This window comes from Bacillus sp. EKM501B (assembly GCF_011800505.1).
Lineage (GTDB): Bacteria > Bacillota > Bacilli > Bacillales > Bacillaceae_G > Bacillus_A > Bacillus_A cereus.
Genome location: NZ_JAALFZ010000002.1, coordinates 115,344 through 173,014, shown reverse-complemented (window position 1 = coordinate 173,014; position 57,671 = coordinate 115,344). Strand labels below are relative to the sequence as shown.

The window sequence follows — 57,671 nt, the reverse complement described above, 5'->3', positions numbered from 1 at the left end:
CGCTGACTTCGGTGGAGAAGTAGAACGTATCATGAAAATGGTTGATGGTGTTTTACTTGTTGTTGATGCATATGAAGGTTGTATGCCACAAACACGATTTGTTTTAAAGAAAGCTCTTGAGCAAAACTTAACTCCAATCGTAGTTGTAAACAAAATTGACCGTGACTTCGCTCGTCCAGATGAAGTAGTTGATGAAGTAATCGACTTATTCATTGAGCTTGGTGCAAACGAAGATCAATTAGAGTTCCCAGTTGTATTTGCATCAGCAATGAACGGAACAGCAAGCTTAGATTCAAACCCAGCAAATCAAGAAGAGAATATGAAATCATTATTCGATACAATTATCGAACATATTCCAGCACCAATTGATAACAGCGAAGAGCCACTTCAATTCCAAGTAGCACTTCTTGATTACAACGACTACGTTGGACGTATTGGAGTTGGTCGCGTATTCCGCGGTACAATGAAGGTTGGACAACAAGTTGCTTTAATGAAAGTAGACGGAAGCGTGAAGCAATTCCGCGTAACGAAATTATTCGGTTACATGGGATTAAAACGTCAAGAAATTGAAGAAGCAAAAGCAGGGGACTTAGTAGCCGTTTCTGGTATGGAAGACATTAACGTAGGTGAAACAGTATGTCCAGTTGAACATCAAGATGCGTTACCATTATTACGTATTGATGAGCCAACACTACAAATGACGTTCCTTGTAAATAACAGCCCATTTGCAGGTCGTGAAGGTAAATACATTACATCTCGTAAAATTGAAGAGCGTCTTCGTTCACAATTAGAAACAGATGTAAGTTTACGTGTAGATAATACAGATTCTCCTGATGCGTGGATCGTATCTGGACGTGGGGAACTACATTTATCTATCTTAATTGAAAACATGCGTCGTGAAGGTTATGAATTACAAGTATCTAAGCCAGAAGTAATCATTAAAGAAGTTGATGGCGTAAGATGTGAGCCTGTAGAGCGTGTACAAATCGATGTACCTGAAGAATACACTGGTTCTATTATGGAATCTATGGGTGCACGTAAAGGTGAAATGTTAGATATGGTGAATAACGGAAACGGTCAAGTTCGCCTTACTTTCATGGTTCCAGCACGTGGTTTAATTGGTTACACAACAGAATTCTTAACATTAACTCGTGGTTACGGTATTTTAAACCATACATTCGATTGCTACCAACCAGTACACGCTGGACAAGTTGGTGGACGTCGTCAAGGTGTTCTAGTTTCACTTGAAACAGGAAAAGCATCACAATACGGTATTATGCAAGTTGAAGACCGTGGTGTAATCTTCGTTGAACCAGGTACAGAAGTATATGCTGGTATGATTGTAGGAGAACACACTCGTGAGAACGACTTAACAGTTAACGTTGTGAAAATGAAACAACAAACTAACATTCGTTCTGCGACGAAAGATCAAACTTCAACAATGAAGAAACCACGCCTAATGACTTTAGAAGAATCATTAGAGTACTTAAACGATGACGAGTTCTGTGAAGTAACTCCAGAATCAATTCGTCTACGTAAAAAGATTCTTGATAAGAGTGAGCGCGAAAGAGCTGCTAAGAAAAAGAAATCTGTCGAAGCGTAAAAATAAAAAAACAACGCCCTTTATAAAGGGTGTTGTTTTTTTATTTTGTTTATTTTTTAGAATATTTACTCATTTTTGTGGACAGTATTTTTTTGGCGAGTTACTCTTGTATTAAGTGTATAAAGAAAATTGCATTTTACTGCTAGGGGGGAAGAGTGTGTTAGAAAGGATGTCTTTTTTTGCAAAATTGTGTAAGGTAGATGAAAATCCAGAGTTAGGAATGTGGTTACTTTATGGGACGATTATTATATTAAGTGCTCTCGTTTATAATTTAGGGTTTGCTAGAAAGTTGTCTGTACTAAAAAATATTGTGATATACATATCATTAGCAATTGGATGCACAGTATTAACCTTTTTTGCTGTGTTTTTACCTGTTGGAGAAGGACTTGTTGTAGCGGCAATTGTACTTGGAATTTATAGATTGCGTTTGCGTCAAGCGAAACAACAAAAAGCAGGATAAGGAAGGGGAGTTTTCATGCGTTCAGTACAAGATGCACTATATAATTGGTTAACAATTAAAACAGTTGCGGAAGCACACCCAGATGATAGTGCTGCAAAAGAAACATATTTGTTATTTCAAAATATGATATATGAAGAACATAAATTAAGAAATGTGGAAGTCGAAAAGAACGAGGAAATGTATTTAATTACATATGAAATGAATGGAGAACGGAAATCTGCAAGGTTTCCGTTAGAAGCCATTGATTGTTTTTTGGATCAGATGAATCGTGAACCAGAAAAATATAAATAAGTCCTTATCTATATGAGTAAGGACTTATTTACATTTTACCAATCATCTTCGATTTTTTTATCACGATATAATCGGAAATTACCACTTGCATGACGTTCCATTGTACGCTCTGCAATTCGTTCCGAACATTCCATGCACATATATGTATGAATAGGGCGATTACGCAGTTTTTTTGCCATAGGATTTTCATCATCTAACATATCTTTTTTATCACAAATCATACATTTGACTCTCATTTCGTCACCTCAATACGAATTCTATCAGTATAAGTATATCATGGAAGTATAATGTTTTTGAATAATAGTGGGAAAAAATAATATTTTCGCAATTCAAAAAATAAGTTATGATAAGGATATACCAAGTATGTTTGGAGGTGAAAATATGGCGAATGTAGTAGAGCCTACCTTAACAGAGGATTTAGTACAAACGTTGCGTAAAGAGTGTATTGTTATGATAGCAACGACAGATTTCGAAAAGCAAGTTCCTAACGTAAGTGCTATTTCTTGGGTGTATGCAGTGAGTAAAACTAGTATTCGATTTGCAGTAGATCAACGTTCACGTATTGTGGAAAATATACGGCATAATACAGGTGTGGTATTGACTATAATGGCGAATGAATCCGTATTTTCTATAAGTGGTGCAGGTGAAATTTTGACAGATAGAATGGAAGGTATTTCTCTAAAATTAACTGTAATAGAAGTAAATGTGCAAGAAGTGCGTGATGTTATGTTTTATGGAGCGAAACTTGCAATTGAACCAACATATGAAAAAACATATGATCTTCGGGCAGCGAAAAAGCTGGATAATGAAGTGTTAGTAGGGATAAGAGAATTATAAAGATGCTAAATAGGAAATTCGTTTATTCACTTTTGTAATCGGTTATTGTGATTTAACGTTAATAATTATAATAAAAAGTAATATATTGAATAGAAATGAATAAAGAATAAATAAAAGGTTTAATGACTATGATTTTCGATTCTACCTCGTTTACACGGTACATATAATTATAACAATGGTTCGTCCATATTGTATGGATGAAACCCTTGTTCTACAAATTTAAAAGTGGAGTCAGGGGGTAACAGGTTGGATAAAATTTATGTGTTAGATACGAATGTACTTTTGCAGGATCCTTTATCTATTTTTTCATTTGAAACCAATGAAGTAGTGATTCCAGCAGTTGTATTAGAAGAGGTTGATTCGAAAAAACGTTATATGGATGAAGTAGGACGAAACGCTCGTTATGTATCTAAGTTAATAGATAAATTTCGTGAAATAGGAAAGCTGCATGAAAGTATCCCGTTAGAAAACGGCGGAACATTTCGTATTGAATTGAACCATCGTTCATTCGTGCAACTACAAGATATTTTTGTAGAAAAAACAAATGATAATCGAATTTTAGCTGTAGCAAAAAATCTATCTTTAGAAGAACAGGAAAAAGAGGACGGGAAGTCTGTTATTTTAGTAAGTAAAGATGTACTCGTAAGGGTAAAAGCTGATGCAATTGGTTTGAAGGCTGAAGATTATTTAAGTGATCGCGTAATTGAAGTAGAAAATATATATTCTGGCTTTTTAGAAGGATATATATCAAAAGAACAATTGGATTATTTTTATGAGAAAGGTGAATTGCCTCTATCTGAAATTGCGAATCATCCTTTTTACCCAAATCAGTTTGTAGTGATGAAAGATGCATTAGGGGGCTCTAGTTCTGCTCTTGGCATTGTGGATCACTTAGGTAAGAAGGTAAAGAAACTTATTTTTCACAATGAACAAGTGTGGGGGATACGACCACGAAATGTGCAGCAAATTATGGGATTAGAATTGTTGCTTCGTGAAGATATTCCGCTTGTAACGTTAACGGGGAAAGCCGGCACAGGAAAAACGTTACTTGCGTTAGCTTCGGGACTTATGCAAACAGAAGATTTAGGGTTATATAAAAAATTACTTGTGGCAAGACCAATTGTTCCAGTCGGAAAAGATATCGGTTATTTACCAGGAGAAAAAGAAGAAAAGTTAAGACCATGGATGCAGCCAATTTTTGATAACCTAGAGTATTTATTTAATACGAAAAAGCCAGGAGAGTTAGATGCTATTTTAGCTGGAATGGGTTCGATTGAAGTAGAAGCCCTTACTTATATACGCGGGAGAAGTATTCCAGATCAGTTCATTATCATTGACGAAGCACAAAATTTAACAAAGCATGAAGTGAAAACGATATTAACTAGGGTAGGGGAAAAGAGTAAGATTGTATTGATGGGAGATCCTCAGCAAATTGATCACCCATATTTAGATGAATATAATAATGGCTTAACATATGTTGTAGAGAAGTTTAAAGAACAGCGTATTAGTGGTCATGTGAAGTTTGTTAAAGGGGAGCGATCTAATTTAGCTCAACTAGCAGCAGATTTATTGTAAAAAGGAGTGAGCTTAAGCTCACTCCTTTTCTTTAAATAATTGTAAATTTACGGATGTTACGGATTGGATTTTGTTGATTAGATCCATCATTGAAATAGAGATGAACAGGTCCGTCTTCTTTTAATGGCTTTCCTTCTTTTGAAAAACCTAGTATAGCATTTTTGACAGTTTCTAATGGAAGTGTCATTGTATGATCTACCGTTTCAATTTCAACTTGCGTAGCGTCCTCTAAAATTTCAGCGTTAGCAAGGAATGGATGGAAGGGTATACCAAATGTTCCAGTAATTAGCTGTTCTTTTTTATATTTCTTTACACTTTGTTGTATCGGTGGGAAGGCAGCACCATCACGAATTTCACGATCCCAATGTTCTGAAGTGTTTTTTAAATAAGTTTCTAGTTCAGACGTGTTTTCTCTAGTTTCATCAAAGTAAGTTGTCAAATCTACTTTTCGATCATCAAAGATCCAAACAGTTGGATCAATAGTGATTGGAAAACGTACTTTTCCGTTAATAAATAAAATTTCGCTCATTGTTGTTCCCCCATTTGTGTTATACTCCCACTTTTCAGTATAATAGCATTAGACACTGTTGTCACAAAAAATGTTTCTATTGCAATTTATTAAAACTATCGCTAATATTAATAGATAGGATAGAGGAGAGTAGGACGGAAACGGAGGGAATCAATTTGGCGTCTGAGACAGTAGCAAATCATCAGGAAAAGGCACTAGCCCTTCTACAAGCGGATGCAGAGAAGATTTTAAGACTTATTAAGGTGCAAATGGACCATCTTACAATGCCGCAATGTCCATTATATGAAGAAGTGTTAGACACACAAATGTTTGGACTATCCCGCGAGGTCGATTTTGCGGTTCGCCTTGGTCTTATTGCAGAAGAACAAGGGAAAGCAATGTTAGGTGAGCTCGAACGTGAGTTATCTGCACTTCATGAAGCATTTACAAACAAACAACAATAACGGGTTCAAATAAGGGGGCTCAAACTAAATTAGTTTGAGCTTTTTATTTGTATAATAAAGCAGGAAGAATCAATGTACATATGGAATACAACAATAATTAAATTGAAACAGAAAGAGGAAATGAAATGAAAAAAGTATGGAAATCAATGGATTATTCATTGTTACTTCCTCTTGTTATTTTATGTGTGCTGGGGGTAATAATGGTATATAGTTCGAGTTCCATTGTTGCGATTTCGAGATTTGATAAACCAGCAAATTTCTTTTTTAAAAGACAATTAATTACTTTAGTTGTTGGGACAATGGTATTAATAATTATTGCTACTATCCCATATAAAGTTTGGAGAAAACGAATTTTTTTGTTGGGGAGTTACGGTGCTAGTGTTGCCTTATTAGCTGCAGCTGCCTTTTTCACTAAGTCAGTAAACGGTGCAAACGGGTGGATATTTGGAATACAGCCTGCAGAATTTGTTAAGATAACAGTTATTCTCGTCTTAGCTCATTTTTTTGCGAAAAGACAAGAAACGAATACACCTGTTTTCAAAGGGTCAGGTCCAGTACTTATTGGTGTTGGAATAATCATGTTTTTAATATTAAAGCAAAATGATTTAGGTACTGATTTGTTAATTGCAGGAACAGTAGGAATTATGTTTCTTTGTTCGGGAGTACAGGTTAACTTATGGATTAAACGAATTGCTTTAACTTCTATAGTATGGATTCCGGCACTATATCTTCTTGGTAATTATGCATTAAATCCATATCAAAAGGCACGTTTTTCTGTTTTCCTTGATCCGTTTAATGATCCTCAAAAGGATGGGTTTCAATTAGTGAATTCATTTATTGGAATCGCTTCTGGAGGGCTTAATGGTAGAGGATTAGGGAATAGTGTACAAAAATATGGTTATTTACCAGAACCGCAAACGGATTTTATAATGGCAATTATATCTGAAGAACTTGGTTTTATAGGTGTAGCTATCATTTTAATCTGTTTATTACTTATTATTATTCGGTCATTTAGAGTTGCGCAAAAGTGTACAGATCCATTTGGAAGTTTAATAGCTATCGGAATTGCAAGCTTGTTTGGAGTTCAAACGTTTATCAATGTCGGTGGTATGTCTGGAGTAATACCACTTACAGGAGTACCATTACCGTTTGTTAGTTACGGCGGAAGTTCTTTATTAGCTAATCTACTTGCAATGGGAATACTACTCAATATTGCTAGTCACGTGAAACGACAAGAGAAACAACAGAATGGTCTAATGAAAGAAAGAGAACAAAATGGACCACATCTTGTAGTTGTAAAATAAAAACACATTGTGCTTTAGAGCATGATGTGTTTTTTATTTTTAAGTAGTTTTAAATATGATGTACTAATTTCTCTTTCAGTTAAAAAGATATATCACATTAACTTAAATGTGATATACAATTAAGTTGTTAGAAAAGGAAGAGGTATGCTATACTATTTTTGTGAAACAAATTGCACAGAAAACTTATCATTTGTTAGAAAATAAGGTATGATGGATAAAAATAAAGTGAAGCTTTCTAAGTATAATATAATGTGGAAAGTGAAGAACTTCACGCTTTTTAAGGTGTGTATATATTTTATCTCTAGAGTGGTAGGAAAGTAGAGGGGGAAAATCATGACAAAGCTGCAACGTATTCAAAAAGTATTGGTAGCTAACCGTGGAGAGATTGCAATTCGTGTGTTTCGAGCTTGTTCGGAACTTGGATTAAAAACAGTTGCAATCTATTCTAAAGAGGATAGTGGTTCTTATCATCGCTATAAAGCCGATGAGTCCTATTTAGTTGGGGAAGGAAAAAAACCAATTGATGCTTATCTAGATATTGAAGGCATTATTGAGATTGCAAAAAGTAATCATGTAGATGCAATCCACCCTGGATATGGTTTCTTGTCAGAAAATATTCAATTCGCTAAACGTTGTGAAGAAGAAGGAATTATCTTTATCGGTCCGAAAAGTAAGCATTTAGATATGTTTGGAGATAAAGTGAAAGCAAGAACACAAGCGCAGCTAGCACAAATTCCAGTTATACCTGGTAGTGATGGTCCAGTAAATTCATTAGAAGAAGTCGAAAAATTTGCTGAAAAGTATGATTACCCGATTATTATTAAAGCATCCCTTGGGGGTGGCGGTCGTGGTATGCGTATTGTGCGTACTAGTGAGGAATTAGGAGAATCATATAATCGAGCGAAATCAGAAGCGAAAGCAGCTTTTGGTAATGATGAAGTTTACGTCGAAAAATTCGTTGAAAAACCTAAACATATAGAAGTACAAATTTTAGCAGATGAAGAAGGCAATGTTGTTCATTTATACGAGCGTGACTGTTCTGTACAACGTCGTCATCAAAAAGTTGTAGAAATTGCACCGAGTGTATCACTTTCAGATGATCTGCGTCAGCGTATTTGTGATGCTGCTGTGAAGTTAACGAAAAATGTAAACTATTTAAATGCAGGAACAGTAGAATTCCTTGTAAAAGATGATGAGTTTTACTTTATTGAAGTAAATCCACGTGTTCAAGTAGAACATACGATTACAGAAATGATTACGGGAGTAGATATTGTTCAATCACAAATTTTAATAGCGGATGGACATTCATTACATAGCAAAATGGTAGGTGTTCCGAAGCAAGAGGAAGTAGTTGTACATGGATTTGCAATTCAATCTCGTGTAACAACTGAAGATCCGCTAAATAATTTTATGCCGGATACAGGAAAAATTATGGCGTATCGATCAGGTGGTGGTTTTGGTGTGCGTCTTGATACAGGAAATAGCTTCCAAGGTGCAGTTATTACACCGTACTACGATTCTTTACTTGTAAAAGTTACAACTTGGGCACTTACTTTTGAGCAAGCTGCTGCAAAAATGGAACGTAACTTAAAAGAATTCCGTATTCGTGGTATTAAAACAAATATTCCATTCCTAGAGAATGTAGTAAAGCATAAAAACTTCTTATCAGGAGAATATGATACTTCATTTATCGATGCGTCACCTGAATTGTTCTTGTTCCCGAAACGTAAAGACCGTGGAACGAAAATGTTAAATTACATTGGTACAGTAACAGTAAATGGTTTCCCAGGAGTAGGGAAAAAAGAAAAACCAATATTCCCAGATGCTCGTATTCCATGTTTAAAACATTCAGAGCCAATCCAAAATGGAACGAAACAAATTTTGGACGAGCGTGGAGCGGACGGATTAGTAAAATGGGTACAGGATCAAAAACGTGTACTTTTAACGGATACAACATTCCGTGATGCACACCAGTCATTACTTGCAACTCGTATTCGTACAAAAGATTTACATCAAATTGCGGAGCCAACAGCGAGAATGTTACCGAACCTATTCTCAGCGGAAATGTGGGGCGGTGCAACGTTTGATGTTGCGTATCGTTTCTTAAAAGAAGATCCATGGGAACGATTACTAGATCTTCGTGAAAAAATGCCGAACGTGTTATTCCAAATGTTACTTCGTTCTTCAAACGCAGTTGGATACAAAAACTATCCAGATAATTTAATTCAAAAATTTGTGGAATGTTCTGCTCAAGCAGGCATTGATGTATTCCGTATTTTTGATAGTTTAAACTGGGTGGAAGGCATGAGAGTTGCAATTGATGCTGTACGAGATACTGGTAAAATTGCAGAAGCAACAATGTGCTACACAGGGGATATTCATGATCCACTGCGTAGTAAATATGATTTAAATTACTATAAAAATTTAGCAAAAGAGTTAGAAGCATCAGGAGCTCACATTTTAGGTATTAAAGATATGGCGGGCTTACTAAAACCAAATGCAGCATATGATTTAGTTTCTGCATTAAAAGAGACAGTGTCGATTCCAATTCATCTGCACACGCACGATACGAGTGGAAATGGTATATTAACGTATACGAAGGCAATTGAAGCAGGTGTTGATATCGTCGATGTAGCAGTGAGTTCTATGGCTGGTCAAACGTCACAACCAAGTGCGAACACGCTATACTATGCGTTAGGCGGAAACGAAAGACAACCAGATGTTAATATAGATTCTTTAGAAAAACTATCTCACTATTGGGAAGATGTACGCAAATACTATGCACCGTTTGAAAGTGGTATGAATGCGCCTCATACAGAGGTATATATGCATGAAATGCCGGGTGGGCAGTATAGTAATCTTCAGCAACAAGCGAAGGCGGTTGGTTTAGGAGATCGCTTCGATGAAGTGAAAGTAATGTACCGCCGTGTGAATGACATGTTTGGAGATATTGTAAAAGTAACACCATCATCAAAAGTTGTTGGTGATATGGCATTATTTATGGTTCAAAACCATCTGACAGAACAAGATGTTTTAGAGCGTGGACATGCGATGGACTTCCCAGGATCTGTTGTTGAAATGTTCTCTGGTGATTTAGGTCAACCGTACGGTGGTTTCCCGAAAGAATTACAAAAGATTATTTTAAAAGGGAAAGAGCCATTAACAGTAAGACCAGGTGAATTACTAGAGCCAGTAGATTTCGAAGCGTTAAAAGAAGAATTATTCCATAAACTTGGACGCGAAGTAACGATTTTTGATGTAGTGGCATATGCTTTATATCCAAAAGTATTTATGGATTATGAAAAAGTTGCTGAGCTTTATGGAAATGTATCTGTACTTGATACACCGACGTTCTTCTATGGTATGAGACTAGGTGAAGAAATTGATGTAGAAATTGAACAGGGTAAAACATTGATGGTTAAACTAGTATCAATTGGAGAACCTCAGCCGGATGGAAAACGCGTTCTTTACTTGGAATTTAACGGTCAACCACGTGAAATTATCGTGAAAGACGAGAGTGTAAAAGCAACAGTTGCACAACGTGTGAAAGGAAACCGTGAGAATCCAAATCATATTAGTGCAACGATGCCAGGAACGGTAATTAAAGTAGTTGTAAAAGAAGGCGACGAAGTGAAAAAAGGCGATTCTATGGCAATTACAGAAGCGATGAAAATGGAAACGACAGTTCAAGCGCCGTTCAATGGTAAAGTAAAGAAAGTATATGTTAACGATGGTGATGCGATTCAAACGGGTGATTTACTTATTGAATTAGATCACTAAAATAAGAAAAGAGCTGTGTAAATACAGCTCTTTTTTATTGCAAAAAATCCCTTGCCGAATTGGCAAGGGATTTTAGTTTTAAATTATTTTGTTTGTTTAGAAGTTGATTCGGCTTCTTTGGCATTCACTTTACTTCTTGTTCCTAACATAACTAAATAGCATAGTACGGCAAACAAGCAAGAAATGAATAGAGAATGTAACAATGCCATCGCTAAACTAGCGTTTGTAAATACAACTAAAACTCCTACTACAGCTTGAAGTGTAACAAGGATAAATGAAATAATCCATCCCCAATATACTACAGATTGCTGCTTGTAATGGCGAATAGCGAGAATCATCGCGTATAGTATCCAAGCGAAAATTAACATCGCTGCAACTCTATGGCCCATTTGAACCCATTCATGTAGTTGAGTTGGCATAGGTCTGTTTTTGCTACATAAAGGAAAGTCTGGACAGGCTAAGCTAGCTCGTTCGTGACGTACTAAAGCACCTGTGTAGACGACGATATAACTGTAAATTGTTACACCATAAATATGAAATTTCATTTTTTTGTCCATAATAAGTGAACGTGCATCAAATTTTTGGTCAATTTCAAAGATAAGACACGTTAATAAAATGACAGAAGCAAATGAAATTAAGGAAATACCGAAATGGATAGCAAGTACAGCTGGCATTTGTCCCCAAACAACTGCTGCTGCTCCCATTAATGCTTGTGCAACTAAAAATACGAAGGATAAAATTGCTAACGTTTTTGTTTCACGCACATGTTTATAATATTTCCAGGACAAAATACAAAGTAGAGTGACAAGAATTCCAGCTGATCCTGATGTTAATCGGTGGCTAAGTTCAATAATAGTTTCCATTGATAAATTAGATGGAACAAATTCACCGTTACAAAGTGGCCATGATTTACCACAACCTTGACCAGAACCTGTTTTTGTAACTAAAGCGCCTCCTAATAAAACTATTAATAAATCAAGGCTTGTAATGACTGCTAACCATTTAATAAAGCGTTGCAATCTCTTTCACCATCTTTCTGCTATGAAGTTATTGCGAAATATTTTCATTCCATTATGTATAGAATAAAACGCGCTAGTTCCTATGATATATAAAAAATAATAAAATAGCAAAGAAATGGAGGGGGAAGGAAAGGGAGAGAAAATAGGTGTAAAAACAGGGTTCGCAAGGAAAATTTCGGGTGAAAAATAGGCTATTTTGAAAAGAAATGGGGAGAATACGTGTTAAATAGGACAAAATAGTTTATTATAGAAGGTAACATCATGTTATGATAAGGACAAGTCAGAATGAAGTTTTTTATATTCGACACAAAAAGTTCATGTTTTCTTCACAAAATGTTCGGGAAATATGATTTAATATATTGGAGTATGGGCGTAGATTAGTAGTAGAATGGGTTAACAATGTTTCTACTGTAATAATATTGCTATATAGAAGCGAATTATTTCATTTGAAATAGGCGCAAAAAGAAAGATGAAAGTTTTAAGAGGGGGTTAGAGTGATGAACCATGCAACAAGTGAGCTGCATGATGAGTCCGCTGTTACAAGTGTACCGGAAACAACTCGGTTACAAGATTTAAAAGCACTCGTTAAAATGGGGATTGTAAACTCAAATACACTTACTGTATTTACAGGATTTTGGTTGGCATTACACTTTAATGGATTAAGTGTAATGGACAATCTGGATAAGTTATTCTTTACAATCGTTGGTTCAGGATTAATTATGGCAGGGGTATGTTGTTTAAACAACTACATTGATCGAGACATCGATCCATTAATGGAAAGAACAAAGACCCGTCCAACGGTTACTGGAAAGTATAAACCAGGATTTGCACTTACATTTGGACTAGTCATATTACTTCTTGGTTTTGTATTTTTATTATTAACAACACCAATGGCAGTCTTAATGGGATTTATTGGTGCTTTCACATATGTTGTTCTATATAGTTTATGGACAAAGAGAAAGTATACACTAAATACTGTTGTAGGTAGTATATCTGGTGCAGTTCCTCCTTTAATTGGATGGGCAGCAATCGATCCATCTTTAGGCCATCCAATTGCTTGGATGTTATTTTTAATTATGTTTATTTGGCAAATCCCACATTTCCTTGCATTAGCAATGAAACGTGTTGATGAATATCGAAATGCAGGAATTCCAATGCTTCCTGTAGTTCATGGATTTGAAATTACGAAACGCCAAATTATGATTTGGACAGTATGTTTATTACCACTACCATTTTATATGAGTGGACTAGGGATAACATTTATGGTAATTGCAACACTGCTTAACATCGGATGGATCGTTTTAGGATTTTATGGCTTCCGTAAGAAAGATGACATCAAATGGTCCGTGCAAATGTTTGTTTATTCCCTAAATTATTTAACAATCTTATTTGTATCAATGATTGTAGTTACATTCTTCTAAGACAACGACATAATTGGATTTCTTTACGTTGAGATTTACTTTACTTAACTATAAAGTACAATCTAATTCACAAGGAAAGTGGGGGTTGTTTGTATGAAGAAACAGTGGCGACTGCTTTCGTTCGTTTCACTGCTGGCTTTACTGTTAGGGGGATGCGGTAAAGCCTTTCAATCTACTTTAATTCCGCAAGGAGAAGTAGCAAAAATGCAATATGATTTACTTCTACTGGCGAGTGCAATCATGGTAGGAGTAGTACTAGTAGTTACTATTATTTTCTTATATGTAATTGTGCGTTTCCGACAAAAGAAAGGTCAGGAAGATTATATTCCAGAGCAAGTTGAAGGGAATCACAAGCTAGAAATTATATGGACAGTTATTCCGATTATTCTTTTACTAATCTTAGCTGTTCCAACAGTTACATATACATTCAAACTTGCTGATGTAAGTGCGATGGAGAAAAAGAATATTGATAAAGATACTATCGTTGTTGATGTAACAGCGAATCTTTATTGGTGGGAATTTTCTTATAAATCAGAAAAGATAGTAACTTCGCAAGATTTGGTCATCCCCACAGGTAAGAAAGTGTATTTAAATTTGAAGGGTGCCGATATTAAACACTCATTTTGGGTTCCATCTTTAGCAGGGAAAATGGATACAAATACAGACAATGTGAACAAAATGTGGTTAAAGGCAGATAAATCGGGCACTTATAATGGTTTTTGTACAGAATTTTGCGGCCCATCACATTCTTTAATGCAATTTAAAGTGAAAGCTTTAGATGAAAGCGAGTACAAAAAATGGCTTGCTGATATGAAGAAGATTGATGGGAAGAAAGAAGTAGCTTCAACAAAGGCGCAAGAGGGCCAAGAAATATTTAATAAAAGCTGTATTGGTTGTCACGCAGTTGGATCTAATGATAGTAGACCACCTTCCGCTCGTATCGCACCAAACTTAGCAAACTTTGCGGATCGCGATATGGTTGCCGGTATTGCCGAAAACAATGAAGAAAACTTAAAAAAATGGCTGAAAGATCCTGAAAATATGAAGCCAGGAAACAAAATGACTGGCAAATATGGCAACTTAACGGATGATCAAATTGATGCATTAAATGCATACTTACAAACGTTAAAAGTTGAAAAGTAAAGAGGGACTATTCGCGAAGGGGAGGTTGAAAACGTGAGTTCTGTAGCAAAAAAACAGGGGATGGGTGCTGTCATATGGGATTATTTAACGACAGTAGACCATAAAAAGATTGCCATTCTCTATTTAATTGCAGGTGGATTGTTTTTTGTAATAGGCGGAATAGAAGCTCTATTTATTCGCCTTCAATTAGCGATTCCTAACAACGCTTTTCTTGTTGGGGATGCTTATAATCAAGTATTAACGATGCACGGTACAACAATGATTTTCCTCGCAGCTATGCCACTCGTGTTTGCATTTATGAACGCCGCTGTACCACTTCAAATTGGTGCACGTGATGTAGCGTTCCCGTTTTTGAATTCACTCGGATTTTGGTTATTTTTCTTTGGTGGAGTATTTTTAAATTTAAGTTGGTTTTTAGGTGGAGCACCTGATGCAGGATGGACATCTTATGCATCTTTAGCTTTAGCCTCTAAAGGTCATGGTGTTGATTTCTATGTACTCGGCTTGCAAATCTCAGGTATTGGTACACTAATTGGAGGAATTAACTTCCTTGTAACCATTATTAATATGCGCGCTCCAGGAATGACGTATATGCGTATGCCGATGTTTACATGGACAACATTTGTAACATCTTCGCTTATATTATTCGCTTTTCCGCCGTTAACTGTAGGATTAGGACTTTTAATGTTAGATCGTTTATTTGGAACAAGTTTCTTTAATCCGGCATTGGGCGGGAATACAATTATATGGGAGCATTTATTCTGGATTTTCGGTCATCCAGAAGTATACATTCTTATACTCCCAGCTTTCGGAATATTCTCAGAAATCTTCGCAACATTTTCGAAAAAACGATTGTTTGGTTATTCATCGATGGTGTTTGCGACTGTATTAATTGGATTTTTAGGATTTATGGTATGGGCGCACCATATGTTTACTGTTGGACTTGGTCCAGTTGCTAATGCTATTTTCTCAGTTGCAACAATGGCTATTGCGGTTCCGACTGGTATCAAAATATTCAACTGGCTCTTTACAATGTGGGGCGGAAGTATTCGTTTTACGACACCAATGATGTGGGCAGTAGCTTTCATTCCATCATTCGTAATGGGTGGAGTTACAGGGGTTATGCTAGCATCTGCACCAGCTGATTATCAATTTCATGATAACTATTTCGTAGTAGCGCATTTTCATTATGTAATCGTTGGCGGTGTTGTATTTGGTTTACTTGCAGGAGCTCATTATTATTGGCCACTGATGTTTAATAAAGTATTAAATGAAACATTAGGAAAGATAACGTTTTGGCTATTCTTTATCGGCTTCCATTTAACTTTCTTTATTCAGCATTTCCTTGGCTTGATTGGTATGCCACGCCGTTACTACACATATCTTGAAGGGCAAGGGTTGGAAATGGGGAATATGATTAGTTCCATCGGAGCGGTGTTTATGGCTCTTGGAACGATTGTTCTTCTATTCAATGTAATTAAAACGACAGTATCAAAAGAAAAAGCTGGTCGTGATCCGTGGGATGCACGTACATTAGAATGGACAATGCCAGCACCGACACCAGAATATAACTTTAAACAATTACCATTTGTTCGCGGATTAGATCCGTTTTGGATTGAAAAACGTGAAGGTAATAAAGAAATGACAGCAGCGGAACCAGTTGGTGATATTCATATGCCAAATCCTTCGTTTTCACCATTTGTCATTTCTTTCGGATTGTTTATAGCGGCATTTGGTGCGATGTATATGCAGGGCGGAAAAGATAAGTTCTGGTTATTAGTAGCAATTATTGGTTTAATCATTACATTTGGCACAATGTTCCTACGTTCAGTAATTGATGATCATGGGTATCATATTCATAAAGAAGATTTAGAGGATAAGGGGGGCAAGGCATAATGCATGTAGATGAAAAATTAACGAATGAAACATTTCCAGCAGAGCCTGAAAAAGCAACCCTTGAAGGGAAAAATAAGTTTGTCGGTTTTTGGTTATTTCTTGGAGGCGAAACAGTGTTGTTCGCTTCCTTATTCGGAACATATTTAGCGTTAAAGAATTCTACAAATGGTGGACCAACATCTCAAGAGATGTTCCAAATGCCACTCGTTTTCATTATGACGATGCTTTTATTAACGAGTAGCTTAACGAGTGTATATGCGATGTATCACATGAAAAACTTTAACTTTAAGAAAATGCAGCTTTGGTTACTAGTAACAGTATTGCTAGGTTTAGGGTTTTTAGGATTTGAGATATATGAGTTTTATCATTATACACATGAATTTAAGCATACTATGAGAAGTAGTGCCTTTGGCTCTGCGTTTTATGCTCTTGTTGGTACACATGGACTCCACGTATTGTTTGGGTTATGTTGGATTTTAACATTAATCTTTAGAAATGCGAAGAGAGGTCTAAATTTATACAATGCACCGAAGTTTTATGTTGCATCGATTTATTGGCACTTTATTGACGTAGTTTGGGTGTTTATTTTCACTGTAGTATATTTAATGGGAATGGTGGGATAAACAATGGCGATAAAGCAAACGAATAATCCTAAAGTTGATCTTGTTTATCGGAAGAGAAAAAGTGCGGAGGAAATGAGGCATCAAGTTATTACGTTTGCATTAATGATTTTTTTAACATTAGTTGCATTTGTAGCAGTGGCGTATCCAAAAACTTTTAGTCCGATTTTCTCTGTACCGTTTATTTTACTATTAGCAGTGGTACAAGTAATTTTTCAATTGTATTATTTTATGCATATGAGTCATAAAGGACATGAAGCAGCAAGTTTCTTTCTTTACTCTGGTCTGCTAATAGGGTTAATTACAATTTTAGCTTTTATGACAATCGTGTGGATTTGAAAAGTGAAAAATAAGGGAGCTTGTGTTGTCACAGCTCCCTCTTCATATTATGAGATAACCTTACGAAGGCAGGTGTGAAAATGAGTAACTTGTGGATATTTGGTTTTCAGGCTTTATGGAGTCCAATCTTTTTATTATTTATGCTTTCGATTCTTATTGGGTACTTCTTAATTATTGGACCATATAGAATGCGATTTGAAAATGCGACGAAGGTAAGTAAGAAGCAAATTTTTTATTTTACGACTGGTATTGTTCTTTTGTATTTTGTAAAGGGAGGGCCTATTGATTTAATTGGCCATATTATATTTAGTGCTCATATGTTTGAAATGGCAGTCATGTATATTGCAGTTCCACCGTTACTGTTGCTTGGTATACCAATTTGGTTATATCGTTACATTACTTCTTTTAAGTTCGTTCAAATTATATTAAAGGCATTTGCTAAACCACTTATTGCGTTGTTTGTATTTAACGGCCTGTTTTCTTTTTATCATTTACCAGTTGTTTTTGATACAGTAAAACAAAGTCAAATAGCTCATCCTATTTGTCTCGCTATATTGTTTTCTACAGCAATCATGATGTGGTGGCCGATGTTAAATCCATTACCAGAATATCAAACATTAAGTGATATAAAGAAACTTGGTTATATGTTTGCTAACGGCATATTATTAACGCCTGCATGTGCGTTAATCATTTTTGCGACAGCCCCGTTATTTGCAACGTATACGGATCCGGCTGCTTGGATGAAAGCGATGGAACTATGTGTACCAGCGGGCACTTTATCAGATTTAAATATAACGGGACCAGAATTTTTGCACTGGATGCCAGTCGTACAAGATCAGCAAACTGGTGGTATCATAATGAAAATTGTCCAGGAAATAGTGTACGGTACAATTATAGGCTATGTATTCTTTAGATGGGCACGTAGAGAACGTGAAAAGGATAAGGAGCAGTTGCAACAATTGCCGCCGTATTTACAGATTAAGTAAAAAAGTGTATGGGATTCCATGCGCTTTTTCTTTTTAGCTACCTTAAAAAGATTGAATTTTCTAACTTTTTATGTTAAGTTAGTGTAGGCGTGTACTAAAAGTGGAGATAAAATTTACTACTAGCTTTCATGCGTAATAATTCCATATGTAGTGCAAGTTTTTTAGAGAGTTACAAATATATATTGTTATCTTTAATAAACACGAACTATTTTAAGGGGGAGTTTAAATGGGTAGTAGTGGAAGTATGGTAAAGCCGATTAGTGGTTTTTTGACAGCACTAATTCAATATCCAGTACCAGTAGTAGAATCGCGTGCAGACATTGATAAACAAATTCAACAAATCATAAAAACAATTCATTCGACCAAATCAGGTTACCCTGGTTTAGAATTGATAGTATTTCCTGAATATAGTACACAAGGGCTCAATACAAAAAAATGGACTACAGAAGAATTTTTATGCACAGTGCCTGGGCCAGAAACAGACTTATTTGCTGAGGCATGTAAAGAATCTAAAGTATATGGTGTTTTTTCAATAATGGAGAAAAATCCTGATGGTGGAGAGCCATATAATACAGCAGTTATTATTGATCCACAAGGTGAAATGATTTTGAAGTATCGTAAGCTAAATCCTTGGGTGCCAGTCGAGCCTTGGAAAGCTGGAGATTTAGGCTTACCTGTTTGTGATGGACCTGGAGGAAGTAAATTAGCTGTTTGTATTTGTCATGATGGCATGTTCCCTGAAGTAGCTCGTGAAGCGGCCTATAAAGGTGCAAATGTCTTAATTCGTATTTCTGGATATAGTACACAAGTTAGTGAACAATGGATGCTAACGAATCGTTCAAATGCATGGCAAAATTTAATGTATACATTGTCGGTAAACTTAGCGGGTTATGATGGTGTATTTTATTACTTTGGTGAAGGACAAGTATGTAATTTTGATGGGACTACTTTAGTACAGGGTCATCGAAATCCTTGGGAGATTGTTACTGCTGAAGTATATCCAGAACTAGCAGATCAGGCTAGATTAGGATGGGGATTGGAAAATAATATATATAATCTAGGTTCAAGAGGATATGTAGCAACTCCTGGTGGGGTGAAAGAAAATCCATATACGTTTGTAAAAGATTTAGCTGAAGGTAAATATAAGGTCCCTTGGGAAGATGAGATTAAAGTAAAAGATGGATCTATTTATGGATATCCAGTAAAAAAAACGATTCATTCTTAGGGAAGGGAAATAAAACAAGCGCATCATATTGATGCGCTTGTTTTTGTTAATCAATAATTTGAAATTCTTTTAACTCTTTTTCGACATTTTGTAGGAGTTGTTCGCTTTTTTGAAGTACATTCGTTGGGAAAGTCTCATCATCACCATATTCAACGCCGTGAGGATAATAATGTTTTCCTAATAAGGGGGGGAGTAGTTTTACTTCAGCGTGTCTACTGCCAATGTCACCTTCAACAGCAACTCCTTGCACTCGTAAATAATAAACATCCTTTAATATTTCAAATTTATAATCGTATGTAACTCGTTCATAATCCCACTGTCCGGCAAGTACGAAGTGGTTGTTTTCCATGATTTCAGTTAAAAGAGTTAATTCAACGACGGCTCCATTAAATTTCGTATTTGTAAATTGCATATAATACCTCCTTTTTTAATGTTACACCATTATTTTTATAATAGTATGAATAATAAGAAAGTGCAATTCATATTGAGAGAAAAGGGATAATCCAGACTTTTTTCACAAAAATATGATATAGTGAAAAGAGTACGGTACACACAAAAAGAAAGAAAAGGATTTGTGTATATCTCAATTTTATGTTTTGTTCAGGAGGTATATCGTTTGAAGAAATTATTGCGTATCGTAATGATTACATTTTTAATTTTAGCTGTTGATTTATACGGGAAATTACTCGTTTCACAATATATATTAACCCCATCTCAATCAAAGCAAGAAAATAAAATTGTGAAAAAGAAAAAGCAAATTAAGGAAGACTCCTCAGACACTGTTTTAAATATGATTGGTGAAGACTCTGAAAACCTATTAGCGAAGTGGGGAGAACCCTCTCGAATAGAGCCATCTGCATACGGATATGAATGGTGGGTATACAACCAGGATTTAACTCAGTATGTTCAATTTGGAGTTTCTGAACGTAAAGTTGTAACGGCATACGCAGCTGGTGAACAAGTTAAGGTTCCACCTTATTATATAAATGAAAAATATGAAGAAGTATATAAAAAAAGTCCGCTTTCGCATGAAATTTCATTAAAAAGAGGGAAAAATAGTTATCAATTTGAGCTATCTGATACCGAAGTCATGGAACAACCGTTAATACCTGTAGAAGATGGATGGGCGCAATTGTATTTTGATCAATTTACACATGAGCTTGTTGGTGTTCGTTATATGGATGATGAAACTTTATTACGCCAAAGACCGTATCAGCTCGTTTATTCAGGTGAATTAATAGCAGAACAACCATTGACTCCAGAAAAAATAAAACAAGTAGAAAATGGGAATATGCAACAAATTTTTGATTTAACAAATATCATTCGAAGTCGTCATAAATTACCATTATTAACATGGGATCAGGAAACAGCAGATGTTGCTGTTGGTCACAGTAAAGATATGAAAGACAATAATTATTTTTCTCATGACTCACCTACATTAGGTACACTAGGAGATCGTTTGCAGCGCGGGAAAGTAGGATTTCAACTTGCTGGTGAGAACATAGCGGCGCAACATAGTGATGGAATTGCGGCAGTGCAAGGTTGGTTAAATAGTGAGGGGCATAGAAAGAATTTATTAAATGAACAATTTACAGGATTAGGTGTTGGTGTATACGATAAATTTTATACACAAAACTTTATTCGAAAATAAAGCGAAACTGTAAGCGGTGGGGTGTTACATCACCTAATTAGTTACTTCGTATTCACTGAATTGTAGGTGGGAATGTGACCGTATGCAAATAGCAGAAAAAAAGGTGCATGAATCGTCTAAAAATAGGCGAACCATGCGCCTTTTTTTTCTTACTATATAGTAGATATACATGGAGAGGTGAGGATTATGCCAACAACAAAAGGACCGTTACATCCATCGGTTCAACAGTTTAAAGAATTTGTAAACCATCACCCTAAAATGGTTCATGAGGTTAGAAATGGTCATAAAACATGGCAACAATTTTATGAAGAATGGTACTTACTTGGTGAAGAAGATCCAATATGGGCAACTTATAGACCGGATGGAGCGCCTGCGTTTTCTTCGGTAAAAGAAAATAAAAAAGAAAAAGATAATCGAACTGAAGAGGAAAAAACTGCTGATGTGATGGGGCAAATGCTTTCTTTTTTTAAAAAGTTGGACGTGGAACAAATGCAGAACCATTTAGCCAATGTGACGAGTGCAATTGGGAGCGTGCAACAAGTTATTCAGCAATTTCAAGGTAACCGTACGCAGCAAGAGCAAAGTACTTCAGAAAATAACCCGTTTTTCTTTCAAAAGGATTAGGGGGAAAGATGATGAGAGCAGAAATTATGGAGTTTATAAAGGCTGATGAGGATTTATCTCGTTATATTAGAGAGCAACCGTACTGGTATAGAAAATTAACACGAAATCCTGAAGAAAAAGAGGCTTTTGAGTTAGCGGCGATGCAACATTTCAAAAAAACGATACCAGATAAAGTGGAAAAGTTTCAAAATCAATTGGCCGTTGCTTCGATCATGATTGATATGTTTCAGTATATGAAGCAACAAAACGCAACCTAATTGGAAGTGAAAAATATGTCCGTCATGCAGAACTTTTGTTACAATAGAAGTTGATTATTTAAAAAGGAGTTGCAGCATGACGGAAATTTGTTTAGTACGACATGGACAAACTGATTGGAATTTTCAAGAAATTATTCAGGGGCGAGAAGATATTCCGCTTAATGAAGTTGGTAAGAAGCAAGCGAGTCAAAGTGCAGCTGCTTTACAAGAAGAAACGTGGGATATCATTATAAGTAGCCCGTTAATTAGAGCGCAAGAAACGGCTAATGAAATCGCAACGGCAGTTGGATTACAATCGATTTTATTAGATGAGCGATTTGTTGAACGGAATTTTGGAGAAGCTTCAGGGAAGCCGGTTGCGGCTGTTAGAGAGTTGATTGCTGAGGGTAAAGTAGAAGGTATGGAGCGAGATGAAGAGATTGTAGCTCGTTGCTTTGCTGCTTTAGAAGATGTTGCGACAACTCATTTTGGCAAACGTATTATTATTGTTGCTCACTCACACGCGATAAAAGCGATTTTACATGCCATTGAACCAGATGAAATTACATTTAAGACACCATTAAAAAATGCGTGTATTAGTTATGTGAAACAAAATAGTGGAAAATGGGATGTTCTTAAATATAATATAGCGGAACATATTAATGTATAAGTGTGTACGGATATAGTGTAAAAATAGTTACGTTATATCTTTCTTTTGAGTAAGTCACTTCAATTAGTAGTTCTAATCTAAATGTGGTATGATGGATACTCGGAGGTGTCTCTCATGATTGTAGCGACGCTAGAAAGCGTATTAATATTAGATAAGGCAGAGCAGCTTGCAAAAGCGATTATCTGTTCAGATATAGCAGAAGATTATCGTAAGTATTATAGAGAATTACATGAAGATATGGAACTTCAGACGCTAATTCAGCAATTTACAGCGATGAAAGAACGGTATGAGGAAGTACAGCGTTTTGGAAAATACCATCCTGACTATACTACCGTGTCGATGAAAATGAGAGAATTAAAGCGTTCTGTGGACTTACATGATAAGGTTGCAGCTTTTAAAAGAGCAGAAACTGCTTTGCAGAAGTTATTAGACGAAGTTAGTGTAGCAATCGGTTCGGAAGTGTCTTCTTCCATTAAAGTGCCAACAGGAAATCCATTCTTTGATGCTGGTGGCTGTGGTGGAGGTTGTGGTACTGGCGGAGGTTGTGGTTGTAAAAAAACGGGGTGATGTACCCCGTTTTTTAGAAGTTGGAAGAAAACGTATACAGAGTTTGTCCTGTAATGTTATAAATTTCTGATTGGTTTTCATAGAATATAAAATATATGTTTTTAAAAGGAGAAGATGGAGAAGATTATGTTCGGGCAACGACAAAGTATGATTGTTTATTTACATTCATTGAAACATGCCAAGATTTTAAGGAAATATGGTAACATACATTACATATCAAAACGATTAAAATATGCTGTAGTATATTGTGATATGGAACAAATTGAGCATATGATGCATAAGTTGAACAAACTTCCTTTTGTGAAAAAGATAGAACAGTCGTATCGCCCGTATTTAAAAACGGAATTTGAAAATTCCCGTCCTGATCGAGCAAAAGAATACGATTATAGCTAATAGAAAAAATCCCCTGCTAAATTTAGCGGGGGATTTTTCACTTGAAATAACGTGTTATTTCATCGGAGGAATGAAATTGTTCATTCGTAAAATACCAATTAAATGATTAAAAAATAGTTCTTTTTCTGGGAAAGTTGTAGATGGTTTTACAGTAAAGGTAGCCACTTTTTTCCCGAGTTGTTCTGCCGTTTCTTCAAATAAAATGACACGTTTACTTTTTTTATTTTCAAATACAGGAATGCCTTCACGACATATGTATAATGGTTGGAAATCACCAGTAGTAGTTGGTTTTAATATTACAACAAGCGAACACACTTTTTTATCGTTTTTTATCGTTTCAAATTGTAACATATGTGCTATACGTTCTTGATTTGTTTTGGCAATTTCAAGTAATTCATATAAATCAGAGTAGCCTTCTCCAAGTTCTATAAAGCGTTGAATCATATCTTTTCCTCCTCTTTCTTTTACTGTACCATTTCACTTTTTAAATGAAAAGCACACAAAGAAAAAAAACCCTGCATAGCAGGGCCCTTCTTATACTAGCATGTACTAGTAAGAAGGCAAAGGGAGAGGAGAAACCGGAGGAAGAACTTATGGGGAAACGTAAGTCTTCTCCGCGGTTGGCAACAACATCGAAGGTGATGTTGTTATAATTATTTATGTCCAATCTAAATGAAGATATACATAATGAAATTAAATTTTATGTTGGGCTTTTTATTTTTCTTTTTTTTATTTTGTGATAGGATAAAAAAGATAAAGTGGAACTAATATACATATTGGGTTCATATTAGTGAATGATGAGATGAATACATAAAAATAACGAGAGGTTATTTGAGGCCGAGTTTTTCTATAGTTAGGTGAATGTGGTTTGTTAACGGTTACCGAAGTGGGAATGGCTTTCTATAATCGCTCGATAGATTGAAATAAAGGTAGTGACAACAGATGAGAGTAGTTTCAGGAAAATGTAAAGGACACCCACTTAAAGCGGTTCCTGGTAATACAACACGTCCAACGACAGATAAAGTAAAAGAATCTATTTTTAATATGATAGGTCCTTATTTTGATGGTGGTATCGCCCTTGATTTATTTGGTGGTAGTGGTGGTCTTGGAATTGAGGCTTTGAGCAGAGGGATCGATAAAGCAATTTTTGTTGATCGGGATAGTAAAGCGATAAAAGTAATTCATCAAAATTTAGAAAGTTGTAGAGTACAGGAACAAGCTGAAGTATATCGAAATGATGCTGAACGTGCAGTAAAGGCGTTAATAAAACGTGAAATGTCATTCGATCTTATATTAATAGATCCTCCATATAAAGAGCAAAAAATTGTATCTTTAATTAGTGTAATGGATCAACATGGATTGCTACATAGTGATGGATTAATTATGGCAGAGCATGGTAATGATGTAGTTTTACCTAATTCAATAGGAAGGCTTGTAAAAGTACGAGCTGAGAATTATGGGATTACTGCAATATCGATTTATAAGTATGAAGGTGAGGGGACAGAATGACAAGTATAGCTATTTCTTCAGGAAGTTTTGATCCAATTACCCTTGGGCATCTGGATATTATTAAAAGGGGAGCAAAAGTATTTGATGAGGTGTACGTAGTCGTTTTAAACAATTCATCAAAAAAACCATTCTTTTCAGTTGAAGAGCGATTAGAACTAATTCGAGAAGCGACAAAGGATATCCCGAATGTAAAGGTAGATTCGCATAGTGGGCTATTAGTAGAGTATGCAAAAATGCGTAATGCAAATGCAATATTACGTGGTTTACGAGCAGTTTCTGATTTTGAATATGAGATGCAAATTACTTCTATGAATCGAAAATTAGATGAAAATATTGAAACATTTTTTATTATGACAAACAACCAATATTCATTTTTAAGCTCGAGTATTGTAAAAGAAGTTGCGAGGTATGGAGGAAGTGTAGTGGATCTTGTACCTCCTATTGTAGAGCGTGCTTTAAAAGAAAAGTTTCAAACCCCGTTAAAGTGAACGGGGTTTTTCTTTATACGTGCGCAAAAATAATAAAATAACATATAAGTATAGACAAAATAATGTAAAAATTGGTCCATAATGTATAAAAGATGTCCAAATTTCATGTAGTATAGAAGGATGCTCGGATAAAAATACAGGAATATCTTTTGGTATAGGTGAGAAAGAACTCACTTTCTCATAAAATGGTGTCCAAAATACAAATGTAAAAATAGGGGCAAGAATACTTTGAATAATTCGTGCGAAAAAATAGGGTTTAAATCGGATATCTGTTTCAGCTAATATACTAGCAACTTGTGCCTGAATAGAAAGGCCGCTAAATGCTAAAATGAAGCTTGTTACCATAGCTTGTTGTAAGAGCGGTGTTTCATTTATTTGACTAATCATTTGGCTTCCGAGTGTCATTTCGAAAATACCTGATAATATAGGTATACTAAAATCTGTACTTAGTTGGAAGAATGATAAAATATGTTGCATAATAAAAGAAAGAGCTGCTGTAATGTGGAATACAGTAATCATTTTATTTAACACAGAGAATAAAATAATAAATCCGCCAATCATAAGTAATGTTTGAATAGAAGAAACAATGGCATCCCCAAGTAATTTACCAATTGGTCTTTTTTCTTGTAAGCGTGTCTCGTGAAGAATTAAAAAAGGGTTTTGAAAGCGACGTTTTTTTGTAGTGTGTGTATTATTTTTGTAAGCGGTATTATCGCCGTAAAAACGCATAATTAATCCGACAGCAAAGTTACTGAAATAATGGGCAGCGGCTAATATAATTCCTAATTTCGGATTATTAAAAAAGCCGATAGACACAGCACCGAAAATAAAAAGTGGATTGGAAGAATTTGTGAAAGAAACGAGGCGCTCCGCTTCAATCTGAGTTAAAAGATTGCTTTTTCGTAGTCTAGCGCTTAATTTGGCGCCTGCAGGGAAACCAGAAGCCATTCCCATCGCCCAAACAAATCCGCCTATCCCTGGAACGCGAAAAAGTGGGCGCATGAGTGGTTCTAATATAACGCCAATAAATTTTACAACACCGATACTAATTAGAAGTTCCGCAATGATGAAAAACGGTAGTAGTGAAGGGAATACAACTTCCCACCATATATTTAACCCGCGAATAGAAGCTTGCAAAGCGGCTTGGGGGTGGAGTACAAGAGAAAAGGTTAAAAATAGCGTTGATATGGTAAGGAAAGCGGTTTTCCATTTTTCATACATGTAAGTAAATCCCCCTTTGTCCCAAAAAACGTTCATTTCAGTATACGTGGATACGTAGTGAATTTAGACCATAAGTATGAAAAAGGAATGAAAAAAATTAAAGGGTGAGAAAAATGAAAGAACCAAAGATTGGTTTAGCACTTGGGTCTGGAGGAGCGAAAGGGTTTGCTCATATTGGTGTAATAAAGGTTTTAAGGGAAGCGGGTATCCCTATTCACATGATTGCAGGAAGTAGTATGGGGGCGCTAATAGGTACGTTTTATGCGGCAAGTAGTAACGTTGAAAGATTGTATAAATTGGCATCTGTTTTTAAGCGGAAGTATTATTTAGATTTCACGGTACCGAAAATGGGATTTATTGCTGGAAAACGTGTCAAAGATATGATTAAAATGTTTACATATAATAAAAATTTAGAAGAGTTAGATATCCCGACGGCTGTTGTGGCTACTGACATATTGAAGGGGGAAAAAGTGGTTTTTACAAGTGGGCCAGTTGCAGATGCGGTGAGGGCTAGCATATCTGTTCCTGGAGTGTTTGTACCAGAAAAAATAGATGGAAGATTATTAGTGGATGGTGGAGTCATTGATCGCATCCCAGTATCGGTTGTGAAAGAGTTAGGGGCCGATATTGTTATCGCTGTTGATGTATCTCCAATTAAGGTGAATGGCGATGTTACGTCCATTTATGACGTAATCATGCAAAGTATTGAAATTATGCAGCATGAGCTTGTAATGAATCGGCAAATTGCATCGGATTTAATGATGCGACCAGCTGTAGAGCAATTTAGTTCACGTGCTTTTACAAACATTGAAGACATTATTCGAGTTGGAGAAGTAGAAGCAGAAAAACATGTTTCAAATATTTATTTATTAATTGAGCAGTGGAAGGAGAAACATAATGTTTAAGCGTTTTCGGTTTATATATGCAATCTTAATAGGGGTTATATTGGCGATGTTACTTGTTTACGTACGTTTACCGTATTATATAACAAAACCAGGAATGGCTGCCAAATTAGAGCCTTATGTTCAAGTTGAGGGTGGAACGAAAGAATCTGGTGATTTTATGCTTGTTACGGTTTCAATGGGACCAGCAAATGTGGTGAATTTAATAGCGGCACAGTTTAATAAATATACACATATTTCGAAAGCGGAAGAAATATTGCAAAAAGGTGAGAGTGATGAAGAATATCAATTTCGCCAAAATTATGCGATGAAAGATTCGCAAAATGCAGCAATTTATAATGCATATAAACGTGCAAATCGCTCAGTATCTTTTGAAAATAAAGGTGTATTAGTTGCTGGTGTGGCAAAAGGAATGCCGTCAGAAGGAAAGCTTAAGCTTGGTGATGTTATTATAGCTGTTGACGGAAAAACATTTGAAAAGACGGAGCAATTTATTGAATATATGACAGGGAAAAAAGAAAACGATGCTGTAAGTATTGAGTACATGAGAAATGGAAAACAATTGAAAGAAAATTTAAATGTAAAGACGATTCCTAATGGGAATGGGCGTGTCGGCATAGGTGTTTCTATCGTTACGGAAAGAGAATTAGTGGTCGATCCGAAAGTGAAAATTAATTCTCATGAAATTGGTGGACCATCCGCAGGTTTAATGTTCACATTAGAAATATATAATCAACTTGTGGAAGAAGACTTAACGAAAGGACATGAAATAGCTGGAACAGGTACAATTAATGAAAAAGGAGAAGTGGGCCCAATTGGTGGTATAAATCAAAAAGTGGTGGCTGCTAGCGATGCGGGGGCTGAAGTGTTCTTTGCGCCAAATGAAAAAGGTGCGGAGAAATCGAACTATAAAGATGCACTTGAGACTGCAAAGGATATTAAAACAAAAATGAAAATTGTACCAGTAGATACGCTGGATGATGCGTTAACATATTTAGAAAAGATGGATAAGGAAAAAACCTCTCTGAAATAGAGAGGTTTTTTTATAGGAATTTTGTAGTTGTTTCATCATAGCGAACAGGATGGTGTGTTATATCCTGTTTTAATAGTTGTGTGCGTAACGGTTCGTGCATGATGGAGAAATATACAGAGTTTGCTTTTTTCTCTATATCTAAAGCGGCATGGTCGAATGTTTTTGTATGAGTAAGGATTGGAAGTTCGATTTTTTTCTTGTTTTTTGAAAGGTAAGTTTGTCCTTTTTGTGACATACCTAGCAGGCGAATATATGGTGCGTGTTGTTCTATATTTGCGCTACGTATTTCCTCTTTTGTTGTGTTTGTTAAAATGTGTGTACAAGCTCTTTGTAATCTAGTCCATGTATAACGTTTTGTTTTTAATGCTTCCATGAATGAATAGAAGGAGGAACTGTTTTGTATTTTTGATAAAATACGATGCTCTAAACCTTCTTCTATTTCATATATATGTCGTAAGTCCCCTGGAGACATCGTCATGAGTCTATATTTAAAAAATGAAAAGTATTGTTCCCAATTATGTAATATCCCGTAGTTTTGTTTGTAATTTGCTAAAAGCGAAGTGGTTGCCTGTGGGAGAAAAGGTTCAATTGTTGTAAATGATCCTTCTTCGCTAAAGAGTTGTTTTCGGATGCTTGTCGCGCTTGCAATATGTTGGTCATTAAATGTTTCATCATGATAATGAGAGGCAAATCTTTTTATAGTTTGAGCTTGTATAGAGCTATTTTGTGACAGAATTGCTTTCATATATTGGAAGCCTAAAATATTATTTGGTTGTGACATATCTATGTTTTTTTCAGATGTTAAAATGTGTGAGAAAGCATCCGATGTTGCTTTTGCATAACTATTACCAGCGTCCATGAATTGTTTTACAAGGCAGTTAAAAGTCTCATCTTCGTTTTTTTGTACGGAGATGGTATTATAAAAATTTTCGATTTGTCCATCCTCACTACCGAAACAAATTTCAGAAACACGTAGGGCATTTAAAATGGAAATAGCACCATTTGCGAAGGTTTCAGCCTTTTGTGTTGCAAAGACGTATGGAAGCTCTACAACAAGGTCTACGCCGTTTGCTAAGGCCATTTTAGTGCGATACCATTTGGAAATGAGTGCGGGCTCACCACGCTGTAAAAAAGGACCACTCATAACGGCAATTATTATATCGGATTGTGTTAACTTTTTTGTCTGTTGCACATGATAAAGATGACCGTTATGAAAAGGGTTATATTCAACAACAATACCACCAGCTTTTATGGTAATCTCTCCTTTCGATGTAGCATCTTTTTGAAAAACGTGATACTCTATATATTATTTACTATGATGACTTCATTATAGTGTAAAGAAAAAACATTGACAAATATAAAATGGCTAGCTATAATTTTGTTTGTTGCCTTGAGGTGATATGATATGAAATGGTCCATCCATCAATTGAATAAATTGAGAAATAAAGGATTGACATTGGATGAGATGGTAGATGTAAGTGAGCTAAAAGAGGTCGAGAAAGATATTCGTGAAATTAATCCTGTTCATGTAACGGGAAGAGTTGATTTTGGCTCCGGTAAGTTTACGTTTCATCTACATATAACTGGAAGCATGGTTTTACCATGTTCTCGCTCTTTAGTAGATGTGACATTACCATTTGACATTAAAACAACTGAGGTGTTCCAAACTTCACAAGAAGAATTTGAAACTGAAGCTGAAATTCATTCTTTAGAAGGAGAAGTACTTGACTTACTGCCCGTAATCAAGGAAAATATACTTTTGGAGATTCCAATGCAAATTTTCAGTGATGATGTTTCTGGTGGAGCACCGACGCAAGGTCAAGACTGGCAAGTGATTTCGGAAGAAGACAAAGAAAAGACTGTTGATCCAAGATTGGCAGGACTTGCAAAGTTTTTTGACAAATAATCGGAAGACTGGTTCAGGCCTTCATATGAAAATAACTATTTCTTTTAAGGAGGTGGGAAGAATGGCTGTACCTTTTAGAAGAACTTCTAAAACAGTAAAAAGAAAGCGTCGTACGCATTTCAAATTATCAGTACCTGGTATGGTAGAGTGCCCAAGCTGTGGTGAAGCGAAATTAGCTCACCGTGTATGTAAAGCATGCGGTACTTACAAAGGTAAAGAAGTAATCAGCAAGTAATTGCGGGAAAATAAACGCAGAAGATATCTTCTGCGTTTATTTTTTTGTCTTAATCTTTAGTTGTTGTATTCTATCTTTTCTAGTAACTGCATATGCTTAATAAAAAATGCATAGGGAGGACTAGAGAGATGGCGACAACAAGACAAGATGCTTGGACTGATGATGAAGATTTGCTTCTGGCAGAAGTAGTACTCCGGCATATTCGAGAAGGTGGAACACAACTTTCTGCCTTTAAGGAAGTGGGGAAAAATTTATCTCGTACACCAGCAGCATGTGGGTTTAGATGGAATTCTTACGTAAGAAAGCAATATAAAGAACGTATTGAGGAAGCAAAGCAACTTCGTAAAGTAGAAAATTATGAAGTGAAAGAGACAAAGGTGTTAGAACCTACGTCAATTACGTTGAATGATGTTATTGATTTCTTGCAAAATTATAAAGATGAAAACTCTTTAACGGTGTTGCAACAACAAGTTGAATCATTACAAACAGAAAGAGAGCGTCTTCTGGAGCGATTATCAGTATATGAAGAAGAGTATAGAACACTACTTGATTATATCGATCAAAAAAGAAGTGTAATGGTAGCGGAAAGAAACAATGCTCGCTCGAATGAGAAGTTAGAGAAGCTTAAGAAATAAAAAACAGCTGTTATACAGCTGTTTTTTTATTTCTTAAGCCGATTCTTCGTTTGTAACCGCATTCAAATTTGCTTCTGGATGCCAAATATAAAAATCTCCATCAGTTACTGATACGGGGTTGAAATTTAATTTATCCCAAAAACCAGCTGAATGAATACGTGCTATCGTTTTAATAGGAAATTGCATTTGTTTCGCATGATTTACAAGCATTTGCCCGAATCCTTGTTTTTGAAAAGTTGGTAATACTTCAAGTTTATAAAGTTCTAGGTAGGGACCTGTAATTTCGAATGGTTCTCCGCCGTTTCTTTTCATATATAGACTCATACGTGCGATTAGTGATCCGCCATAATAAATACCGTAAAATGGAGATTCACTGTCGTTTTCAATAATGTTTGCTTGTAATTCTTCCAGCATAGATAGTTCCTGGGCTCCGCACCCTTTAAATTTTTTGAATTCATCTAACGTTTTATAATTGATGAGCAAGCGCTCAACTTTTGGGAATCCCATTACATCACATCCTTTTCTTGTCTCGTTGAATGCAGAAAAGTAAAAATATTTATAATAATAGTATAACTCATTTTTTTATTTTTATGAAGAAGATAGTATATTTCTTTTTTTATTTTTTTGAGGATTTGCTAAACTAAGAGTAGAAGCGTATTAATAGGTGGTACATACATAGTGAAAAATGAGAGTATATTTGTTGGGCAGAGGACAGCGGAATTATAGGGCGTGCTCAGGTGCTTTAAAAAGATATAAAGGGGGGAAGGCAAGGGCGCTTAGTGTGAATTCCTTGTGTGAAAATGAAAATTGGAATTGTCGGACCAGGTGCTATTGGTCTATTGTATACATTTTATTTACAAAAAAATAACCAAGATGTTACGTTGTTTACAAGAACAGCTAAGCAAGCTGAAGAATTAAATGAAACAGGTGTAACTTGTATTAGAGATGGAAGATGTGAAACAGTATATCCATCTGTTTTACCGATAGAAAGTATGGTAGCGCAAAATTTAGATTATATATTTATTGCTGTGAAGCAATATCATATAGATGACGTACTACCGTTTGTGGAAGGGGCATCATCATTAATCTTTTTGCAAAACGGAATGTCGCATCTTCAAAAGATGCTGAACATAGGGAGTAAAAATATAGCTGTTGGTATTGTAGAACATGGTGCGAAAAAAGAGGGAGGGCATATCGTTCATCATACTGGGATAGGGGTAACAAAATTTGGAGTGGTTTGTGGTCAATCTATACATTTTAAAAAAATATTCAATTATTTTCCTGTTGCTTATTTTCCAGTTCAAATAGAAACGGATTGGGAAGAGATTATGCATAAAAAATTAGTAGTAAATGTATGTATCAATCCGTTGACAGCACTATTGGGAGTTAAGAATGGTGAATTAATCACGAATCGTTTTTTTTATCAAATGATGGAGCAAGTGTTTCAGGAGGCAGCATTTCTTATTAGAGGAGAAAAAGAAATGGTATGGCAAATGGTACGAAATGTGTGTGAAGGAACGTCTCGTAATACATCTTCTATGCTAGCGGATGTAAGAGCGAGTAGAAAGACGGAAATTAATGCGATTGTTGGATATGTATTAGAAGAAGCTAAGAAACAGCAACGACCAGTTCCGACACTTCAATTTTTGTTCGATGCAATAAAAGGTTTAGAAACAAGAGTATAAGTGTTATTCTTTGCTTTTACGTGAAACATTGACTACAATGTGGATTGGTGAGAGAACTGGATACGAAAGGAAGAATTATATGGAGATAAAAGAAATCTCTGTTCCGCAACAAGGTATTGTAGCGGACTATATGAACGGTAAAAAAGAGATACAGTCATGTTTTGATTATATGTTAACAGAAGATGCTTTTAAACAACGTTTACATGATTTGCGTGAAAGGGAGTTTTTCCGCCAAGATTTAGTAGCGCATTTATTAGAATATAATACAAAATTACAAGCGGGAGAATCTACACTTCAAAATGTAAAAGCGCTTGGAGATGAAAATACATATGTTGTTATAGCTGGACAACAAGCGGGGTTATTAACTGGACCGCTTTATACAATTCATAAAGTTATTTCAATTTTACAGCTTGCAAAGGAAAAGGAAGAAAGTTTAGGAGTTAAAGTTGTCCCTGTCTTCTGGATTGCGGGTGAAGACCATGATATGGATGAGATTAATCATACTTTTGTAGCGAAAAATAAAAAGATGAAAAAAACTATTTTTTATGACCGTAATCCGAAAAAGGCAAGTGCTTCTGAGTCTGAACTTTCTGTTGAAGATTGTAGAAATTGGATTGAAGAGATTTTTAAAACATACCCAGAAACAAATTTTACAAAAGATGTATTAAAATTTGTTGATGATGCTTTGAAAAAATCGAATACGTATGTAGATTTCTTTGCTCATCTTATTACGAAAATCTTTGCTAATTCTGGTTTAATCCTTGTTGATTCACATCATCCTGAATTAAGAAAGTTAGAAATTCCATTTTTCAAGCGAATTATAAGTAAGTATAAAGAGGTACAAGAGGGCCTTCGTAATCAGCAGGAAGTAATTAAAGAACTAGGATACAAACCGATTATTGAAACGAAGTCTCATGCAGTGCATATATTCATGGAAATAGATAATGAACGAGTATTGCTTGAAGAGCATCAAGGTAAGTTTGTTGGAAAGGATGGGGCGCATTCCTTTTCATACGAAGAGTTGATTGAAGAGATGGAGAGAAATCCGGCACGTTTTAGTAATAATGTTGTAACACGTCCTCTTATGCAAGAGTATGTATTTCCTACGCTCGCATTTATTGGAGGTCCAGGGGAATTAGCTTATTGGAGTGAATTACAACAAGTATTCCATACTGTCGGTTTTCAAATGCCACCTGTCGTTCCTCGTCTTACAATTACTTATGTGGAGAGAGATATAGCGACAGATTTATTCGATCTGCAATTGAGAGAAATTGATCCGTTTTTAAATGATGTCGATAAACTGCGTGAAAACTGGTTGTCTAATCAAATAGAGGAACCGATTGATGATCATTTTGAAAAGGCGAAAAAAGAAATTGCCGATATTCATACATCTTTACAGCAATTTGTAAAGAAAATAGAGCCAGGGTTAGGTGCGTTTGCAGGGAAAAACGAATTGAAAATTAATGAACAAATTGAACTGTTGGAAAGAATGTTGAAAAGAAATGTTGAGAAAAAGTATGAGGTTCAGCTAAATAAATTCCGCCGTATACAATTCGCACTTCGTCCATTAGGTGCGCCGCAAGAACGTGTGTGGAATGTATGTTATTATTTAAATCAGTTTGGTTTGGACTTCGTTGATCGTGTAATGGAAAACCCTTTTTCTTGGGACGGAAAACATCATGTTATAAAACTATAAAATCTTGCTCTTTGGAGCAGGATTTTATTTTTATTCCGTTGAATTTACTGTGAAGTGATTTTTTTTCTGAATTATCAATCAAAAAATGTTAGATATGGCAATTGTGTTGGATACTTAAATATATGACAAAATAGCACAAAATGTAAACGTATTATTCGCTTTTTCGACAGTTTTTTATTTAAATTCCCGCAAAAGATGATAAAATTTAGTATATAATAAAAGAAAATAGCGATTTGTATAGTATGTTGCCTTTGTTGGTAAGTTAAATGAGTCGTTCTTTCGTATTATTTCATTCTCTAAGCGTGAAATATGTGTTTAGAGGAAGGGATACATTCAACATAATTAATTGGAAAAAGAGTAGGTGCAACAATGTTTAAACACGTAACAGTGCTTTTAAAGGAAACAGTAGACGGCTTAGATATAAAGCCAGATGGTACATATGTAGATTGTACACTGGGGGGAGGAGGACATAGTTCTTATTTATTATCCCAATTAACTGAAGGTGGAAAATTAATAGCGTTTGATCAAGATGAGATAGCGATTCAAAACGCGAAAGAAAAGTTCTCTTCATACGGTGAACAGTTTATAACAGTAAAGAGTAACTTCCGTTATTTAGCTGAAAAACTGCAGGAAATAGGTATAACAGAAGTAGATGGTATTTTATTTGATTTAGGTGTTTCATCCCCACAATTAGATACACCAGAACGAGGCTTTAGTTATCATCATGATGCACCGCTAGATATGCGGATGGATCAAGATGCCCCATTAACAGCGTATGATGTTGTAAATAGCTGGTCATATGAACAACTTGTAAGGATTTTCTTCCAATACGGTGAAGAGAAATTTTCAAAACAAATTGCAAGAAAAATTGAAGCTTATCGTGAGAATAAAGCTATTGAAACGACAGGAGAATTAGTAGAGCTAATTAAAGAAGGTATTCCGGCTCCAGCTCGTAGAACGGGTGGGCATCCTGCTAAGCGAGTGTTTCAGGCAATTCGTATAGCTGTAAATGATGAATTAAAAGTATTTGAAGAAGCATTGGAATCTGCTATTGAGATGGTTAAGCCAGGTGGAAGAGTTAGTGTTATAACATTCCATTCATTAGAAGATCGTATTTGTAAAACAACGTTTAAGCGAAATAGTACAACGCCACAATTGCCGCCAGGATTACCGATTATTCCTGATGAATTTAAGCCGAAATTAAAGCTTATTACAAGAAAACCGATTTTACCTTCTGATATAGAGCTAGAAGAAAATAATCGTGCGCGTTCTGCGAAGTTGAGAATCGCTGAAAAACGATAAAAGGGAGAGAGAGGTATGACTAATTTAGCTGTAAAGTACAAACAACAAGCGCAAGAAGAGGTGCAAATTCAAACGCCCCCACAGCAGATGGCTAAGCCGAAGGTTAAAGCGAAAATTACAAGAATCGAAAAACTGTTGTATGTAGCGTTTATTGGCTTTTTATTGTATGCCTGTGTCGCGTTTATTGGAAATAAAGCAGGCCTTTATCAAGTTAATGTAGAAGCAGCGACGATAGAAGAAAAAATTGTGCAGCAGCAAAAAGAAAATCAAGAATTACAAGCTGAAGTAGAGAAGTTAAGTCGCTATGAACGAATCGCTGAAGTTGCAAAAAAACACGGGCTAGAAATTAATGCGAATAATGTGAAAGGCCTCAAATAAGGCAATAGGTGTGAAGGAACGATGAAGAAGAATATGACTAAATTTCATACCAATAAGGGAGCAGGTTATTTTATGATATTTTTCCTCCTGCTCTTTTTGCTGTTATTAGCCCGATTTTTTTACATACAATCAACAGGAACAGTTCATAATCAGGATTTAGATGCACTTGCTAAACAAAAGCATAGTAAAAAAGGAGTTCTTGAAGCGAACAGAGGAACCATTTATGATCAAAACGGTCATGTGTTAGCGCAAGACGCAAACTCTTACAAAATGGTAGCTGCACTAAAAGGTGCTAACTCAGTTGAGAATAAAGAAGATACTGCAAAGAAAATTGCAGGAGTACTTGGAAAAGGCGAAGAGGATATTTTAGCGACGTTAAATAAAGATAAAAGTCAAGTGGAATTTGGGAAGATAGGTAAGGGCTTGACGAAAGAAAAGAAAGAACAAATAGAAGCATTGAAATTGCCAGGGGTTTCTTTTATTACCGAAAATGCGAGAGTTTATCCAAATGGTGATTTCGCATCTTATGTTATAGGGCATGCGAAACCGAATGAAGATGGAATTGCAGTAGGTCAATTTGGATTAGAAAAAAGTTTGGATAAATATTTAGGAGCTTCAAATGGAGAGGTAGCTTATACAGGCGATCGTAGGGGGGTATCTCTTGACGGTGGGAAAGTGAATGTGAAGGCACCTAAAAATGGAGATAATGTATATTTGACAATGGATCAACGTATTCAAAGTTATTTAGAAGACGCGATGAAATCGGCGAGTCAACATTATGAGCCGGAAAGTTTAATTGGAATTGTGGCGGATCCGAAAACGGGGAAAATATTAGCAATGTCTAGTAAACCTAGTTATGATCCGAACATAGAGAATAATAAATACTTTTATAATGACGCAATTGCCAATGCATTTGAACCTGGATCAACAATGAAAATTTTCACGTTAGCTGCAGCTATTAATGAAGGTGTGTACAAAGGCCAAGATTATTATCAGTCCGGGACATATCAAGTCGGAAATAGGAAAATAAAAGATCATAACGGTGGTGCTGGTTGGGGCTCTATCACGTTTGATGAAGGGGTAGAGCGTTCTTCAAACGTAGCGTTTGCAATTTTAGGAGATCAAAAACTTGGTCCAGAACGTTTCCGAAAATATATTCATAGTTTTGGATTAGATGAAAAAACGAACATTGATTTATCAGGTGAAGGATCGAATACAATTTTATTTGATCAGCAAATACAACAAGTGACAACAGCTTTTGGACAAGGTTCCACTGTAACACCAATTCAGCTTGTACAAGCTGCAACGGCCATTGCAAATGATGGGAAAATGATGAAACCTTATGCAATTGATAAAATTGTAGATCCGATAACAGACAAAGTAAAATTAGAACATAAGCCAGAAGAAGTAGGAAAACCTGTTACAAAGGAAACAGCAGCGCAAGTAAGACAATTATTAGAACGTGTTGTTACATCTCCGAAAGGTACAGGGACAGCTTATAAAATTGATGGATATTCAGTTGGTGGTAAAACAGGTACAGCGCAAATTCCGGATGGAAAAGGCGGCTATATGACAGGGAGACAGAATTATATATTCTCATTCTTAGGTATGGCACCAATGGACGATCCACAACTTGTTGTGTATGTAGCTGTTAAACAGCCTAAATTAAAAGATGATGAGAACGGTGCACAACCGTTAGCTGATATTTTTAAATATGTAACAAAAAATAGTTTAGAGTATTTAAAGATTAAGCCAAATGAAGTTAAAGATCCGAAAAAACATCTGAAAGAACAACAAACTACTGTTCCGGATGTAAATGGTAAAACGATGGCTGAAGCGGGGAAAGCGATTGATAAAGCAAAACTTCGTCCAATCGTACTAGGTGAAGGGAAAGTACAGCAACAAGTACCAAAAGCGACTGAACAAACATTAAAAGGCGACCGAGTCTTCTTGGTAGGAGATAAGCCTACAATGCCAAATATACAAGGATGGGCACTGCGTGATGTTATGAATTTAGCGAAGACATTACAGCTTAACTTGAAACCTTCTGGTACAGGATACGTAACAGAACAAAGTGTGGCGGAAGGAACATTATTACAACCTGGTACAGAATTAGGTGTCACACTCGTACCGCCACTCGAACCACAGCAAGAAGCAGAAAAGCCGTAATGGTAAAAGAGAATAAGTTCTAATTAAATAAGTACAAGCATATATTGGAACAAGCTAGGCGTAAGGGAGGCTTGTTCCAATATGCGTGTATCAAATGTAACAGTTAGAAAACGACTTATTTTTATACTTATATCAGGTATACTTATTTTCACGATTATCGATATTCGTCTTGGATATGTGCAATTTTTTCTTGGGAATATGTTAACGGATCGTGCGAAAGATTCATGGAGTCGTAATATTACTTTTGAACCCGAACGTGGGAAAATTTTAGACCGAAATGGTGTGGAACTTGCCACGAATAAAAGTGCTCCAACTGTCTTTGTTGTACCGAGGCAAATTGAAAAACCAGCGGAGACTGCAGAGAAGTTAGCTGCAGTATTAGGTGTGGAAAAAGATGAGATTTATAAAAGGATTACAAAAAAAGAATCGATTGTAAGGTTAGATAAAGGCGGAAGGAAAATATCACATGACAAAGCGAAAGAAGTACGAGGATTAAGTCTGAAGGGCGTGTATATCGCAGAGGATTCTATCCGGTACTATCCATTTGGAAACTTTTTATCACATGTATTAGGTTTTGCAGGTAGCGATAACCAAGGTCTTATGGGACTAGAAAAATATTATGATAAAGAGCTAAATGGGGACAAAGGTCATGTGCGTTTTTTTGCAGATGCGAAAGGACAAAGGATGCCTAATGTTGGTGATGATTTCAAAAAGCCAGAAGCCGGTTTAAATTTAGGATTAACAATCGATGCGCGTATTACAAGGATTATGGAAAGAGAAATGAATATTGCGGAGTCAACTTATAATCCTGACGGTATGATTGCGATTGCAATGAACCCTAAAAATGGTGAAGTTTTAGGGATGTCTAGTCGACCGAGTTTTGACCCAGCGGATTTTCAAAGTGTCTCTCCAGAAGTGTATAACAGAAATCTACCTGTATGGAGTACGTATGAGCCTGGTTCAACATTTAAGATCATTACATTAGCTGCAGCATTGAATGAAAATTTAGTAGACTTAGAGAAGGATACGTTTTATGATGATGGAGCAGCTGAAGTAGGTGGAGCTAGATTGAAATGCTGGAAAGCAGGAGGTCATGGCAGTCAAACGTTTTTAGAAGTCGTTCAAAACTCATGTAACCCGGGATTTATTGAACTTGGTGATCGCCTTGGTAAAGACCGATTATTTAAATACATTCGTAATTTTGGTTTTGGGCAGAAGACTGGAATTGACTTGCAAGGTGAAGGCAGTGGGATTTTATTTAATTTAGATAAAGTTGGTCCAGTAGAGCAAGCAACAACTTCATTCGGCCAAGGAGTTTCTGTTACGCCGATTCAACAAGTAGCAGCTGTAGCGGCGGCTGTAAATGGTGGAACATTGTATCAGCCGTATATAGCTAAGGAGTTTATTGATCCGAAAAATAATCAAGTTGTTAGTAAAAAGACACCTGTTGAGAAAAGAAAAGTTATTTCCAAGGAAACTTCAGAAAAAGTTCGGTATGCATTAGAGAATGTTGTAGCGAAAGGTTCTGGTAAAGGTGCTTATATTGATGGATATCGCGTAGGTGGAAAAACGGGTACTGCTCAAAAGGTGAAGGATGGTAAATATTTAGAGAATAATTATATAGTATCTTTTATCGGATTTGCTCCAGCGGATGATCCAGAGATTGTTGTGTATGTAGCTGTTGATAATCCAAAAGGGGTTACACAGTTTGGTGGAGTGGTAGCAGCTCCGATTGTCGGGAATATCCTTCGAGATGCGCTTCCTGTTATGGGAGTGAAACCGAGAAAAGAACAAGTTGAGAAAGAATATAAATGGGGCGATACACCAACTGTGGAAGTTCCGAATTTAATTGGAATGAAAAAGAAAGACTTACAAACACAACTCGTCGATTTGAAGCTTGATATAAGTGGAGATGGAGAGAAAGTAATTAAACAATCACCAGAAGCGGGAGCTAAAGTAAAAGAAGGCTCAAAAATTAGAATTTACTTCGGGAATTAAAGGTAACATAGTACGTTTTATGGTACAATTGGTGGAAGTGAGTTCTTTATAGAACAGTTACTTAATTTGAGACAGTAAGTGTCTCATTCATAAATAGGTCAGTAGCACTTACCTCCTTATATAGGAGGTAATGTGTTGCTTACTGAAAAAAGATAAATAAACAATGTAGAGAGGGTTTAGTGAAATGAAGTTGCATACACTTGTATCATGTTTGCATGATTTTCCAGTTGTTCCAAAAGAAAATCCAGAAATCACATCTATAGAAGCTGATTCACGTAAAGTGAAAGAGGGAAGCTTATTTGTATGTATGAAAGGATATACGGTTGATAGCCATGATTTTGCTAAGCAAGCAGCGGCACAAGGAGCGGCTGCTATTGTTGCGGAAAGACCAATTGATGTTGACGTTCCAGTTGTACTTGTGAAAAATACTTTTCGTTCGTTAGCGGTTTTAGCTGATTATTTTTATGGTCAACCGACACACAAGTTACATTTAATCGGAATTACAGGTACAAATGGAAAGACAACAACATCGCATATTATGGATGAGATTATGCGAGCACATGGTCATAAAACAGGGCTAATTGGAACGATTAATATGAAAATCGGTGATGAAACATTTGAGGTGAAAAATACAACACCAGATGCACTAACACTTCAACAGACGTTTTCAAAAATGGTTGAACAAGGTGTGGACAGCACGGTAATGGAAGTTTCGTCACATGCGTTAGATCTTGGTCGTGTACACGGATGTGATTACGATGTAGCGGTGTTTACGAATTTAACACAAGATCATTTAGACTATCATAAAACGATGGAAGAATATAAACATGCAAAAGGGTTACTATTTGCACAGCTTGGCAATAGTTATAATCATAATCGTGAAAAGTACGCTGTGCTGAATAGCGATGATAATGTAACAGAAGAGTATATGAGAAGTACTGCAGCAACAGTTGTAACATATGGTATTGATACAACAAGTGACATTATGGCAAAAAATATCGTTATGACGAGTGGCGGGACTACATTTACGCTTGTCACACCATATGAAAGTGTAAATGTTACGATGAAATTAATAGGTAAATTTAATGTATATAACGTACTTGCAGCAACAGCAGCAGGACTTGTTTCGGGTGTGAAATTAGAAACAATCATTGCTGTTATAAAAGAACTAGCTGGGGTTCCAGGGCGTTTTGAAGTTGTTGATGGAGGACAAAATTATACAGTTATTGTTGATTACGCACATACGCCGGATAGTTTAGAAAATGTATTAAAAACTGCAAAACAATTTGCAAAAGGTGATGTGTATTGTATCGTTGGTTGTGGCGGCGATAGGGACCGAACGAAGAGACCGATAATGGCAAGTGTTGCAACAAAATATGCAACTCATGCAATTTACACATCAGATAATCCAAGAAGTGAAGATCCAGCGGCTATTTTAGATGATATGGTACATGGTGCAAGTGGGAAAAATTATGAAGTGATTATTGATAGAAAAGAAGCGATACACCATGCAATCACTAAAGCGAAAGCAGATGATATCATTATTATTGCTGGTAAGGGTCATGAAACGTATCAAATTATTGGTAAAGAAGTTCATCATTTTGATGATCGTGAAGTTGCTAAAGAAGCAATTAAAGGGCGTTTAAGCAACGAAGAGTAACAACGTGAGAGGAGGACTACATGTGCTTGAGCAAGGTTTATTAGTAACGGCTGGGGTAGCATTCTTAATTTCTGTTGCCCTTTCGCCATTGTTTATTCCATTTTTAAGAAAATTAAAGTTCGGACAGAGTATTCGTGATGAGGGACCAAAGTCACATCAAAAAAAATCAGGGACACCGACAATGGGTGGTATCGTCATATACGTATCTATGATGGTAACTTCACTTATTATGGCGATTAAGTTTAATTATTTAGGTGCAGAGGTTTCGTTATTACTATTAGTGACGTTTGGTTACGGCTTGATTGGATTTTTAGATGACTACATAAAGGTAGTTAAGAAGAGAAATCTTGGTTTAACATCAAAACAAAAATTAGTAGGTCAGCTTGTTATTGCTATTGCATTCTTTTTAATTGGAAAAGGGCAAGCGTTCCACACATACATCATGATTCCGGGAACGGATGTTAAGTTTGAATTAGGTTGGGCGTATTTCGTACTTGTACTATTTATGCTTATTGGTGGATCAAATGCAGTTAACTTAACTGACGGTTTAGATGGTTTATTATCAGGAACAGCTGCTATTGCATTTGGAGCATTTAGTATTATTGCTGTGGCACAAGAGCAATTTGGAGTGGCGATATTCTGTATGGCAGTTGTAGGAGCTGTACTTGGATTTTTAGTATTCAATGCGAATCCAGCAAAAGTGTTTATGGGAGATACAGGTTCATTAGCTTTAGGTGGAGCCATTGCAGCTGTAGCGATTTTATTAAAACAAGAATTGCTACTTGTAATTATCGGCGGAGTATTCGTAATGGAAACTTTATCGGTTATCATTCAGGTCATTTCATTTAAAACAACAGGAAAACGTGTCTTTAAAATGAGTCCATTACACCATCATTATGAATTATGTGGTTGGTCAGAGTGGCGTGTTGTTGTGACGTTTTGGTCTGCAGGATTTTTATTAGCTGTGTTAGGAATTTATATCGGGGTGTGGATGTAATTGAAAACTGTAACTGAATTTCAAAATAAGAATATTCTTGTATTAGGCATTGCAAAAAGTGGTTATGCAGCAGCTACATTGTTACAAAAGTTAGGGGCAAATGTTATTGTAAATGACGGAAAGCCTTTAGCAGAGAATGTACTTGCTGCAGAATTACAAGCAAAAGGAATGGACGTTGTATGCGGTGGTCATCCTTTAGAATTATTAGAGAGAAATATTTCTCTTGTAGTAAAAAATCCAGGAATCCCGTATTCTAATCCAATATTAGTTGCTGCGAAAGAAAAGCAAATTCCGATTGTTACGGAAGTTGAATTAGCATATCGTATTTCAGAAGCACCATTTGTTGGGATTACGGGGTCTAACGGTAAAACGACGACGACAATGCTGACATTTGAAATGCTAAAAGAAGGACAAAAGCATCCTGTAATTGCAGGGAACATTGGAACTGTAGCGTGTGAAGTAGCACAGGATGCAAAAGAAAATGAAGTTGTAGTTACAGAACTTTCATCGTTTCAATTGATGGGAGTAGAATTGTTCCAACCTAAAATTGCTGCGTTTTTAAATTTATTTGAGGCCCACTTAGATTATCATGGGACGAAGAAAGAATATGGTTTAGCGAAAGCAAATATTTTTAAAAACCAAACAGAAAATGATTATAGTGTAATAAATGCGGATGATGCAGATGTGATGGCTTTGTCTGCGTATTCTAAAGGTCAAAAAATCCTGTTTTCGACAACGAAAGAAATTGAAGATGGCGCGTGTATAAAAGATAACGCTCTTTATTTCAAAGGTGAAAAAGTTGTTGAAGTAAGCGATATCGTTTTACCTGGTCAACATAATCTAGAAAATATTTTAGCTGCGATGAGTATTGCGAAATTATTAGGTACTTCTAATGAAGCAATTACGGTCGTGTTAAAACGTTTTACGGGTGTAAAACATCGTTTAGAATATGTAACAACGATTAACAACCGTAAGTTTTATAACGATTCAAAAGCAACGAATATGTTAGCGACTGAGAAAGCACTATCTGCGTTTACACAACCGATTGTGTTACTAGCAGGTGGGCTTGATCGCGGAAATGAATTCGATGATTTAATTCCGTATTTCAAAAATGTAAAAGCGATTGTAACATTTGGACAAACAGCTCCCAAACTAGTAAGAGCGGCAGAAAAAGCGGGATTAGATATAATTGAAAGTGTCGATACTTTAGATGAAGCAGTGGTGAAGGCTTATGCTCATTCTAAAGATGGCGATGTCGTTCTTCTTTCTCCAGCGTGTGCAAGCTGGGATCAATTTAAAACATTTGAAGAAAGAGGAGACATTTTTATACAAGCTGTGCATAAACTTATATAAAGTAAATCAAAACATCAGTAGGCTAACACCTACTGATGTTTTGTTACATAGGGCAAAAGGTTCTGCCTAAAGAGGTGGTGTTTGTGGGTAATGAAGAAAACGCCTGATTTTATTCTCATCATCGTAACACTTTCATTGTTGACAATCGGAATGATTATGGTTTATAGTGCGAGTGCAGTTTGGGCCTCTTATAAAATGGGGGACTCATTCTTTTTTGCAAAAAGACAATTACTGTTTGCGGGTCTTGGTGTAGTAGCTATGTTTTTTATTATGAAAATTGATTATTGGGTGTGGCGTACGTATTCAAAAGTGATTTTGCTAGTTTGCTTCATTCTTCTTATTCTCGTTCTTATTCCTGGAGTAGGTCTTGTTCGAGGAGGAGCACGAAGTTGGATTGGAATCGGAGCATTTTCGATTCAACCGTCAGAATTTATGAAGTTTGCGATGATTATTTTCTTGGCAAAGTTTTTAGCAGAACGTCAAAAATTGATTACATCTTTTAAACGTGGTTTATTACCGGCTCTTAGTTTTGTTTTTCTTGCTTTTGGGATGATTATGTTACAGCCAGACCTTGGGACAGGAACGGTAATGGTTGGGACATGTATCATTATGATATTCATTTCGGGAGCGAGGGTCTTTCACTTTGCAATGTTTGGTTTGATTGGTGTAGCAGGATTTGTAGGGTTAATTGCATCAGCACCGTATCGAATGAAACGTATTACATCATATTTAGATCCGTGGTCAGATCCGCTCGGAAGTGGATTTCAAATTATCCAATCATTACTTGCAATTGGACCTGGTGGATTATTTGGGCTTGGACTTGGACAAAGTAGACAAAAATTTCTTTATTTACCTGAACCGCAAACTGACTTTATATTTGCGATCTTATCCGAGGAATTAGGTTTTATTGGTGGTTCATTTGTGTTATTATTATTTAGTCTATTATTATGGCGCGGGATTCGTATCGCATTAGGAGCGCCAGATTTATATGGTACGTTTTTAGCAGTAGGTATTGTGGCGATGATTGCGATTCAAGTAATGATTAATGTTGGTGTTGTAACAGGACTGATGCCTGTTACGGGTATTACCTTGCCGTTTTTAAGTTATGGTGGATCAAGTTTGACATTAATGTTAATGGCAGTAGGTGTATTATTAAATATAAGTCGCCATTCTCGCTACTAAACCCTGTTTATAAGACAGGGTTTTTCGTATGTGTGTAAAAATGCAATATGTATATAGAAATAAATATAATGGAAATAAGAAAAGAGAAGCGGAGGAGTTAGTAGTGCGTGTATTAGTGAGTGGTGGGGGTACTGGTGGTCATATTTATCCAGCTCTTGCTTTAATTAGAGAAATAAAAAAGTTAAATCCAGAAGCAAGATTTTTATATATTGGTACGGAAAATGGACTAGAGAGTACAATCGTTCCAAAAGCAGGTATACCATTTCAATCTATTGTTATAAGTGGATTTAAACGAAAAATATCATTAGATAATGTGAAAACAGTAATGCGTTTTCTAAAAGGTGTACAGGATAGTAAACGATATATTCGTCGTTTTAATCCGGATATTGTAATTGGAACGGGTGGATATGTATGTGGACCAGTTGTATACGCTGCAGCCAAATTAGGTATTCCAACTATTGTACATGAACAAAATAGTGTACCAGGTGTAACGAACAAGTTTTTAAGCCGTTATGTTGATAAAGTTGCTGTTTGTTTTGAAGCAGCTATAGAGCATTTTCCAGAGTCAAAAGTGGTAATGACAGGTAATCCACGAGCATCAGAGGTAATGGATCAAAATGGAATGAAGGGGAAACGTTCAGTTGGGCTTTCTCTTCCTAAAAAGTCTGTACTTATATTTGGTGGAAGTCGTGGGGCTAGACCGATTAACGATGCCTTCGTTGAAGCAATTGAACAGTTTGGGAACAAAAGCTACGAAATACTATATGTAACGGGTGAAGTACATTATGATAAAGTGATGGAAGCCGTGAAGCAAAAAGGGAACCCAAGCAATGTTATTATTAAGCCGTTCATTCATAATATGCCAGAGGTACTAACTGGTGTAGACCTTGTTGTTTCAAGGGCTGGGGCAACAACACTTGCAGAATTAACAGCGTTAGGAAAACCAAGTGTGTTAATACCGAGTCCATATGTAACAAATAATCATCAGGAAAAGAATGCACGTTCAGTTGTTGATAAAGGAGCGGCAAAAATGTTACTTGAAAAAGATTTAACAGCTGAAACGCTTATTCGTGATATTGATGAGATTTTATTGAATGCACAAACATTACAAAATATGAAGCTAGCGGCTAAGCAACTAGGTATTCCAGATGCAGCAAATAAGCTGTATGAAGTAATGAATAAGCTTGTAAAAAAATAAAGTGAGGCTCTAATCAGTGGGGAGTGATTCTCTCTCGTTGATTATTATCTTTCACTAATCGGATGTTTACTGACATCCTGATTCCGCCTAATTTCTTTGTTATCGCCGAATTTTGATTTAAGAGCTGTACTGCCCGTAAATAGCGGGATAACGTTAGATGAACGCCCTGCATATTATTGTCATAAGGAGACTTAATATGGGGGAGATTGTCTATGGAACAATTAGTAAATGAGCTTATAGAAGCAGACGTTGGTCGTGTTTTAGTTAACGAGCCGTTAGCACGTTATACAACTATGAAAATAGGTGGACCAGCGGACATTTTAATTGTGCCAAAGCATGTAGCCGGTATTGAAAAAACATTACAGTTAGTAAAGCAATACAAAACGAAGTGGACTGTAATTGGTCGCGGTTCAAACCTTCTTGTATCTGATCAAGGCATAGAAGGTGTTGTTATTCGTTTAGGAGAAGGATTAGATCACTTAGAGGTCGAAAAACATAAGGTAAGAGTTGGTAGTGGATATCCTCTTATTAAATTGTCAACTTTACTTAGTCGTCAAGGGTTAGCTGGATTGGAGTTTGCGAGCGGTATTCCAGGAAGTGTCGGTGGTGCAGTATATATGAATGCAGGTGCACATAAATCGGATATATCGAGTGTATTATCGAAGGCTCTCATTCTGTTTGAAGACGGTACAATTGCCTGGTTAACGAATAAAGAACTGGAGTTTTCTTATCGGTCATCTGTATTGCAAACGAAACGTCCTGGTATTGTTTTAGAAGCGGAGTTTCAATTACAGGCGGGAAAACGTGAAGAAATTGTACGTAGCATGCAAAATAATAAAGACTACCGCCGTGAAACGCAACCATGGAATCATCCGTGTGCAGGAAGTATATTTCGGAATCCAATCCCACATTTTGCAGGAGATTTAGTAGAAAAAGCAGGGCTTCGTGGTTATAGGATTGGTGGAGCTCAAATTTCTGAAATGCATGGCAATTTTATTGTTAATACCGGGGGAGCTTCAGCGCAAGATGTATTGTCTTTAATTGAATTAATAAAACATACAATTAAGGATAAATTTGATGTAGATATGCACACAGAAGTAGAAATCATTGGAAGATAACGGTTATTCGTTCCGCTCATTATCATTTATGTTATAATAAGAAGATAAGAACGGCATGAGGAACATGCCGTTCTTTATGTTACATAGGGGGATCGTACATGAATAATAGTAAAGTGATTAAACTACAAGATCGTGTACCAAAATTGAAAAATCAAAAGAAAAAAAACAAAAAAAATGTTAATCATCGATTGATTTTATACATATCAATTTTATTTTTATTAGTGCTCTTTTTAATTTATTTTCGGTCTCCGCTTAGTAATATAAAAAAGATTAGTGTGTTTGGAAATCACTATATGACGGATGAGCAAGTAATGAAGGATTCAGGCGTGACATATGATACAAGTTATTTCCGAGTGACAGCACATAAAGCTGAAGAAAACTTAACGAAGCGAAAAGAAATTAAAGCAGTAAATGTAAAAAAACGTTTTCCAAACAAGATTGATATTCATATCGAAGAATATTTAACGATTGGTTATATAAATAAAGAGGGAAAACTACAACCGTTATTAGAAAATGGAAAAACGCTTGATGTACTACCTAATGGAAAACTTCCTGTTGCAGCACCGATTTTCGAACCTTTTAAAGAAGAGAAAATGAAGGAGTTAATCGCTGAACTAGAAAAATTAACACCAGCTATTTTAAAATCTATTTCGGAGATTCGCTATTCACCAACGAATGCGAATGAAGATCATCTTACTTTATATATGAATGAAGGTTATGAAGTGAGCACTACGATTCAAAATTTCGCAAAACGTATGGAAGCCTATCCACTTATTTTAAAAACAATTGAGCCAGGTAAGAAGGTATTAATTGACTTAGAAGTAGGTGCATATACGAAAGAATTAGGTGCGGAAGACAAAAAAGAATAGAATGGTAGTTTTCGTTGCTTATAGCAGAAAAAACGAAACGAATGTTCTATTATATGTATACGAATTTAGAAGAATGGTTCATTTGATGAAAAATATGTAAAAATTCTTAGATTCATACTAGTATTGGTACAAGTTTCACTTTTCTATGAGTACATCTTAGTGTAGACTTATACTTGGCGGTAAACTTTACACTGGAAATAGAATTATTTCAAGATAAGCAGTTATTCATAGTTTACTGCGATATTCTTAATTGAATGCTAAATAAAAATAAGAAAAATATAGGGTTAAAAAAGGGAAACGTATAAAGACGTTGAATATTTTTCTTATAAATAGTAAAGTTGCGATTGTTGTTCCATATATTGAGTTGTATGGTATAAATAAAGAAGGAGGTGCCAAAGAATGAACAGCAATGAAATATATGTTAGTCTTGACATCGGTACATCCAATGTTAAAGTCATCATTGGTGAAATGGTTAATGACAGCTTAAACATTATTGGTGTTGGAAATGTAAAATCAAATGGTTTAAAGAAGGGATCGATAGTTGATATAGACGAGACTGTTCGATCAATTAAAAAAGCAATTGAACAAGCTGAGCGCATGGTGGGAATCCACATTGAGCAAGTTGTAGTAGGTGTCAATGCAAACCAGGTACAGCTACTTCCTTGTCACGGAGTAGTCGCTGTTTCAAATGAAGATCGTGAAATCGGGAATGAAGATGTCTTACGCGTTCTAGATGCAGCACAAGTTGTGTCAATTGCTCCAGAGCGTGAGTTTATTGATGTGGTACCTCGACAGTTCATCGTAGACGGTCTTGACGAGATTAACGATCCACGCGGGATGATCGGTGTAAGATTAGAAATGGAAGGTACACTTATTACAGGCTCGAGAACTTTACTACATAACCTACTTCGTTGTGTAGAAAAAGCAGGTCTTGAAATTGTTGATATTTGTCTTCAACCTTTAGCGGCTGCAACAGTTGCTATATCTTCAGATGAAAAAAATAGAGGAGTAGCCCTTGTTGATATGGGGGGAGGATCTACAACTTTATCTATTTTTAAAGATGGAGAGTTACAAGCGACGAGCGTATTACCATTAGGTGGAGACCATATAACGAAAGATATTGCGATTGGGTTGAAAACTTCAACAGAAAATGCAGATCAAATTAAGTTGAAATATGGACATGCTTTTTATGATACAGCATCTGAAGAAGAGATGTTTACGGTTCCTATTATGGGAAGTGATCAAACAGAACAATATTCTCAGTTGGAATTATCGGATATAATAGAGGCTCGTGTAGAGGAAATTTTAATGTTTGTTCAAGATGAAGTGCGTAAGTTAGGAGTAAAGCAAGTGGCTTCTGGTTATGTACTAACTGGCGGAATTGCTTCTATGCCAGGTGTTCTTGATCTTGCATATGATATTTTACATGAAAATGTTCGTGTAGCAACTCCTGATTATATTGGTGTGCGTGAGCCCCAATATACAAGTGGAGTTGGATTAATTAAACATTCTTATCAAAAAGCTAAATTACGTGGGAAAAATGTGCAGGAAAAGCAAGAGCATTTTGAACCAGTACCAGCACCAGCACCAACGCCGGTACAACAGCAACCCGCGAAACAAAAAACTCGTAATCAAAACAATAATAATCAAAATGATGACCGCATGATGTCAAAAGTAAAACGTGTATTCCGTTATTTATGGGATTAAAATTGGACACGAAAAATGAGGTTCTAGGGGGATTTCGACATGTTAGAGTTTGATACTACTCAAGATCAATTAGCGAATATAAAAGTTATCGGTGTCGGCGGTGGCGGAAACAATGCTGTAAACCGTATGATTGAACACGGTGTACAAGGTGTAGACTTTATCGCTGTGAACACTGATGCACAAGCATTAAATCTATCAAAAGCTGAAACAAAAATGCAAATTGGTGGAAAATTAACGCGTGGACTTGGTGCAGGCGCAAACCCTGAAGTAGGGAAAAAAGCTGCAGAAGAAAGTAAAGAACAGATCCAAGAAGCACTTCGTGGTGCGGATATGGTCTTCGTAACTGCCGGTATGGGCGGTGGAACTGGAACTGGTGCAGCTCCAGTTGTTGCTCAAGTTGCAAAAGAATTAGGTGCTTTAACAGTTGGTGTTGTAACACGTCCATTTACTTTTGAAGGACGTAAGCGTGCGACGCAAGCAGCATCTGGTATTGCAGCATTTAAAGAAAATGTAGATACTCTTATTGTAATTCCAAACGATCGCTTATTAGAGATTGTTGATAAAAATACGCCAATGTTAGAAGCATTCCGTGAAGCTGATAACGTATTACGTCAAGGTGTTCAAGGTATTTCGGATTTAATTGCAACGCCAGGTTTAATTAACTTAGACTTTGCAGACGTAAAGACAATTATGTCTAATAGAGGTTCTGCTTTAATGGGTATTGGTTCTGGTAACGGGGAAAATCGTGCTGCAGAAGCTGCGAAAAAAGCGATTTCTAGTCCATTACTAGAAACATCTATTGATGGAGCTCAAGGTGTTATCATGAACATTACGGGTGGCGCTAACTTAAGCTTATATGAAGTACAAGAAGCGGCAGATATCGTAGCTTCAGCTTCAGATCCAGAAGTAAATATGATCTTCGGTTCTGTTATTAACGAAGGATTAAAAGATGATATCGTTGTAACTGTAATTGCAACTGGTTTTGATGATAGCATTGCAACTCAACCACCAAAACCAATTATTCGTCCGAATGCGAACCACACGCAACAACAGCAACAACCAGTAGCTCAACCTTCAAAACAACGTGAAGTAAAACGTGAAATGAAGCGTGAAGAGCCAGTTGTACATGAGCGTCATTCAGATTCAGATGATATCGATATTCCAGCATTTTTACGTAACCGTCGTAGACGATAAAAAAAGGAGCTTTCATGCTCCTTTTTTGTTTTTTAAATGGAAAAGACCTGCTAAGCAGGTCTTTTTTTTTATTTGGTATATTTTGTTGGTGAAAATAAGAGTATATCATTCTATGAATTTGTACTTTTATTTTTTACCGACAGATTATGTCTAGAAATCACAAAATAACAAAAAAACACCTCCGCAAATTGACACACTTTCCTATTGGATATGCATTATACTAGTCTCAACTTGAAAAAAGAGGTGAATTGTTTGGTTGTTTACGCCGACGTTGTTTGGTTGTTAAACGCCTGCATTGATTTTCTTTTGCTTTTATTAACAGCTACCGTGTTAAAAAAGAAAATCAAAAAATGGAGGCTTGTGTTAGGGGCATTTATAGGTTCAACTATTGTTATTTTTGCCTTTACTCCTTTTGCTTCTATGATGACACATCCAATTATGAAACTACTGTACTCGTTACTTATTGTGTATACAGCATTTGGGTTTACAACATTTAGAAATTATGCACAAACTGTTTTTACTTTTTACTTTGTAACCTTTATGGTTGGCGGAGGATTAATTGGAACTCATTTCTTTTTGCAAACGAATGAAATGGTAAATGGATTGGTTCAATCTCAGTCAATTTCTTACGGTGATCCAATTAGTTGGTTATTTGTTATTTTTGGTTTTCCAGTAATTTATTATTTTTCTAAAAAGCGTATTGAAAGCGTAGAGGTCACGAAAATACACTATGATCAAATTGTGAAAGTAAAAATTCAATTAGCAGAAGAAGAACTAGAACTGGCAGGTCTTATTGACAGTGGGAACCAACTTTATGACCCATTAACAAAAACACCCGTTATGATTATGCATGTTTCATCATTAGAACATTGCTTACCATCTTGGTTAACAGAACAAATTTATTCCAAAACAGAAATTCCTCAAATACCAGAAAATGATTCTGGTTGGGCGACAAAATTACGCTTAATTCCTTTCCGTGCAGTAGGAGTAGAGAGTCAATTTTTGTGGGCAATTAAGCCTGACAGTGTGCAAGTTGACCATGAAGGTAGTTCTATTGTTGTAAACAAAGTATTAATTGGATTAAATACACAACAGCTTTCTACTAATGGGGAGTATCAATGTATTGTGCATCCAAAAATGTTGATTTCGCAAAAAATGGTAATCGCTTAATAATGAGAGGCGGGATAATATGATGAAATTAAAATTTTATTTAGTATACCTTTGGTATAAAGTATTGCTGAAATTAGGAATTAAGACCGATGAAATTTATTATATTGGTGGAAGTGAAGCGTTGCCACCACCGTTAACAAAAGAAGAAGAGGAAGTTCTTTTGAATAAATTGCCAAAAGGAGATCAGGCAGCAAGGTCATTACTTATTGAACGTAACTTAAGGCTCGTTGTATATATAGCAAGAAAGTTTGAAAATACAGGGATAAATATTGAAGATTTGATTAGTATAGGAACAATCGGCCTTATTAAAGCGGTAAATACATTTAATCCAGAAAAGAAAATAAAATTAGCAACATATGCATCGCGTTGTATAGAAAATGAAATTTTAATGCATTTACGTCGAAATAACAAAAATCGTTCGGAAGTTTCTTTTGATGAACCACTAAACATTGATTGGGATGGGAATGAACTGTTATTGTCTGACGTGTTAGGTACAGATGATGATATTATTACAAAAGATTTAGAAGCTACTGTAGATCGTCACCTTTTAATGAAAGCATTACACCAATTAAATGATCGTGAAAAACAAATTATGGAACTTCGGTTTGGGCTTGCTGGAGGAGAGGAAAAGACGCAAAAAGATGTGGCTGATATGCTTGGGATTTCACAGTCATACATTTCGCGTTTAGAAAAAAGAATTATAAAAAGATTACGAAAAGAATTTAATAAAATGGTGTAAAGAATAAGACCAGCCGTTATGTAGGCTGGTCTTATTCTATTTAGTTGTATTAGGAAAGATAATTTAAATAACAAATCGTGAAAAAACCACATGCATAAAATCCCCTTCAAAGGAAATACTTTACACTGTACAGCAACTCCCGATAGGAGGGAACACTTTGACGAGAAACAAAGTAGAAATTTGCGGTGTTGATACAGCTAAACTTCCAGTATTAAAAAATGAAGAGATGCGTAAATTATTTCGTGAAATGCAAAGTGGAGAGATAAGCGCAAGAGAAAAATTAGTGAATGGAAACTTACGTCTTGTACTGAGCGTCATCCAAAGATTTAATAACAGAGGAGAATATGTTGACGATTTATTTCAAGTTGGTTGCATCGGACTTATGAAATCAATTGATAATTTTGATTTAGGCCAAAATGTAAAATTTTCAACGTATGCTGTGCCGATGATTATTGGGGAAATACGCAGATATTTGCGTGATAATAATCCGATTCGCGTATCGCGCTCATTGCGAGATATTGCGTATAAAGCTTTGCAAGTAAGAGAAAAGTTGATTGCAGAAAATTCAAAAGAACCAACAGCAATGGATATTGCAAAAGTGCTAGAAGTAACTCATGAAGAGATAGTATTTGCTTTAGATGCAATTCAAGATCCAGTTTCATTATTTGAACCGATTTATAATGATGGGGGAGATCCTATCTTTGTTATGGATCAGTTAAGTGATGAAAAACAAAAGGACGAGCAGTGGGTTGAAGAATTAGCATTGAAAGAAGGAATGAAGCGTTTAAATGATAGAGAGAAAATGATTATTAGAAAACGTTTCTTCCAAGGAAAGACACAGATGGAAGTTGCAGAAGAAATTGGGATTTCCCAAGCGCAAGTATCACGTTTAGAGAAGTCAGCCATTAAACAAATGAATAAAACGATTCAAGGATAAGGTCTCACCAATTATGGTGAGACCTTTTTATATGTAATATGGTTTGTGCTCATAGTAGGGGATTTGTGTTCATATAATGAAACTAGCATGGTGTTTCGTGTAGGTGGCTTCCTGTAAATATGAGAAACAGTTTCCAATTTGTCATATAAGGGAGAGGATAAAAATGGTGATACGAATTTCAGAGTTACAGATGAAGGATGTTATAAATATTTCAGATGGAAAAAGGATTGGGAATATTGGAGATATTGAAATTGATATGAACACAGGGAAAATTTGTTCTGTTATTATTTCCAAACAGACACGTATGCTAGGTATTTTTGGAAAAGATGTTGAGATTGTAATTCCTTGGAAGGAAATTGTGAAAATTGGGGAAGATGTCATACTTGTAAGAGTAAATCCTGTTAATTCTGTAACAGAATCAATACAAACACCGACAATTTCATAAAGAATATTACAAATTCCTCTTTTTTTTCTGTTAGGATTATGAAAAAATAAAAGTATGGTAAAATAGACAGGAAGTACCATGCTTTTTTCTGTTATTTTAATTAAAAGGAGCCGCTTTATTATGAGAGAACCATTTAAATATGTGGACGGTATACTGTATTTACAAGCGTGGAAAGAACTTGGAAACATTACTGCTGGATTTACGACAAAAGATGGTGGGATAAGTACGGGCTCCTTTCATGCGATGAATTTAGGATTACATGTGAATGATATCGTGGAGAACGTTCATGAAAACAGACGCATTTTAGCAAATAAGTTACAAAAACCATTAGAAAATTGGATTTGCTCTGAACAAGTTCATGCTCATCATGTTGAAAAAGTAGGGCAACAGGAAAAGGGAAGTGGTGTCTATTCATATGAGAACGGCATTTCAAAAACAGATGGCATTTATACGAGTAATGAAGATGTTCTGTTAACGTCTTGTTACGCGGATTGTGTTCCGCTCTATTTTTATGCACCATCACATGGTATGATAGGACTTGCGCATGCTGGATGGAAAGGCACTGTACAAGAGATTGCAAAGGAAATGATTCAAAAGTGGAATGCAGAAGGTATTTCAAGTGATGAAATTCATGTTGCAATTGGGCCGTCGATCGGATCTTGTTGTTATGTTGTGGATGATCGTGTATTAACAGCAGCACAGGAAGTAGTTAGGGGTGCTGTTCCTCATCAAAAAATTTCTGACGGGCAGTACGCAATTAATTTAAAAGAAATTAATCGTATATTATGTGTACAAGCAGGCATAAAAGAAGAGCATATTGTAATGTCATCTCTTTGTACAAGCTGTGAAGAGCAACTATTTTTCTCTCATCGTCGTGATCAAGGTAAGACAGGAAGAATGTTGAGTTTCATAGGTTTTAAGGAGGAAGAAAGCAAGTGACAGTACAAGAAAATTTAGTAATTGTAAACGAAGCTATTAAAGAATCTTGCGCTCGAGCTGGACGTTCGTTGCAAGATATTAAACTTGTTGCAGTTACAAAAACTGTAGGGATTGAAAAAACAAACGAAGTAATTGAAGCTGGAGTTATCGATTTAGGTGAAAATAGAAATGAAGGTTTCTTACAGAAATACGAGCATTTCTGTAAGAAAGTTAATTGGCACTTTATTGGCTCATTACAAACGAGAAAAGTAAAAGAAATCATTAATGAAATTGATTATTTACATTCGTTAGATCGTCTTTCACTGGCGAAAGAAATTCAGAAACGTGCTGATAAGAAAGTGAAATGCTTTATTCAAGTGAAAACCTCATCTGAAGAATCGAAGCAAGGATTGGCAATAGAAGAGGTTGTTTCTTTTATTCAAAGTTTGCAAGAATTCGATAAAATTGAAGTGGTTGGACTAATGACGATGGCTCCATTTACAGAAGAAGAGGAAGAAATCAGACGCTGTTTTAAGGAATTACGTATGCTGCAAACAGAGGTGCAGGAGCTAGAGTTATTACATGCGCCATGTAAAGAATTATCAATGGGAATGTCCAACGATTACAAGATTGCAATTGAAGAAGGGGCTACATATATTCGTTTGGGAACGATTTTAGTAGGAAAAGCGTAAAAGGAAGGAGAATCTTATTATGAGTTGGTCAAAAGTAAAATACTTCTTTTTTGATACACCGGAAGAAAAAGAAGCAGCTCAATATGGTTATGAAAAGGAGCAAACAGACATGAAAAAGCAGCAAGATCCACCAGAACAACAAGACGTTACGTTTCCGAAAGCGCAACCGAAGCAAAATGTTGTGAGTATTGAAACAGCAAAACAATCTTCAAAAGTTGTTTTATTAGAACCACGCACATATTCGGAAGCACAAGGGATTGCGGACCACTTAAAAGGTAGACGAGCTGTTGTAATTAATTTGCAGAGAATGTCTACTGATCAAGCGGTACGTATCGTTGACTTTTTAAGTGGTACTGTATACGCTATAGGCGGGGACATTCAAAAAATAGGGCCGAAAACATTTATGTGTACACCTGAAAATGTAGATATTGTTGGTGCGATTTCAGAGTTATTCGGTGAAGAAGAAGAAACAAATATAAAGAGGTGGTAATACGCCATGACAACAGTTTTTATAGTGTTAAGTTATGCTATCGAGATTTACTCGTGGGCACTTATTATTTACATTCTCCTATCATGGTTTCCTGGTGCAAAGGAATCATCTTTTGGAGAGTTCCTGGCACGTATTTGTGAACCGTATTTAGAACCATTCCGCCGCTTTATTCCGCCGCTTGGAATGATTGATATTTCTCCAATCGTTGCAATCTTTGCGTTGAAACTTGCTAA

General features: G+C 36.0%; 59 protein-coding genes (2 of these 59 cut by a window edge). 51 read left to right on the top strand and 8 right to left on the bottom strand.

What is annotated here, in order from left to right; genetic code table 11:
- The 3 genes from typA to HFD78_RS05525 all read left to right on the top strand — a co-directional run.
- On the top strand, positions 1 to 1,603 hold the 3' portion of the coding sequence (gene typA / locus HFD78_RS05535; RefSeq protein ID WP_000914762.1) for a translational GTPase TypA. 242 nt of this gene lie to the left of the window's left edge; the window shows 1,603 of its 1,845 coding nt (coding positions 243-1,845); its start codon lies beyond the left edge, outside the window; it ends in the stop codon at positions 1,601 to 1,603.
- Between the two features lie 157 nt (positions 1,604 to 1,760).
- The gene (locus HFD78_RS05530; RefSeq protein ID WP_000893662.1) at positions 1,761 to 2,063 is read left to right on the top strand and encodes a YlaH-like family protein; all 303 of its coding nucleotides are present in this window, start codon (positions 1,761 to 1,763) and stop codon (positions 2,061 to 2,063) included.
- A 15-nt stretch (positions 2,064 to 2,078) separates the two neighbouring features.
- Complete coding sequence (locus HFD78_RS05525) at positions 2,079 to 2,354, top strand: hypothetical protein (protein ID WP_097862772.1); 276 nt, start codon at positions 2,079 to 2,081, stop codon at positions 2,352 to 2,354.
- Positions 2,355 to 2,389: 35 nt separating this feature from the next.
- Here HFD78_RS05525 and HFD78_RS05520 read toward each other — a convergent pair whose 3' ends face one another.
- Positions 2,390 to 2,590, bottom strand: coding sequence for a YlaI family protein (locus HFD78_RS05520; protein ID WP_002082250.1), 201 nt, complete (start codon positions 2,588 to 2,590; stop codon positions 2,390 to 2,392).
- A gap of 145 nt (positions 2,591 to 2,735) precedes the next feature.
- Between HFD78_RS05520 and HFD78_RS05515 the strand changes: the two genes are divergently transcribed.
- Both HFD78_RS05515 and HFD78_RS05510 read left to right on the top strand, forming a co-directional pair.
- Positions 2,736 to 3,191, top strand: a complete 456-nt coding sequence (locus HFD78_RS05515; RefSeq protein WP_000024597.1) for a pyridoxamine 5'-phosphate oxidase family protein — start codon at positions 2,736 to 2,738, stop codon at positions 3,189 to 3,191.
- Positions 3,192 to 3,437: 246 nt separating this feature from the next.
- Positions 3,438 to 4,766 (top strand): PhoH family protein, encoded by a 1,329-nt coding sequence (locus HFD78_RS05510; protein WP_000358083.1) that lies wholly within the window; start codon positions 3,438 to 3,440, stop codon positions 4,764 to 4,766.
- A gap of 31 nt (positions 4,767 to 4,797) precedes the next feature.
- Here HFD78_RS05510 and HFD78_RS05505 read toward each other — a convergent pair whose 3' ends face one another.
- Positions 4,798 to 5,295: a molybdopterin-binding protein gene (locus HFD78_RS05505; protein ID WP_001289809.1), complete on the bottom strand. Its 498-nt coding sequence runs from the start codon at positions 5,293 to 5,295 to the stop codon at positions 4,798 to 4,800.
- 155 nt (positions 5,296 to 5,450) lie between these two features.
- Here HFD78_RS05505 and HFD78_RS05500 point away from each other — a divergent pair, with 155 nt between their 5' ends.
- From HFD78_RS05500 to pyc, 3 genes are all read left to right on the top strand, one after another.
- A complete protein-coding gene (locus HFD78_RS05500) occupies positions 5,451 to 5,738 on the top strand; it encodes an Fpa/YlaN family protein (protein ID WP_000135694.1) in 288 nt (95 codons plus the stop codon).
- 125 nt (positions 5,739 to 5,863) lie between these two features.
- On the top strand, positions 5,864 to 7,042 hold the full coding sequence (locus HFD78_RS05495) for an FtsW/RodA/SpoVE family cell cycle protein (protein ID WP_000758406.1): 1,179 nt from the start codon (positions 5,864 to 5,866) through the stop codon (positions 7,040 to 7,042).
- 333 nt (positions 7,043 to 7,375) lie between these two features.
- A complete protein-coding gene (gene pyc, locus HFD78_RS05490; RefSeq protein ID WP_097862771.1) occupies positions 7,376 to 10,822 on the top strand; it encodes a pyruvate carboxylase in 3,447 nt (1,148 codons plus the stop codon).
- An 83-nt stretch (positions 10,823 to 10,905) separates the two neighbouring features.
- Here pyc and ctaA read toward each other — a convergent pair whose 3' ends face one another.
- A complete protein-coding gene (gene ctaA / locus HFD78_RS05485; protein ID WP_001188747.1) occupies positions 10,906 to 11,841 on the bottom strand; it encodes a heme A synthase in 936 nt (311 codons plus the stop codon).
- Between the two features lie 497 nt (positions 11,842 to 12,338).
- Here ctaA and ctaB point away from each other — a divergent pair, with 497 nt between their 5' ends.
- From ctaB to HFD78_RS05450, 7 genes are all read left to right on the top strand, one after another.
- Positions 12,339 to 13,262 (top strand): protoheme IX farnesyltransferase, encoded by a 924-nt coding sequence (gene ctaB / locus HFD78_RS05480; RefSeq protein WP_001015056.1) that lies wholly within the window; start codon positions 12,339 to 12,341, stop codon positions 13,260 to 13,262.
- A gap of 93 nt (positions 13,263 to 13,355) precedes the next feature.
- Positions 13,356 to 14,405, top strand: coding sequence for a cytochrome c oxidase subunit II (gene coxB, locus HFD78_RS05475; RefSeq protein ID WP_000745268.1), 1,050 nt, complete (start codon positions 13,356 to 13,358; stop codon positions 14,403 to 14,405).
- Between the two features lie 60 nt (positions 14,406 to 14,465).
- On the top strand, positions 14,466 to 16,301 hold the full coding sequence (ctaD, locus tag HFD78_RS05470; RefSeq protein WP_153578907.1) for a cytochrome c oxidase subunit I: 1,836 nt from the start codon (positions 14,466 to 14,468) through the stop codon (positions 16,299 to 16,301).
- Complete coding sequence (gene ctaE / locus HFD78_RS05465) at positions 16,301 to 16,924, top strand: cytochrome c oxidase subunit III (RefSeq protein ID WP_000557861.1); 624 nt, start codon at positions 16,301 to 16,303, stop codon at positions 16,922 to 16,924. The genes ctaD and ctaE overlap by 1 nt, the downstream gene beginning before the upstream one ends.
- Before the next feature lie 3 nt (positions 16,925 to 16,927).
- Entirely contained in the window at positions 16,928 to 17,260 is a 333-nt protein-coding gene (gene ctaF / locus HFD78_RS05460) for a cytochrome c oxidase subunit IVB (RefSeq protein WP_000985706.1), read from the top strand.
- A gap of 80 nt (positions 17,261 to 17,340) precedes the next feature.
- Positions 17,341 to 18,246, top strand: coding sequence for a cytochrome c oxidase assembly factor CtaG (gene ctaG / locus HFD78_RS05455; protein ID WP_097862769.1), 906 nt, complete (start codon positions 17,341 to 17,343; stop codon positions 18,244 to 18,246).
- 226 nt (positions 18,247 to 18,472) lie between these two features.
- Positions 18,473 to 19,471 (top strand): formamidase, encoded by a 999-nt coding sequence (locus HFD78_RS05450; RefSeq protein WP_000535802.1) that lies wholly within the window; start codon positions 18,473 to 18,475, stop codon positions 19,469 to 19,471.
- Positions 19,472 to 19,517: 46 nt separating this feature from the next.
- Here HFD78_RS05450 and HFD78_RS05445 read toward each other — a convergent pair whose 3' ends face one another.
- A complete protein-coding gene (locus tag HFD78_RS05445) occupies positions 19,518 to 19,883 on the bottom strand; it encodes a YugN family protein (protein WP_001160947.1) in 366 nt (121 codons plus the stop codon).
- 204 nt (positions 19,884 to 20,087) lie between these two features.
- Between HFD78_RS05445 and HFD78_RS05440 the strand changes: the two genes are divergently transcribed.
- The 6 genes from HFD78_RS05440 to HFD78_RS05415 all read left to right on the top strand — a co-directional run bounded on the left by HFD78_RS05440 (position 20,088) and on the right by HFD78_RS05415 (position 23,612).
- Positions 20,088 to 21,122, top strand: coding sequence for a CAP domain-containing protein (locus HFD78_RS05440; protein ID WP_000735378.1), 1,035 nt, complete (start codon positions 20,088 to 20,090; stop codon positions 21,120 to 21,122).
- 186 nt (positions 21,123 to 21,308) lie between these two features.
- The gene (locus HFD78_RS05435; RefSeq protein ID WP_001143333.1) at positions 21,309 to 21,746 is read left to right on the top strand and encodes a YlbD family protein; all 438 of its coding nucleotides are present in this window, start codon (positions 21,309 to 21,311) and stop codon (positions 21,744 to 21,746) included.
- Positions 21,747 to 21,757: 11 nt separating this feature from the next.
- Complete coding sequence (locus tag HFD78_RS05430; RefSeq protein ID WP_001200990.1) at positions 21,758 to 22,003, top strand: YlbE-like family protein; 246 nt, start codon at positions 21,758 to 21,760, stop codon at positions 22,001 to 22,003.
- 76 nt (positions 22,004 to 22,079) lie between these two features.
- Positions 22,080 to 22,652, top strand: a complete 573-nt coding sequence (locus HFD78_RS05425) for a histidine phosphatase family protein (protein WP_000134947.1) — start codon at positions 22,080 to 22,082, stop codon at positions 22,650 to 22,652.
- Between the two features lie 114 nt (positions 22,653 to 22,766).
- Positions 22,767 to 23,219, top strand: coding sequence for a YlbF/YmcA family competence regulator (locus HFD78_RS05420; RefSeq protein WP_000634366.1), 453 nt, complete (start codon positions 22,767 to 22,769; stop codon positions 23,217 to 23,219).
- Between the two features lie 126 nt (positions 23,220 to 23,345).
- Positions 23,346 to 23,612 (top strand): YlbG family protein, encoded by a 267-nt coding sequence (locus HFD78_RS05415; protein ID WP_002082261.1) that lies wholly within the window; start codon positions 23,346 to 23,348, stop codon positions 23,610 to 23,612.
- A gap of 54 nt (positions 23,613 to 23,666) precedes the next feature.
- Here the strand turns inward: HFD78_RS05415 and HFD78_RS05410 are convergent, their stop codons facing one another.
- Entirely contained in the window at positions 23,667 to 24,056 is a 390-nt protein-coding gene (locus tag HFD78_RS05410) for a DUF7147 family protein (RefSeq protein ID WP_000616017.1), read from the bottom strand.
- 498 nt (positions 24,057 to 24,554) lie between these two features.
- Here HFD78_RS05410 and rsmD point away from each other — a divergent pair, with 498 nt between their 5' ends.
- Both rsmD and coaD read left to right on the top strand, forming a co-directional pair.
- Entirely contained in the window at positions 24,555 to 25,121 is a 567-nt protein-coding gene (gene rsmD / locus HFD78_RS05405) for a 16S rRNA (guanine(966)-N(2))-methyltransferase RsmD (RefSeq protein ID WP_001266979.1), read from the top strand.
- A complete protein-coding gene (coaD, locus tag HFD78_RS05400; RefSeq protein ID WP_000200601.1) occupies positions 25,118 to 25,609 on the top strand; it encodes a pantetheine-phosphate adenylyltransferase in 492 nt (163 codons plus the stop codon). The genes rsmD and coaD overlap by 4 nt, the downstream gene beginning before the upstream one ends.
- Here coaD and ylbJ read toward each other — a convergent pair.
- The gene (gene ylbJ / locus HFD78_RS05395; RefSeq protein ID WP_097862767.1) at positions 25,601 to 26,830 is read right to left on the bottom strand and encodes a sporulation integral membrane protein YlbJ; all 1,230 of its coding nucleotides are present in this window, start codon (positions 26,828 to 26,830) and stop codon (positions 25,601 to 25,603) included. The genes coaD and ylbJ overlap by 9 nt on opposite strands.
- Positions 26,831 to 26,943: 113 nt before the next feature.
- Here ylbJ and HFD78_RS05390 point away from each other — a divergent pair, with 113 nt between their 5' ends.
- Positions 26,944 to 27,735 (top strand): patatin-like phospholipase family protein, encoded by a 792-nt coding sequence (locus HFD78_RS05390; RefSeq protein ID WP_000662590.1) that lies wholly within the window; start codon positions 26,944 to 26,946, stop codon positions 27,733 to 27,735.
- Positions 27,728 to 28,765, top strand: coding sequence for a SepM family pheromone-processing serine protease (locus tag HFD78_RS05385; protein WP_000476280.1), 1,038 nt, complete (start codon positions 27,728 to 27,730; stop codon positions 28,763 to 28,765). Before HFD78_RS05390 ends, HFD78_RS05385 begins: the two co-directional genes overlap by 8 nt.
- A gap of 10 nt (positions 28,766 to 28,775) precedes the next feature.
- Here the strand turns inward: HFD78_RS05385 and HFD78_RS05380 are convergent, their stop codons facing one another.
- Positions 28,776 to 29,957 carry a nucleotidyltransferase gene (locus tag HFD78_RS05380; RefSeq protein ID WP_002062184.1) on the bottom strand — a complete coding sequence of 394 codons (1,182 nt, stop codon included), beginning with the start codon at positions 29,955 to 29,957 and terminating at the stop codon, positions 28,776 to 28,778.
- Between the two features lie 213 nt (positions 29,958 to 30,170).
- On the opposite strand from HFD78_RS05380, the gene HFD78_RS05375 reads away from it, so the two are divergent.
- The 3 genes from HFD78_RS05375 to HFD78_RS05365 all read left to right on the top strand — a co-directional run bounded on the left by HFD78_RS05375 (position 30,171) and on the right by HFD78_RS05365 (position 31,541).
- Positions 30,171 to 30,671 carry a YceD family protein gene (locus HFD78_RS05375; protein WP_000872149.1) on the top strand — a complete coding sequence of 167 codons (501 nt, stop codon included), beginning with the start codon at positions 30,171 to 30,173 and terminating at the stop codon, positions 30,669 to 30,671.
- Positions 30,672 to 30,732: 61 nt separating this feature from the next.
- Positions 30,733 to 30,906, top strand: a complete 174-nt coding sequence (gene rpmF / locus HFD78_RS05370) for a 50S ribosomal protein L32 (RefSeq protein ID WP_001984764.1) — start codon at positions 30,733 to 30,735, stop codon at positions 30,904 to 30,906.
- A gap of 128 nt (positions 30,907 to 31,034) precedes the next feature.
- Positions 31,035 to 31,541 carry an RsfA family transcriptional regulator gene (locus tag HFD78_RS05365; RefSeq protein ID WP_000246468.1) on the top strand — a complete coding sequence of 169 codons (507 nt, stop codon included), beginning with the start codon at positions 31,035 to 31,037 and terminating at the stop codon, positions 31,539 to 31,541.
- A 33-nt stretch (positions 31,542 to 31,574) separates the two neighbouring features.
- On the opposite strand, the gene HFD78_RS05360 is transcribed toward HFD78_RS05365, so the two are convergent.
- A complete protein-coding gene (locus tag HFD78_RS05360) occupies positions 31,575 to 32,048 on the bottom strand; it encodes an N-acetyltransferase (protein ID WP_000506692.1) in 474 nt (157 codons plus the stop codon).
- A 293-nt stretch (positions 32,049 to 32,341) separates the two neighbouring features.
- Here HFD78_RS05360 and panE point away from each other — a divergent pair, with 293 nt between their 5' ends.
- From panE to HFD78_RS05245, 23 genes are all read left to right on the top strand, one after another.
- On the top strand, positions 32,342 to 33,226 hold the full coding sequence (gene panE / locus HFD78_RS05355) for a 2-dehydropantoate 2-reductase (protein ID WP_002101275.1): 885 nt from the start codon (positions 32,342 to 32,344) through the stop codon (positions 33,224 to 33,226).
- 79 nt (positions 33,227 to 33,305) lie between these two features.
- Complete coding sequence (gene bshC, locus HFD78_RS05350) at positions 33,306 to 34,922, top strand: bacillithiol biosynthesis cysteine-adding enzyme BshC (RefSeq protein WP_000403027.1); 1,617 nt, start codon at positions 33,306 to 33,308, stop codon at positions 34,920 to 34,922.
- Between the two features lie 369 nt (positions 34,923 to 35,291).
- The gene (gene rsmH, locus HFD78_RS05345) at positions 35,292 to 36,224 is read left to right on the top strand and encodes a 16S rRNA (cytosine(1402)-N(4))-methyltransferase RsmH (protein WP_000472508.1); all 933 of its coding nucleotides are present in this window, start codon (positions 35,292 to 35,294) and stop codon (positions 36,222 to 36,224) included.
- A gap of 15 nt (positions 36,225 to 36,239) precedes the next feature.
- Positions 36,240 to 36,602 (top strand): cell division protein FtsL, encoded by a 363-nt coding sequence (gene ftsL / locus HFD78_RS05340; RefSeq protein ID WP_000182804.1) that lies wholly within the window; start codon positions 36,240 to 36,242, stop codon positions 36,600 to 36,602.
- Positions 36,603 to 36,623: 21 nt separating this feature from the next.
- Positions 36,624 to 38,771 carry a penicillin-binding protein gene (locus tag HFD78_RS05335; protein WP_000739961.1) on the top strand — a complete coding sequence of 716 codons (2,148 nt, stop codon included), beginning with the start codon at positions 36,624 to 36,626 and terminating at the stop codon, positions 38,769 to 38,771.
- 81 nt (positions 38,772 to 38,852) lie between these two features.
- Entirely contained in the window at positions 38,853 to 40,769 is a 1,917-nt protein-coding gene (locus HFD78_RS05330) for a stage V sporulation protein D (protein WP_001266237.1), read from the top strand.
- Positions 40,770 to 40,953: 184 nt separating this feature from the next.
- Positions 40,954 to 42,429, top strand: a complete 1,476-nt coding sequence (gene murE / locus HFD78_RS05325) for a UDP-N-acetylmuramoyl-L-alanyl-D-glutamate--2,6-diaminopimelate ligase (RefSeq protein ID WP_000766316.1) — start codon at positions 40,954 to 40,956, stop codon at positions 42,427 to 42,429.
- 22 nt (positions 42,430 to 42,451) lie between these two features.
- Positions 42,452 to 43,426 (top strand): phospho-N-acetylmuramoyl-pentapeptide-transferase, encoded by a 975-nt coding sequence (gene mraY / locus HFD78_RS05320; RefSeq protein ID WP_000893060.1) that lies wholly within the window; start codon positions 42,452 to 42,454, stop codon positions 43,424 to 43,426.
- Complete coding sequence (gene murD, locus HFD78_RS05315) at positions 43,427 to 44,779, top strand: UDP-N-acetylmuramoyl-L-alanine--D-glutamate ligase (protein ID WP_000860116.1); 1,353 nt, start codon at positions 43,427 to 43,429, stop codon at positions 44,777 to 44,779.
- Positions 44,780 to 44,869: 90 nt separating this feature from the next.
- On the top strand, positions 44,870 to 45,961 hold the full coding sequence (gene spoVE / locus HFD78_RS05310; RefSeq protein ID WP_000753520.1) for a stage V sporulation protein E: 1,092 nt from the start codon (positions 44,870 to 44,872) through the stop codon (positions 45,959 to 45,961).
- 103 nt (positions 45,962 to 46,064) lie between these two features.
- On the top strand, positions 46,065 to 47,159 hold the full coding sequence (gene murG, locus HFD78_RS05305) for an undecaprenyldiphospho-muramoylpentapeptide beta-N-acetylglucosaminyltransferase (RefSeq protein WP_021728036.1): 1,095 nt from the start codon (positions 46,065 to 46,067) through the stop codon (positions 47,157 to 47,159).
- Positions 47,160 to 47,371: 212 nt separating this feature from the next.
- A complete protein-coding gene (gene murB, locus HFD78_RS05300) occupies positions 47,372 to 48,277 on the top strand; it encodes a UDP-N-acetylmuramate dehydrogenase (protein ID WP_000437021.1) in 906 nt (301 codons plus the stop codon).
- Positions 48,278 to 48,375: 98 nt separating this feature from the next.
- Positions 48,376 to 49,146 carry a cell division protein DivIB gene (divIB, locus tag HFD78_RS05295; RefSeq protein ID WP_001065788.1) on the top strand — a complete coding sequence of 257 codons (771 nt, stop codon included), beginning with the start codon at positions 48,376 to 48,378 and terminating at the stop codon, positions 49,144 to 49,146.
- 399 nt (positions 49,147 to 49,545) lie between these two features.
- Complete coding sequence (gene ftsA / locus HFD78_RS05290; protein WP_001087557.1) at positions 49,546 to 50,853, top strand: cell division protein FtsA; 1,308 nt, start codon at positions 49,546 to 49,548, stop codon at positions 50,851 to 50,853.
- A gap of 39 nt (positions 50,854 to 50,892) precedes the next feature.
- Positions 50,893 to 52,047 carry a cell division protein FtsZ gene (ftsZ, locus tag HFD78_RS05285; protein WP_000888984.1) on the top strand — a complete coding sequence of 385 codons (1,155 nt, stop codon included), beginning with the start codon at positions 50,893 to 50,895 and terminating at the stop codon, positions 52,045 to 52,047.
- 252 nt (positions 52,048 to 52,299) lie between these two features.
- Complete coding sequence (gene spoIIGA / locus HFD78_RS05280; RefSeq protein WP_000261970.1) at positions 52,300 to 53,217, top strand: sigma-E processing peptidase SpoIIGA; 918 nt, start codon at positions 52,300 to 52,302, stop codon at positions 53,215 to 53,217.
- Positions 53,218 to 53,236: 19 nt separating this feature from the next.
- Positions 53,237 to 53,956, top strand: a complete 720-nt coding sequence (gene sigE, locus HFD78_RS05275) for an RNA polymerase sporulation sigma factor SigE (RefSeq protein ID WP_000976948.1) — start codon at positions 53,237 to 53,239, stop codon at positions 53,954 to 53,956.
- A 157-nt stretch (positions 53,957 to 54,113) separates the two neighbouring features.
- Complete coding sequence (sigG, locus tag HFD78_RS05270; RefSeq protein ID WP_000197755.1) at positions 54,114 to 54,893, top strand: RNA polymerase sporulation sigma factor SigG; 780 nt, start codon at positions 54,114 to 54,116, stop codon at positions 54,891 to 54,893.
- A 163-nt stretch (positions 54,894 to 55,056) separates the two neighbouring features.
- A complete protein-coding gene (locus tag HFD78_RS05265; RefSeq protein ID WP_000236745.1) occupies positions 55,057 to 55,338 on the top strand; it encodes a YlmC/YmxH family sporulation protein in 282 nt (93 codons plus the stop codon).
- 120 nt (positions 55,339 to 55,458) lie between these two features.
- The gene (pgeF, locus tag HFD78_RS05260; RefSeq protein ID WP_001209010.1) at positions 55,459 to 56,277 is read left to right on the top strand and encodes a peptidoglycan editing factor PgeF; all 819 of its coding nucleotides are present in this window, start codon (positions 55,459 to 55,461) and stop codon (positions 56,275 to 56,277) included.
- On the top strand, positions 56,274 to 56,948 hold the full coding sequence (locus HFD78_RS05255) for a YggS family pyridoxal phosphate-dependent enzyme (protein ID WP_000218006.1): 675 nt from the start codon (positions 56,274 to 56,276) through the stop codon (positions 56,946 to 56,948). The genes pgeF and HFD78_RS05255 overlap by 4 nt, the downstream gene beginning before the upstream one ends.
- A 19-nt stretch (positions 56,949 to 56,967) precedes the next feature.
- The gene (locus tag HFD78_RS05250; protein WP_000119129.1) at positions 56,968 to 57,438 is read left to right on the top strand and encodes a cell division protein SepF; all 471 of its coding nucleotides are present in this window, start codon (positions 56,968 to 56,970) and stop codon (positions 57,436 to 57,438) included.
- A 6-nt stretch (positions 57,439 to 57,444) separates the two neighbouring features.
- Positions 57,445 to 57,671, top strand: the 5' portion of a protein-coding gene (locus tag HFD78_RS05245) for a YggT family protein (RefSeq protein WP_000214233.1). Its footprint extends 37 nt past the window's final position; the window shows 227 of its 264 coding nt (coding positions 1-227); it begins with the start codon at positions 57,445 to 57,447; the stop codon falls past the right edge of the window.

Coding starts and splice junctions, on each gene's coding strand:
- HFD78_RS05525 (WP_097862772.1), top strand. CDS start 2,079: ATGCGTTCAGTACAAGATGCACTATATAATTGGTTAACAATTAAAACA.
- HFD78_RS05520 (WP_002082250.1), bottom strand. CDS start 2,590: ATGAGAGTCAAATGTATGATTTGTGATAAAAAAGATATGTTAGATGAT.
- HFD78_RS05515 (WP_000024597.1), top strand. CDS start 2,736: ATGGCGAATGTAGTAGAGCCTACCTTAACAGAGGATTTAGTACAAACG.
- HFD78_RS05505 (WP_001289809.1), bottom strand. CDS start 5,295: ATGAGCGAAATTTTATTTATTAACGGAAAAGTACGTTTTCCAATCACT.
- HFD78_RS05495 (WP_000758406.1), top strand. CDS start 5,864: ATGAAAAAAGTATGGAAATCAATGGATTATTCATTGTTACTTCCTCTT.
- pyc (WP_097862771.1), top strand. CDS start 7,376: ATGACAAAGCTGCAACGTATTCAAAAAGTATTGGTAGCTAACCGTGGA.
- ctaB (WP_001015056.1), top strand. CDS start 12,339: ATGAACCATGCAACAAGTGAGCTGCATGATGAGTCCGCTGTTACAAGT.
- coxB (WP_000745268.1), top strand. CDS start 13,356: ATGAAGAAACAGTGGCGACTGCTTTCGTTCGTTTCACTGCTGGCTTTA.
- ctaD (WP_153578907.1), top strand. CDS start 14,466: ATGGGTGCTGTCATATGGGATTATTTAACGACAGTAGACCATAAAAAG.
- ctaE (WP_000557861.1), top strand. CDS start 16,301: ATGCATGTAGATGAAAAATTAACGAATGAAACATTTCCAGCAGAGCCT.
- ctaF (WP_000985706.1), top strand. CDS start 16,928: ATGGCGATAAAGCAAACGAATAATCCTAAAGTTGATCTTGTTTATCGG.
- ctaG (WP_097862769.1), top strand. CDS start 17,341: ATGAGTAACTTGTGGATATTTGGTTTTCAGGCTTTATGGAGTCCAATC.
- HFD78_RS05450 (WP_000535802.1), top strand. CDS start 18,473: ATGGGTAGTAGTGGAAGTATGGTAAAGCCGATTAGTGGTTTTTTGACA.
- HFD78_RS05445 (WP_001160947.1), bottom strand. CDS start 19,883: ATGCAATTTACAAATACGAAATTTAATGGAGCCGTCGTTGAATTAACT.
- HFD78_RS05435 (WP_001143333.1), top strand. CDS start 21,309: ATGCCAACAACAAAAGGACCGTTACATCCATCGGTTCAACAGTTTAAA.
- HFD78_RS05430 (WP_001200990.1), top strand. CDS start 21,758: ATGAGAGCAGAAATTATGGAGTTTATAAAGGCTGATGAGGATTTATCT.
- HFD78_RS05425 (WP_000134947.1), top strand. CDS start 22,080: ATGACGGAAATTTGTTTAGTACGACATGGACAAACTGATTGGAATTTT.
- HFD78_RS05420 (WP_000634366.1), top strand. CDS start 22,767: ATGATTGTAGCGACGCTAGAAAGCGTATTAATATTAGATAAGGCAGAG.
- HFD78_RS05415 (WP_002082261.1), top strand. CDS start 23,346: ATGTTCGGGCAACGACAAAGTATGATTGTTTATTTACATTCATTGAAA.
- HFD78_RS05410 (WP_000616017.1), bottom strand. CDS start 24,056: ATGATTCAACGCTTTATAGAACTTGGAGAAGGCTACTCTGATTTATAT.
- rsmD (WP_001266979.1), top strand. CDS start 24,555: ATGAGAGTAGTTTCAGGAAAATGTAAAGGACACCCACTTAAAGCGGTT.
- coaD (WP_000200601.1), top strand. CDS start 25,118: ATGACAAGTATAGCTATTTCTTCAGGAAGTTTTGATCCAATTACCCTT.
- ylbJ (WP_097862767.1), bottom strand. CDS start 26,830: ATGTATGAAAAATGGAAAACCGCTTTCCTTACCATATCAACGCTATTT.
- HFD78_RS05390 (WP_000662590.1), top strand. CDS start 26,944: ATGAAAGAACCAAAGATTGGTTTAGCACTTGGGTCTGGAGGAGCGAAA.
- HFD78_RS05385 (WP_000476280.1), top strand. CDS start 27,728: ATGTTTAAGCGTTTTCGGTTTATATATGCAATCTTAATAGGGGTTATA.
- HFD78_RS05375 (WP_000872149.1), top strand. CDS start 30,171: ATGAAATGGTCCATCCATCAATTGAATAAATTGAGAAATAAAGGATTG.
- rpmF (WP_001984764.1), top strand. CDS start 30,733: ATGGCTGTACCTTTTAGAAGAACTTCTAAAACAGTAAAAAGAAAGCGT.
- HFD78_RS05365 (WP_000246468.1), top strand. CDS start 31,035: ATGGCGACAACAAGACAAGATGCTTGGACTGATGATGAAGATTTGCTT.
- HFD78_RS05360 (WP_000506692.1), bottom strand. CDS start 32,048: ATGGGATTCCCAAAAGTTGAGCGCTTGCTCATCAATTATAAAACGTTA.
- panE (WP_002101275.1), top strand. CDS start 32,342: ATGAAAATTGGAATTGTCGGACCAGGTGCTATTGGTCTATTGTATACA.
- bshC (WP_000403027.1), top strand. CDS start 33,306: ATGGAGATAAAAGAAATCTCTGTTCCGCAACAAGGTATTGTAGCGGAC.
- rsmH (WP_000472508.1), top strand. CDS start 35,292: ATGTTTAAACACGTAACAGTGCTTTTAAAGGAAACAGTAGACGGCTTA.
- ftsL (WP_000182804.1), top strand. CDS start 36,240: ATGACTAATTTAGCTGTAAAGTACAAACAACAAGCGCAAGAAGAGGTG.
- HFD78_RS05335 (WP_000739961.1), top strand. CDS start 36,624: ATGAAGAAGAATATGACTAAATTTCATACCAATAAGGGAGCAGGTTAT.
- HFD78_RS05330 (WP_001266237.1), top strand. CDS start 38,853: ATGCGTGTATCAAATGTAACAGTTAGAAAACGACTTATTTTTATACTT.
- murE (WP_000766316.1), top strand. CDS start 40,954: ATGAAGTTGCATACACTTGTATCATGTTTGCATGATTTTCCAGTTGTT.
- spoVE (WP_000753520.1), top strand. CDS start 44,870: ATGAAGAAAACGCCTGATTTTATTCTCATCATCGTAACACTTTCATTG.
- murB (WP_000437021.1), top strand. CDS start 47,372: ATGGAACAATTAGTAAATGAGCTTATAGAAGCAGACGTTGGTCGTGTT.
- divIB (WP_001065788.1), top strand. CDS start 48,376: ATGAATAATAGTAAAGTGATTAAACTACAAGATCGTGTACCAAAATTG.
- ftsA (WP_001087557.1), top strand. CDS start 49,546: ATGAACAGCAATGAAATATATGTTAGTCTTGACATCGGTACATCCAAT.
- ftsZ (WP_000888984.1), top strand. CDS start 50,893: ATGTTAGAGTTTGATACTACTCAAGATCAATTAGCGAATATAAAAGTT.
- sigE (WP_000976948.1), top strand. CDS start 53,237: ATGATGAAATTAAAATTTTATTTAGTATACCTTTGGTATAAAGTATTG.
- HFD78_RS05265 (WP_000236745.1), top strand. CDS start 55,057: ATGGTGATACGAATTTCAGAGTTACAGATGAAGGATGTTATAAATATT.
- pgeF (WP_001209010.1), top strand. CDS start 55,459: ATGAGAGAACCATTTAAATATGTGGACGGTATACTGTATTTACAAGCG.
- HFD78_RS05250 (WP_000119129.1), top strand. CDS start 56,968: ATGAGTTGGTCAAAAGTAAAATACTTCTTTTTTGATACACCGGAAGAA.